Raw genomic sequence first — 55592 nt, forward strand, 5'->3', positions numbered from 1 at the left:
CTCAAAGAGGGGTATGCACCGCCGCTACTGGAGCAGATGATCGAACTCGAAGAGGTCGGCCTGTTCGTCTCGACGGCCGACGACGACGTGGTGGCGTACATGAGCTGTGGGATGACGGACGCGACCGGCTTCGGCGACCTCGACCTGTACGTCCACCCGGACTACTGGGGGGAAGGTATCGGGACGGAGCTGCTGCATCGCGGCGAACAGCACTTGCACGAGCTTTCCGTGCGGAAAATCCGCGACGAGGTGCTGGCCGAGAACGAGGTCGGGAACGCGTTCTACCGGAGCCACTTCGAGAAGTTCGGCGAGCGGACGACCGAGGTCGGCGGACAGGAACACCCAGTCAACGTGTACGAGCGGCGGTTGTGAACGCCGGCTCGCATTCGCAGCCCGCAGTACGTGTGTGACTCACACGCTCTCGTAGCTCGTGTAACAGCGTTTAAGCCGCTGAAACCGCTTCATCGGTGCAATGAGCTACAAGATCGGACTCGTCGGCAAGCCCTCTGTCGGCAAGTCCACGTTTTTCAATGCGGCGACGATGAACGACGTGCCCGAGGGCGCGTACCCGTTCACGACAATCGACCCTTCGATGGGCGAGGCGTACGTCCGCGTCGACTGTGCCGCCCCGGAGTTCGACCACACCTGCACGCCCAACCACGGCTACTGCACGGAGGGTGTCCGGTTCGTCCCGACGAAACTCGTCGACGTGGCCGGCCTCGTCCCCGGTGCACACGAGGGGAAGGGGCTGGGGAACCAGTTCCTCACGGACCTCAACGAGGCCGACGTGCTCGTCCACGTCGTCGACTTCACCGGCGAAACGGACCTGGAAGGAGAACCCACCGAGAACCACGACCCGCGCGAGGACATCGACTTCCTCGAAGACGAACTGGATATGTGGTATCTCGACATTCTGGAGAAAGGCATCGAGCGCTACCGCTCGGGCTACCACGGCGAGGACAAGGCCATCGAAGACGACCTCGCCGAGCAGATGTCGGCGTTCAAGATCAACGCCGACGAGATTAAACAGGTCGTACTCGCACTGGACCTGGAACTCGACCCCGACACCTGGGACGACGAGGACAGAGAGGCACTCGCTCGGGAGATCCGCATCCGGACCAAGCCGATGCTCATCGCGGCGAACAAGATGGATACTCCGGAGGCCCAGGAAAACTGGGAGCCAATCACCGAGGACCCGGAGTACAAGCACCTCACGTTCGTCCCCGTCTCGGCCCACGCGGAGAAGGCACTGAAAAACGGCAACGAGCAGGGCGTACTCGACTACCGACCGGGCGACGAGGAGTTCACCGTGACGGCGGACCTGCCCGAGGAGAAGGCCGCAGGGCTGGAACAGATCCGGGACTTCGTTACGGAGTTCGGTGGCACGGGCGTCCAGCAGGCGCTGGAAACCGCATTGTTCGAGGAACTGGGCGCAATCGCGGTGTTCCCCGGCGCTCGCAAGCCCCAGGAGGACGGCACCTTCCTGCAGGACTGTTTCGTCCTCCCCGACGGGTCGACCGCCGAGGACTTCGCGTACTTCCTGCACACCGACATCGGTGAAGGATTCCTCCACGCGCACGACGTGCGTACCGAACGACAGATCGGTGCTGACACCGAACTCGACCACCGCGACGTGGTCGAAATTACGACAACGAACTGAGCGGGTCGCTATCGGACGCTCTGTCGACACTGATTTCGTCCCAGCGACAGCCGGGCTACAGCAGGAGGTGCGCCAGCAACACGATGATGGCGACTTTCTTCACGAGGATGATGCCGATAATCAGTTGCGTCGTCGACAGCCCCCGGACGCGCTCGATGCCCCGCCGGAGGAACGCGGGCGACTGGGCGAGTTCAGCCACCAGTAACCGCCACTCCGCGCGGAACGTCTCGACGGCCGACCCCTCGCCGTCGGTGTAGGCGGCTTCCGGCCGCGGCAGCCACCGTGAGCCGGTGTATTCGAGTTCGACCAGCGACCCCTCTAAATGACTGGCCTGCTCGAACTGCAGGCCGTTCGCTTCACAGAGCCGCTCGACCTTGGCGATGTCGCGGTCGCTGTCAAGGTCGTAACGCCGCTGTATCGGGTCGGTCGCCCAGTCGAACTGGAACCGACAGACGAGTTCGCTCTCGCCGACCCACACGTCGACGATTTCGGCCAGTTCGACCGTTCCGGCCGTCTCTTTCCGCTTTTTCTGGAGGTGCTCGTACTCGGCGGGGGGCTCCGTCGAAGCCGTCACCTGGGACTCCGTCTCGGGCATACCTTCTCGACACGAGTGTTCGGCTGACGACACTATACGTTTTCTCCCGCTGGAACGGTTTGGACTCCGCGACCGGGGCGAAACGAGGACCGGCCAACGATACAGTCAGATATCCACCGGACACCCGTTGACCTCGCCGCCGCGCATCCCCTCGGCGAGCCAGTAGATAGAGAGGATCAACACCGCGAGCGCAAGCAGTGCGAACTCAAGCCCATCCAGCGGCAGAAACAACAGCGAGGTCGAGACGCCGAGCAGCGACAGCAGGCCCAGCAGGACCGCCGACCCGCAGGCCGCACAGCCCGCGCCGAGCGTTCCGAGGACGACACCCGCGACGCCCGCGCCGCCCTGCTGGAGGTCGAGGCCGTGTTCGCGGAAGTGGTAGGTCACCAGCCCGACGTCGACGCCGGTGAGGGCGGCGACGACGACCAGCAGAATTCCCTGTGCAGGGTTGAACGACGTGCCGATGAAGGGATACAGCTCCCCGAGCACGCGCAGCCGACTGGCGAGCGGGAGCGACCCACCGACTACGAGGTCAAGCACCAGCGGGACGTTCAGCGAGACGACGAACAGGGTCAGCGAGACGATTGCGGCGATCACGGCGACCGCCGCGTAGACTGGCAGCGTGAGCACGAGCCTGACCGTCCGGCCCATGAGCCGCCAGTCCCCTCGCGTCGTCGGCAGGCGGAACCCCTCTGCGGTGCTCATCCGTCGTGCTCTCCCAGCGCCTCCGCGATGAGTTCGTAGCTGACGCTCCCGTTGACCTTCGTCACGAACTCGCCGTCCTCGAACAGCAGGATAATCGGCGTCGTCTCACCCAATCCGGCGTCCTCGGCCGCCTGAATATCGGCCTGAACGGCGTCATCGTGTGCCCGATCCCGCGCGTCGCTTGCGACCGCCTCGCCGTCGATGTCGGTCTCCTCGGTGAGAAACGTCGCCGTCCGCGCCAGAACGTTGTCAGGGTCGAACGACGACTGCTCGGCGAAGTAGTGACCGAACAGCGCCCAATACGCCTCGCTGTCGCGGGCGAACGTCGACTCCAGCGCCTGCGTCGCCGGCTCACCCCAGGGATAGATCACGGGGTAGGTCCGGACGACGTACGCGCCTTTGCCCGCGTCCACGATGTTCTCTCGGATATCCGGCAGTGTTTCCTCGTGGAAGCGGCGGCATGTGGGGCAGGAAGGGTCTTCGAACGCCAGGATGACGTGGCCGCCCAGTTCGCCGCGGCGGGGCTGGGCGTCGAGGTCGGCGGCCGCCGGGTGGCTGTCGACGGATTCGGCGCTGTCCGCCTCACCACTGCACCCCGCGACTGCGCCGACGACACCCACCCCGGAAAGTGCTAGAAAGCGTCGTCTGTTCATATACGACTGGTTGGCCCGCGTTGGTTTAGCGTTTGTTCCACTATGTGGCCACGATGAGTAACCGTCTTGTCGCCAGCGGCGGTAGCATCTGCCGGCCGATGACGACGACTCACGGGGCCGAACCGGGGTGACTCCCCGGTGGTGACGAGCCCTATGAGTGCCGAGGCTCTTACCCCAACTGGTAGCTGTAGCTGACGACCGTTTGCCACGGGTATCTCTGCGGTTCGGTTGCAACTGACATGATCTGGATCTGGGACGACAGCGACTGCGATGACTCTCCTGTAGAGAGCCCCTCTGTGGAGATCCCCAACAGTTAGGGACTAAATTGTACACGGTTTTATTGTTTTGCTATCAATGTTGATATTCTCGGCAACGGTTTTTTGACTATCATTAGCTACAGGTTGAGCAATGATAGATGAGAGAGGGGAGCCATGGACCGGGAGCCGGCGACGGTTACTCGGGATGCTCGCAACTGGCGGAACCGCGACGCTGGTCGGCTGTTCGACTGGCGGAGAGACGGAAGCAAGTACAGCCGAAAGCGGGGGCGAAGCCGCCGGGTCGACCGACGGCTCGCTGTCAGTCGTCGTCAGTTCGAAAGGCTACACAGAGCAGTTGAACCTCGGGTACATCGCCTACGAATTGCTCGCCAACAACACGGGTGTGAGTCTTGTGGACGAAACCGGCTTCGGCGGGAACGCTGCACACGCCGAAGCGTATCAGGCCGGCGACATCCACGCGTACTACGATTACATGGGGTCACTGTGGGCTGCGCACCCGCCCAAGCACGACGAAGCCGACTTCGCGACACCTGACGAGCAGTACGAGGCGCTGAAGTCCGAGATGGAGTCGGAACACCCGATTCGGATTCTCGACCGCGCGGACTGGCAGAACACATGGGCCGTGTTCATCCGCGAGGACGCTATCGAAGGGACCAGTATCGAGACAATCAGTGACCTCGCCGGCTACGTCAACGACGGGAACTACGACATCAGACCGGCGTTTGGCGACGGATTCAGGACTCGTAGCGACGGCTTCGATGCCTTGCTGGAGTACTACGGGTTTGAGGCCGAGCATGTGGCGCGCTGGGAGGCAGAACAGGAGTTCATCGAGGCGGCGTCGGCGCAGGCGGCTGGCACGGCTGTCGACGAAGGCTACGCCGATCTCAGCTTCGGGTACAGCACCAGCGCGTGGCTCACAACCGTTGAAGACATCGTGTACCTCGATGACGACCGGAACTTCTGGCCGTTCTTCCACCCGGTCGGCGTCGTTCACGAGGACGTCGCGACGGACGCCGTGGTGTCGGCGCTGAACAAGATGCCGGACGCCATTCCGGACGCGAAAACGATGCAAGAGCTGAACAGTCACGCAACCGAGGTCGGCAGCCAGCAGGCGGTTGTTGACCACCTCACGGCCAACGGCTTCATCTGACTCAGTATGGAAGAATCTACAGCACATGCAGGTGACGGTGACGACGAATCAGCAGACGCGACAGAGCCAGCGGCCTCGGACACGACAGCGCTGGAGCGAGCGAAAGCCGTTGCGCTGCTGCCAGTCCGGTCGTACCTCGTCAAGTTCGCTGTTGCGTTGCTCGTGATCGTGGTACTCATCGCGGCCGGCGGGTTCTGGGTGCAGGGGAACGCAACTGCCACGCTCGAAGACGACACGGCACAACAGCTCGTACAGGAGGTCAACGCCGAGTCCGGCCTGTTGAACGAGTGGATTGAGCGCAACGAACGGCCGGTGCTCGTCGCGTCAAACAATCCGCTGCTCGGTTTCAACGCGACGCGCGAAGACCAGCAGGCCTACACGGAACGACTCGCCGCGGATGAGCTCCAGTCCGACCGCGTCGCTGCCGTCCACCTCGCAGATCCCACTGTCGGCACAGCGGGGGAGGCAAGGATCGTGGCGAGTACTGACGAAACGCTCCGCGGAACGCGTGTCACATCGGACGCACATCCGTGGGTCGACCGGACTCGGTCTATCGGCCGCGACACAGTGGTTTCATCGAACCCGTACACGAACGCGAACGGCAAGCGAGTGGTCAGTTCGATGAGTGTCGCCGCCGACTTCACACACGTACTCGTGGTCGAGTACGACGCCAGCGACCTGAGCAAGCAGTTCAGCACTGGTATCGACGGGACGTTCACACAGGTGGTCCGCCCGACATCGAGTTCGACTGAGGTGTTGTTCTCCGACGCCGGCACCGATGCCGTCGGACAGCCGTACATCCCGAACCAGTCACAGTCCGAGATTCCGGAGATCAGCACGGCTACCGAACAGGGAACCTTTACCGACACGCCAGCGAAGGACACAGTGCTTGACACCGACCACGTCGCCGCGTACGCGACCATCCCCGGCACAAACTGGGTCGTTATCAAGCACACGCCTGCGGCGAACGCGTTCGCGCTGAGCGAGCAGATTCGGACTGATATCCTGGCGTTCATCCTGCTCGCGCTCGGTGGTGTGGTCGTCGTTGGTGGAACGATTGGACGGAACACGGCGACATCCGTGCAACAGCTCTCTGCGGCCGCTACTGCCATCGAGCAGGGAGAGTACAATGTCGACGTTTCGAGCTCTCGCCGGGACGAAATCGGTCAGTTGTTCACGTCTATCGGGAGTATGCGCGACGCACTCGTCTCGAAAATCGACGAAGCCGAGGCTGCCCGTGAGCAAGCAACAGACGCCCAGGAGGAGGCCGAAGAAGAGCGAGCCCGCGCCGAGCAGGCAAAGGAAGAGGCTGAGACGCTCGCGGCGGAACTCGAACAGCAAGCGGAGGTGTACAGCGACGTGATGGAAGCGTGCGCGGACGGTGACCTGACCCGGCGTCTCCCCGAAAGCGAGACCGACAACGAGGCGATGGCGGCTATCGCGTCGTCGTTCAACGATATGCTCGCACAGTGGGAGCGCACTATCGTCGACATTCAGGAGTTCGCGGAGACCGTCACAGCCGCCAGCGAGGAGGCCGAAGTCGGAGCGACTGACGCCGAGCGTGCGAGCGGCGAGGTCAGCGAATCGGTTCAGGAGATCGCGGCTGCCGCCGACGAGCAACGCGATATGCTGGACACGGTCTCGGGAGAGATGACTGACCTTTCGGCAGCTATCGAAGAGGTGGCTGCGTCCGCTGACTCGGTTGCGGAGCACTCGAACCAGACCGCTGACGTCGCCCGAAAGGGCGAGGACACGGCCAGAGACGCGCTCGAAAGTTCACGCAGAGTACAGGAGGCAATCGACACGACTGTCGAGAACGTCGAACAGCTAGACGAGCAGATGGCGGAAATCAGCACCATCGTCGAGCTGATCGCCGACATCGCCGAGCAGACGAATATGCTCGCGCTGAACGCGAACATCGAAGCTGCCCGTGCCGACAAAGACGGCGAAGGGTTCGCCGTCGTGGCCGACGAAGTCAAGGAACTCGCCGGGGAAACGCAGGCATCGGCGACCGAAATAGAGCAACTCATTACCGACGTCCAGTCCCAGACGGAGACGACTGTCGACGAGGCCAGAGTCGCTGAGGAGTCGATGGAAGCAGGCATCAGTGCGGTCGAAGAGGTCATGGAAGCGTTCACAGAAGTGTCGGAGTACGCCGACAAAACGGACGCCGGCGTCCAGGGGATCAGCGACACCACTGACGATCAGGCCGCCAGTACTGAAGAAGCGGTCTCGATGACCGAGGAAGTCGCCGACCTCAGTGAATCCACTGCCGATGAGGTACAGAGCGTGTCCGCCGCCGCAGAGGAGCAGGCGGCCTCGATGTCGGAGATCAACGACAGCATCAAATCGCTGAGCGGGCAGGCCGAGCAACTCAAGGCGCTCCTGTCGGAGTTTGACGTCGCTGCCGACGAAAGCGAGCAATCCCGACACCGCTGATCGACAACAGCGTGAACACAGACTGACGCTCGGAGCGGTTCGGCACACGCGTTTTCCTGTACCGTTTCGCCGCGTGTATCCACAACAACACGCAACGCGTCCCAGTACGAGCAGTGATGGAGTCGCAATCCGCGTTGCAGGGACAGCGTGAACCGCCTCGGCCTGCTCCGCCTGTGGATGGTCGTCGAGCGGCTCCGACCTCGCCGGTCGGTTTCGGCGCGCGGGAATCCCCAGTACGCCTTTATTTTGGTCGGGCGAGCAACACATATGAGCGTCATCTGTGAGTTCGAGTTGCAGTCCGCGGATATGCCGCTATGTGCGGTCGCTGCCGAACTGGACACCCGGCTGATCGTCGACACCGTCGTCTCGGGAACGACCGCGGAGCCGGCACTCGTGTTCTCCGCGACGGGCGTCGAACCGGATGCCCTCGAATCGGCGTTGCTCGGCGACGAGTCCGTCGTGGAGTTTGTCGCCATGGACTCGGCTATCGTCGAGTCCCGCTATCGGGTCGTCCTCGATACGGACTACGTCGAGATGTACACCCAGCTCGTCGACCGGCAGACGTATCCGATGGGTGCGCTCGTGACCGAACACGGGTGGAAGGTGAGCACGCAGTTCGCCGACCGAGCAGACCTCGAAGCGTTCCGGGACACCTGTCAGGCCAGCAGTGTCACGTTCCGCCCGCATCGGCTCTGCGAGACGGAACACGGCGGCGACGACTACGGACTCACCGCCCCGCAGCGAGAGGCGCTGCTGGCAGCCCATCGACTGGGCTATTTCGCCGTCCCTCGCGGGGCAGACCTGACGGAACTCTCGGCGGAACTCGACGCGACCACGTCCGCGATCTCGGAGCGCCTCCGACGTGGAACGGACCAGCTGATCGACCACACGATCGCCAGCTCCGAGCAGTGACAGCAGGCCGGCCGGAGCGGAGCGGTTCCGGCGAGACGCCCCCTCTTATAAATTGCTGGACATATGTTGGCAACGGTTAGGGCTGGAGGTTGCGTAGCACTACATGACGGTGACCCAATATGACCATCCACCAGCACCCACACGTCACTGATCGCGACGCACACTTCGTCGGCGGCGGTATTGCCTCTCTCGCTGGCGCGGCGTTCCTCGTCCGGGACGGCAATATGCCCGGCGAAAACATCCATGTCTACGAAAAGCTGGACGTCGTCGGTGGCGCGATGGACGGCGCTGGCGACCCGGACGAGGGCTACCTGATCCGGGGCGGCAGGATGTTCAACTACCCGACGTACGAATGTACGTGGGACCTCTTCGAGACGATTCCGTCGCTCGAAGACGATTCGCGTTCGGTCAAAGACGTGATGGACGAGTTCAACGAAGCGCACCCCTCGTACGCGAAAACGCGGCTGATGCACGAGGGCGAGCGAATCGACGCGGGCGAGTACGGACTGACGAGCCAGCACCGGCAGTCGATAGCTCGGTTGCTCCTCACGCCCGAACCGCGACTCGGTGACACGCGCATCGAGGAGTGGTTCGACGAGTCGTTCCTGGAGACGAACTTCTGGTACGTCTGGGCGACGATCTTCGCGTTCCAGCCGTGGCACAGCGTCGCCGAAGTCCGGCGGTACATGTACCGGTTCCTGCATGAGTTCCCACGCCTGCACACCATGGAGGGTATCGACCGGACGAAGTACAACCAGTACGACTCGATGATTCTCCCGCTCCGGCGCTGGCTCGAAGACAGGGGCGTCACCTTCGAGCACGGACACGAAGTGACGGATATGGACATCGTCCCGTCGCGGACGGGACGCACTGTCGAGCGGCTCTACTGTGAAACCGACAGCGGAACGGAATCGGTCCCGGTCGAGTCGTCCGACCTCGTGTTCGTGACGAACGGGTCGATGACCGACGGCTCGTCAGTCGGCGGGATGGACGAGGTACCCGACCTGAACGAAACCGGCGCGTCATGGGAGCTGTGGAAGTCTATCACTGAGGACAACCCACAGTTCGGCGATCCGTCGGTGTTCGCGGACAACGTCACGGAGACGAAGTGGGAGTCGTTCACCGTCACCCTGCACAACACCGAGCTGTTCGACCACATCGTGGATTTCACGAACGAGGAACCGGGCAACGGGCTCGTCACTTACCTCGGGTCGAACTGGCTGTTGTCGACGGTCGTCGCCGGCCAGCCGCACTTCGCGAACCAGCCGGACGACGTGAAGGTCTTCTGGGGCTACGCGCTGTTCCCGGACCGGGAAGGGAACTACGTGGAGAAACCGATGTCCGAATGCACCGGCCGGGAGATCCTCCAGGAGCTGTGTTACCACCTGCAGTGCGAGGAACGGCTCCCGGAGATACTCGACGACGTGACCTGCATCCCGGCGATGATGCCGTTCATCACGGCGCACTTCCAGCCCCGGGAACCCGGTGACCGGCCCGAGGTCGTTCCGGACGGGTCGAACAATCTGGCGTTCCTCGGACAGTACGCCGAACAGCCGCGGGACGTGGTGTTCACCGTCGAGTACTCGGTCCGGTCGGCGATGACCGCCGTCTACGAGATGCTCGACCTCGACCGGGAAGTCCCCCCGGTGACCAAACACTACCGGAAGCCCGGTGTCATCGCGGACACTGTCCGCGCCGCGTACCGCTGAGGGAGTCGACGGCGGTACGGGCGCGGACATTCCAGCACTTTAGTATGGTGACGGAGATGGGTGTGTATGAACACACCGCCGCTCGCCGTCCGGAGGCTGCGATGGTAAACCTCGCGCTCTCGGCGGCACAGCTTGTCTTGGCGCTGGTACTCGTGGGACTGAACGGCTTTTTCGTCGCCGCGGAGTTCGCCTTCGTTCGCGTTCGCGGCACCTCTGTCGAACAGCTCGCCGACGAGGGGAAGGCCGGCGCAGGCTCGCTTCAGGCAGTGATGGCGGACCTGGACAACTACCTCGCGGTGACCCAGCTCGGGATTACGCTCGCCTCGCTGGGGCTGGGGTGGGTCGGTGAGCCCGCCGTGGCGGCGCTGCTGGAACCTGTACTGGCCCCGGTCCTCCCGGAGAGCCTCCTCCACCTCGTGGCGTTCGCGATCGGGTTCACCATCATCACCTTCCTCCACGTCGTCTTCGGCGAACTCGCACCGAAGACGTTCGCGATTGCACAGACCGAGCGGCTCTCACTGTTGCTCGCGCCGCCGATGAAGCTGTTTTACTACGTGTTCTATCCCGGTATCGTCGTGTTCAACGGCTCGGCGAACGCCTTTACGCAGTTGCTTGGTGTCCCGCCGGCCTCGGAGACGGACGAGACGCTCGGCGAGCGTGAGATACGCCGGGTGCTGGCCCGGTCCGGCGAAGAGGGGAACATCGACGCGGCGGAGGTCGCCATGATAGAGAGCGTGTTCGACCTCGATGATACGGTCGTCCGAGAGGTCATGGTCCCGCGCCCCGACGTCGTGAGCGTGCCGGCCGACGCCACGCTGTCGGATATCCGGGCAGTCGTTTTCGACGAGGGACACACTCGCTATCCGGTGGTCGATGCCGACGACAGCGACCAGATCGTCGGATTCATCGACGTCAAGGACGTGCTACGGGCCGGCGAGGAAGGCAACGAAAACACGACTGCCGGCGATATCGCCCACGAGATACCGGTCGTCCCGGAGACGACCGCTATCAACGACCTCCTGTTGCAGTTCCGGCAAGACCGCCGGCAGATGGCCGCGGTCATCGACGAATGGGGGTCGCTCGAAGGCATCGCGACCATCGAGGACGTGGTCGAGGCCGTCGTCGGCGACCTGCGCGACGAGTTCGACGTCGACGGCCGCGAACACGCCATCCGCAAGCGAAGCGACGGGAGCTACGACGCCGACGGCGGCGTCCCGCTGTCGACAGTCAGTGAGGCCCTCGGTGTCGACCTCGACAGCGACGCAGTCGAAACCGTCGGCGGGCTGGTACTGAGCCATCTCGACCGCGCGCCGGAAGTCGGCGATACCGCCGAAGCGGCCGGACACGCGTTCGAGGTGACAAGCGTCGACGGCACCCGTATCTCGACGGTTCGGATTCGAGCGAACGACGGCGACACCCCGACCACCGACTGAGCCGGTCCCAGACCCGGGTGACGAGAACAGGGCCAGTCACGGAGTGCCGCCGTCTACAAGGGAATCAGTCCTCGTCGGCCGCCAGGCTTCGGTCAACGGCTCGCTCGACGTGCAGCGCCATCGTGTCGAACAGTGGCGTGTCGGGGCAGTCCGACTGTTCGACGAGGAGTTCGATTTCGGTACAGCCGAGGACAATCCCTTGTGCCCCCGCCTCCACCAGCCCGTTGATGACGTCGAGATACCGCGCTCGTGAGTCGGGGCGCACCTCGCCGGCGGTCAACTCATCGAAAATAATCCGGTCGACATCCTCGCGGGCGCTCGGGTCGGGGACGACCGTCTCGATGCCGTGTGACGCGAACCGGTCGTGGTAGAACGCCCCCGACATCACAGTGTCCGTCCCCAGGACGCCGACGGTCTCGATGCCCGCAGCACGGATCGCCTCCGCCGCCACGTCGACGATGTGGAGGAACGGCACCGAGAGTGCCTCGACCAGTTGGGGCGCGACCCGGTGCATCGTGTTCGTCGCCATCACCACGAAGTCGGCTCCGGCGGCCTCCAGGTCCAGCGCCGCATCAACGAGAATTGACGCGGCGCTGTCCCAGGCCTGGTCACGGATACACTGCTCGATGGCGGCGAAGTTGACGCTCCGGATGACGATATCGCCTGCACTGTGCCCGCCGAGTGCGTCGTTGATTCCGCGGTCGATACGCCGGTAGTAGGTCCGCGTCGACTCGCTACTCATCCCGCCGAGGACGCCGATTGTCTGCATCTCGCCTAGTGGCATCGTGGTGACACTCAGGAGGCCCTTCCCAGCGAGATCGCTTAGCGGTTCCGCCCCCAAGCTCGCCAGTGAGCGTCGACTAGGAGGAGTTGGCCTGGGGTACGCCCTCAGAAGAACTCGGCCAGATACACCGGCTCGGACTGGAACACGGTAGCGAGCGGGTCCCGAACCGAGTCGTCGCGTATCTCCAGGCCGGCCACTCGCGCGGCGGCGTCGACGCCATGGGTCCCGACGGCCAGCTGGGAGAGGGTCGCAATATCCACCGACGCGTCGGCCGACGGCGGCTCGTTCCGGTTCGCGACCGAGTCGACGCTCGCCGAGCCGTTCTCCACGGTCAGCCGAAACAAGCCGTCATTGCGGTCGAGCAGCGGGTCGCTGACCGAGAGGGTACAGGCGAGGTCGGTGTCGGGCCAGTCGAGACGTTCGAGATGAGATATGTCGGTGAGCCGCACCATCGGTCCGGCCTCGACGGTACAGTCGACCGCGCCGGGGTCGTCGACGCGATGGAGGAGGTCGGCGTCGGGTGGCAACTGGAGTGTAACGCGCTCTATCTGTGCGCCGTGGGTCCCGAGGAACGCGAACAGCGCGCGGCGACCCTCCTCGTCGGCGGCCGCGAACTGTGTGGCCGAGAGCGTGTGGTCCGCGTCATCCGCGACGGTGTACACGACGTACCCACGGAGGTCCCCGTCGCGTTCGTAGCCGTAGCAGTACGGGACGCCGTCGTCGTCCCAGTCGGCGAGCGTCCGCTCGCGCCACCACGCTTCCGAGCGGCGGAGCGAGAGCGCCGCCCCGGCGGCTGAAGCGGTCTCGACCCGACGGAGCCGCTCCCAGTCGTCGGCGTCGAGGCGGACCAGCTGTCCGGCGGTGGAGTGGTCCGGGAGCGCCGACGGCGGCAGGTCGTAGCGGTGGTAGGTGTTCGCCGTTCCCCAGCCCAGGCGTCGGTAGAACGGCGTCGAGAACGGCCAGAGGGTGACGAACCCGACATCGGCCTCGCGGTACTCGTGTAAGGCGTGCCGACAGAGGTCGGCGGCGTATCCCTGCCCGCGGTATTCTGGTGGCGTCGCGACCGCGCCGAGGCCGCCGACCGTCGCCGCTTCGTCGCGAACGGTCGTGTCGAGATAGTAGAGCTTGCAGACCGCACGAAGGCTGTCGTCGTCGTAGAGGCCTCGCTGGTCGAACAGCGACGGCGGCCAGTCACTATCGGGCTCCGGCGTCACCGGACCCGTTTCGGGCGCGAACGCGTACTGGAGCATCCGCTGGCAGGCTTCGCGGTCAGTCGCCGGGACGGGGCGCAACTCGGACATACCGTCCCAGGTGTTCGCCAGCTACAGAAACCTAGTCATCTGTGGACCGACGCCGTGGCCGTCCCCGAGTACTGAGCCGTCACGGAACGTACCAGATACCCCGGTCACGGTCGAGGACCGACCCGACGACGATGTGCGGGAGCGCGACGATACTGATGAACACGCTCCAGAACGCCACCGCGCCGGGGAGCAGGTCGCTCGTCCCCAGTGGGTTCGGGAACGCCCAGTAGACGGCGACGAGGACGCCGAAGGTGGCCAGCGCCCCGACGACGAGGACGACCCAGGCGCGCAGTGCGACGGTCGAGGGGTCCGCGCCGCCGAGCAGGTCCCAGCGCTCGTCGCCGACCGGCTCTGTTTCGACGGACGCCGTCCGCGCCACCTGTCGGGCGGAGTACCAGAACGGGAAGTACAGGCCGACAGCCACGAGGACCGGAACGAACGCGAAGTACGCCGCCAGCAGCAGCGACTCCCCCGCGTCGACGAGCCACGAACGGCCGCCGCCGCGCACGTAGCCCAGCAGGATATGTGTCACCAGCGCGAGACCGTAGCCCGACCCGATGACGACCCGGGTCGTGTCGAACGAGCCCGCGTACGACGAGAGCGCCCCGGGTTCGACGAGCCCGACCATCAGCGCGCTGAACGCGTGGAACGTCTGCGGCCAGAACACGATGGGGACGAGCATCACCGCGCCGCCGCGGACGGCCGCTGCGAGCCCGCGCTGGAACCGTGTCCGGAGGTGCTCGGTGCCGCTCGTGGCTTCCAACACCTGCAGGCCGCCGAGGCCACCCTTCGCCATGGCGACGGTCAGCGCCAGCGCGAGGCCGGCGACTGGCGCCACGAGGAACAGGCCGACGAACCCGCCGATGGCCGCCAGATACACCACGACGTAGCGCCAGCGAAAGGCGGGGCGACGGCGACGGAGGTTCTCGAAGTGCTCGTACCCGCCGTGGGGGAGATTGAGCGCGACCATCCCGACGAGATACACCACCATCTGGGCCCGGAGCGGAACTCTGACGCCGACGGTGCCGAGGAGACCGAAAGTGACGGCGAGTACCAGCAGGCTCGCCCGCGAGAGCCAGAGCGACGGATGGCGGTCGGTGTCCCGATGCCGCTGCCAGACGGACCCCAGGCCGGTCGTGGGCATGTCGTGGGCCTAGGGAAAAACTCACAATAAACGATGCAAGCGATTCCAGCAGACTGGGAACAGACCGGTGGCTTGACTGGCGAGATACCCGTTGTGAGGTCCTGGGAATCCAGACAACCCTTTTTCAGTCATAGTCGCTAGCGGCTGCTATGCGTGATGGCCTCCCTCGCGACCGGACGGTGACCGTCGTCGGCGGCGGCTTCGGCGGCCTCTCGGCTGCGTGCTACCTGGCCGACGCCGGGGCCGACGTACGACTGCTCGAACGCCACGACCACCTCGGCGGCCACGCGGGCGTCCTCGAACGGGACGGCTTCCGGTTCGACACCGGCCCGTCGTGGTACCTGATGCCCGACGTGTTCGAGCGCTTCTTCGGGCACTTCGACCGCGAGCCCGCGGACTACTACGAACTGGAGCGGCTGGACCCCCAGTACCGGGTGTTCTGGAAGGACGGCGACCGCGTGACGATGCGGCCCAACCGCGAGAACGCCCGCGAGGTGTTCGAGTCATACGAGGACGGGGCCGGCGACGCGCTGGCCGAGTATCTCGAACGGGCCGAGCGGAACTACGAACTGGCGATGGACCGGGTCGTCTACGAGGGCCGCGAACGACTGCGTGACTACGTCGACACCGACCTCCTCCCGCTCGCGCCGCGGGCGCGGCTGTTCGGGTCGATGGACGACTACGTCAGCCGCTACGTCGACCACCCGAAGCTCCGGCAGTTGCTCGAATACACGCTGGTGTTTCTCGGCGGCGCACCACACAACACCCCGGCGCTGTACAGCATCATGAGCCACGTCGACCTGAACATGAACGTGTTCTACCCCGAAGGTGGCATTGCCGGCGTCGTCGACGGTCTCGGGTCGCTGGCGCAAGAACTCGGCGTCGACATCCAGACCGGGACGGAGGTCCAGCACATCGCCGGCGAAGCGGGCGCATTCGAACTGACTACCGACGACGGTGTCGTGGCCTCCGACATCGTGGTCAGCAACGCCAACCCGGCCCACACCGAACGAAATCTGCTGGACCCTGCAGACCGCGACCACGACCCGGACCACTGGGACGACCAGACCTACGCACCGTCGGCGTTCATGCTGTATCTCGGTGTCGAAGGCGACGTGGGTCCGCTGGCGCATCACTCGCTGGTGCTGCCGACGGACTGGGACGACCACTTCGAGCGGATTTTCGACCGCCCGGCGTGGCCCGACGACCCCGCCTACTATCTCTCGGTCACGTCGAAGACCGACGAGACAGTCGCTCCCGACGGCCACCACGCCGTCGTCGTCCTCGTCCCCATCGCGCCGGGACTCGACGACGGGCCCGTGATTCGCGAGGAATACAGGGAGTTCGTTCTGGACGACCTCGCCGAACAGACCGGCGTGGACCTCCGCGACCGCATCGTCGTCGAGGAATCGGCGTGTGTCAGCGAGTTCGCCGAGCGCTTCGGCGACCCGCAGGGGACGGCGCTCGGGCTGGCCCACACGCTGTTCCAGACCGGGCCGCTCCGCCCCGGCCACCGCGCCGGCCTGGACGGCCTCTACTACACCGGAGCCTACACCACGCCCGGTATCGGGATGCCGATGTGCCTCATCAGCGGCGAACACACCGCCCGCGATATCATCGAGGATAGCCCGTTCGAGACGAAACGGGACCGCTCGGCCTCGACGGCGGACTGACGCCGCGACCGAGTGGCAGTTCGTGGGACGGCTCACAGTGCGCTATCGCGGCACACACCGCGGCGGAGCCTCGAACGGTTTATTGTCCCGCTTCAGGTAACGGGGGCATGGAGAAGCTCCGCGAGTCGCTGCACGAGGCCCCGATCATCGACAAGGATGGATACTCCTACCTGGTCCACCCGCTCAGCAACGGCGTCCCGATGCTGGAGCCGGAACTCCTCCGCGAGGTCGTCGTCGGCGTGACGCGGGCGGCCGACCTCGACGTGGACAAGATCGTCGCGCCGGAGGCGATGGGCATCCACATCGCGACCGCGCTCTCACTGCAGACGGATATCCCGCTCGTCGTCATCCGCAAGCGCTCCTACGGCCTCGACGACGAGGTCCCGCTGCACAAGACCACCGGTTACTCAGAATCGGAGATGTTCATCAACGACATCGAGGCGGGCGACGACCTGCTCATCGTCGACGACCTGCTCTCGACCGGCGGGACGATGGCCTCCATCTGTGAGGCGCTCGACGACATCGGGGCGAACATCTCGGACATCGTCGTCGTCTTCCGGAAACAGGGCGAGTCGGCGCTCGACGACACCGACTACGAAGTGACCAGCCTGCTCGACATCTCGGTCGACCAGAACGGCGTCACTATCCACGACTGATACTGTCGGCTGTAAGTCTGTAAAGAATTTCGCCACCCGGGGTGGCGAATATCTTAAAATAGTTACAGCCAACAGTATGAGCCGGCAGTTCAGGCCGGCTTATTCTCGTTCGACAGCGGCGGCCATGTGCTCTCGGGCTTCCTCGGGCGTCATCCCGCGAACGCCACACGCACAGGAGAGCAGTTCGGGGTCAGTCAGGTCGTCGACCTCCTCGGCGCTGGCCCGTTCGAGCGCGTCGTCCGCGGCGTCGTAGTCGAACGTCACCCGATACGTGACCTGTGCCACGCCCTCGATCTGGTGGGACTCGTCGGGGTCCGGGTTCGCGATGGCGTCGGCGTGCTCTTCCTGCATCGCGGACTTCCACTGTTCGAGGTTCGCCTCGGGGTCCGAATCGTCGGGCATACGCTGGCTGTCGGCGGGGAGACTGAAAAAGCGAGCGCTGACGAGCCGGTCAGGCGGGTGCCGGGTAAGAGGTTGGCTCTCGGAACGCTTTTTCCGCCGGCAGACTCCGGTTTTCCTGTGGTCGACTTCCGCTTCGTCTCCGACCGGCCTCGGCTCCTGTTGGCCGCCGCGACTGTCGTCGCCAGCGTTGCGACGGCCGGCAGCCTCTATCTCTCGCTGGGCCTCGGACTCACGCCCTGTCGGCTCTGCTGGTATCAGCGCATCCTCATGTATCCGCTGGTGGTCGTTCTCGGCATCGCCGCCGTCGAAAACCGTCCCGGTGTCGTCCGGACGGCGCTGCCGCTGGCGGTGCCGGGGGCCGCCATCGCGGCCTACCACTCCTGGCTGCAGGTGAGCCAGACGACTTGCGGCATCGGGGCGGTCAGTTGCGCGCAGATCCAGTACCGGGTGCTCGGTCTGACCGTGCCGAACCTCTCGCTGGTGGCGTTCGTGCTGGTGACTGGGCTGGTCGTCGCGGCGTCCGTGAAGCGGTCGTAGAGTACCGGACAGCCTTCGCCGGGACCAAACCCCTTTTTCGGGTAGCCCCGCGTGGCTCCGGTATGGAATACACCAGACTCGGTTCGACCGGAACGACGGTTTCACAGCTGTGTTTCGGCACCTGGCGCTTCGGCCGGGAGACCGGCGGCGTCGTCGAGACTGACCGTGATGAAGCCCACGAACTGCTGGACGCGGCGTGGGAGCGGGGCATCAACTTCATCGACACCGCCAACGTCTACGGCAACCCCAACGGCACCAGCGAGGCGTACATCGGCGACTGGCTCGACGACTACGACCGCGAGGACTTCGTCATCGCCTCGAAGGTGTACTTCCCCTTCGACGGCCGCGGCGAGCCCGGCCCCAACGACTCCGGTCTCGGCCGCAAGCACATCCGCGCGCAAATCGAAGGCACGCTCGACCGTCTCGACACGGACTACCTCGACCTCTACTATATCCACCGCTGGGACGAGCACAGCGACATCGAGGAGACGCTGTCGACGCTCGACGACCTCGTCCGCGCGGGCAAGGTCCACCACCTCGGCGCGTCGACGATGGCCGCCTGGCAACTGACCAAAGCCCTCTGGAAAAGCGACGTCGAGGACTACGAGCGCTTCGAGGTGACACAGCCGCTGTTCCACGCCGGCTACCGCGACGACGTGAAGGACTACCTCGACGTCTGTGCCGACCAGGACATGGCCGTCTGTCCGTACTCGCCGCTGGCCGGCGGCTTCCTCACGGGTAAGTACGAGCGCACGGACGACGACGACCCGACGGCCTTCGAAGGGCCGGAAGGCTCGCGGGGCTCGCTGTCCGACCGCTTCGAGGACTTCTACCTCTCCGAGCGCGGCTGGCACGTCCTCGACGAGCTCCGCGCCGTCGCGGACGAACTCGACGCCACGCCCGCGCAGGTCGCGCTCCGCTGGCTCATCGAACAGCCGGACGTCACCTGCGTTCCTATCGTCGGCGCGCGCACCGTCGACCAGCTCGACGAGAACGTCGGCGCGGCCGACATCTCGCTGTCCGACGACCAGTTTAACCGGATTGTGAGCGCACGCTACGCCGAGGACGGCGAGCGCTGGGGCCACCGGGCGTAATCGGGATACAAACTGATCGAACCGCGTTGTAGTCGGGACGGTCCGCTGTCGTTCGCAGGAGCGTTCGATCTAATCGTGGCCGGGTCGGAACCCTGACCGACTGCTGACGGCTCTATGATGCCGATTTGCTGGCCCTGTCACCGGACGCAGTCACTGCCTCAGGTGCAATCGTCCCGAACAGCCAGACTGCGCCGCCAGCGACGAGAAACAGGCCGCCAAGCGCCGCAACTGCTGTGGTCGCCGTAGTTGCATCCGCCGCCACCCCAGCAGCAAGTGCCAGCGGCGTCCGGAGAGCCATATACGACATCGAGACCGCGGAGAGCAACGTCGCCCGCCCGACCGCCTCGACATGGTCGTTAATATACCCGTTGGCGATGGGCTGGACCAGCGGCTTTGCGGTTCGTATCGTCGCGAACGTCGGTAGTGCCACGAGCGCAATCCACAGCGGTACCACGAGCGCGACAGCCGTCAGGGCTGGCACGACGATCACGGCTTTGCGGACGCCGAGACGGGCCTCAATTGCGCCGGCGTAGTAGCCGCCAGCGGACGAGACTGCTGTCAGGGCGGCGTACAGCACACCCAGTCCGAGCGCGAGCGCCGCGCCGGCCTCGCCCGCTCGCGCCGCCGCGATCGGACCACCAGCGGGGACCTGCACGCCGAGAGCGGCGACGTACGGCCCCAGCGTCTCGACCGCCATCGGCTGGATGTAGGTGTTAGAAACGCTCAACACGGCATAGAACAGTCCGATGTACAGTATCAGTGCCCGGAGCGGCGGTCGAGCCAGATGCGTGCGGATGACGGCGACGGTTTCCAGCGGATCGAGACGGTCGCCGGAGTCAGCGTCACCACCCCGGTCTGCGTACTGCCGGTTCTTCGGCAACGAAAGCAGTGCAATGGACCCGAGGCTGTTGAAGCCGACCGCAGCAACGAACGGATAGATCGGGTCCAGCCCGTATAGCAGGCCACCGACAACCATTGAGACTGCCGCAGTCCAGTTCTGCATCGCGTCACCCCGGCCGCGGATATGGCTGAACTGCCCGCTGTCGAGTCGTTCAGAGAGTGTATCGTACAGCCACGCATCCATACTCCCCGAGCGTAACGTCAGCGCCAGCGCCCACAGTGCATAGAGGAAGCCGTACCAGAGGAACCCCGAAGCGAGAACGAAGCCTGCGAGTGAGGTAACGGTGAACAGCACGCTGAGGAGGAGGCTCGCACGCCGCCCGAGCCTGTCACCGACGTAGCCTGTTGGTATCTCGCCGACGACTGACAGCGCCGAACAGACCGCAGAGAGGACGCCGACCTGTGTGAACGTCAGTGTTCGCAGGAGAAACAAGGTGAAAATGGGAGTTATGAATCCGACCGAAATCGTGGCACGGTACAGGTAGTACCGGCGCACTAACCCACGGTCGGATACCGGTCCGAACATACGGACGTTGTCACTTTCGGGGGACTAAAGCACTTCCTGAAACGCGATTCAGTACAATTTTTGACAGGAGAGCACAGATATCAGCACCCAACGATAGTACTGCAGGGTACTGTGAATCGTCAGACCGTTTCCGATGGGTCGGTGATCTCATCAGCGGCCGGATACACGCCGACCTGGTCGCAGTGACCCGCCAGCGGGCAGGCGTCGGGGTCGTCCAGACAGGCGGGCTTCCGGGCGCTACAGTACTCCCGGCCGAACTGAATCATCGCCGTATGGCCGAAGCCGCATTTCGCCGCAGGGACGTCGCGCTCCAGATATTCGCGGACAGTCTCGTGGTCGGCGTCGGGCGGGGCCAGTCCCATCCGGCGGGCGATGCGGTGGACGTGCGTGTCGACGGGGAACACGCCGCCGCGGCCGCCCGCGAACAGCAGGACGCAGTCGGCGGTCTTCGGGCCGACGCCGTTCATGTCGAGCAGCGTCGACCGCACCTTCTCGGGGTCGCTGTCGCGGACGAACTCGTCGAACCCGACCTCACCGCCGTACTCCTCGCAGATACGCTGAGCGAGGGCAACGATGCGTTCAGATTTCTGGTTGTAGAGCCCGGCCGAGGAGATGGTCTCGGCGAGTTCGGGCTGGTCAGCATCGGCCAGCGCGCGGGCGAGGTCGGTGTCGGCGTCTCCCTCGCCGTCCGCGTCCCCGCCGTCGCTCCCGTACCGCGCCATCAGTTCGTCGTGGGCCGGCTGGCTCGCCTTGTCGGAGGTGTTCTGGCTGAGAATCGTCCGAACAAGACACTCGAAGGCGTCCCGGCCGCCGTAGGTCTTCGTCCAGTACATTTCGCCGAGGCGGTCCACGATAGCTTCGGCCCGCGTCCCAGCCGTTTCCGGGTCGAACGTGGCTGACTGGCCGCCGCCAGCGGTCCCGCCGCTGATGTTCTCCGCTGGTTCCTCGTCGCTCATAGTCGATGTCAGGGCTGGCGAACCCAAAACGCCTGCCCCGAAATTCCGCACCAGTGCAGGTTCGTCGGACGCCGGTGGCTAGGAAGAATCGGTGTTCCAGTGTGGTCCACGGCAAAGGACCTGAAATGGGGCGTCCTTGGGGCGAGACGCCCACGGGACAGACACGAAAAACTCGTGGCGCGCGGCGACGGGCTATGCCCACGGTGGTCGTCGCCGCGAAAGATGGTCGAGACTGACAGGTCAGTCCACGTTTACGTCCAGACTCTCACCTCCTGTCGGGCGGCGGGTGCGCGGACGACAGGGACGGCAGTACCCGACTTGCTACGGCGACAGATATCCCGCCTCGATGTGGCCTGTTCGTCCGGCATACAATTATTTAGGCTACCCTAAAACACAAAAAGCCATCGGTTTCTAGGCGGGCCAAAAAGAAGCCGTCGATTACTCCTCGACGATGACGGTGCCAACCATCCCCGCGGCTTCGTGCGGAATACAGACGTAGCCGTGCTCGCCGGCCGTCTCGAACGTGTGAACGTAACTCTGACCGGACTGCACTGCCCCTTCCCCGTTCTCCCATCCCTCGCGTGCGGCCGATTCGCTCTCGAATCCGCCGGAGGCCCAGTAGGTCGCGTCCTCCGGAATCTCGTCCTCGTAGGCGGTGACCGAGTGCGGTTCGCCGCCGACGTGTTCCCAGGCGACTTTGTCGCCGACGCTGACGGTGAGTTCTTCCGGTGCATACGCCACTGCTTCCATGTCGACGACGTGGTCGACGTCCTCTGGAACGCCCTCGACGACGTTCGGGCCGCCGGACAGCGACGACTCGGTCTCCTCGGACTCCTCGCTGCCGTGGCCACCGGACCCGCTCGGGGCGCTGTCGACAGCGCCGACGACAGCGAACTGCCCGGTTCGCGTCGCATCCGCCATCCGCGTCGGGTTGCCGTCGCCGTTCGTCAGCCCCTTCGAATAGTCGCTCAGCGCTGCCTCGAAGTTCTCGTAGGCGTCGTGGTCCGCTTCCTCCAGCATCTCGTGGACCCGGGCTTCCTCGAAGGTCGCGAAGACGTCCTGTACGATGGCCGTCGCGGCCTCCCCGTTGCCGCCGGCGCTCCCGGCGATGGCGTACGCCGCCGCGATGGCCTCGTCGTTGAACGCTGTCGCCGCACTGGTGACATCCCCACCGTCCTGAGCGGCGGCGCGAACGTCCGAAAGCGTCGATTCGAAGCTCTCGTAGATTTCCTCGTCGGCTTCTTCCAGCGCCTCGTGGAAGCCCGCCGCGCCGCTCTCGAAGTGGGCGAAGGTGTCCTGAATGACAGTCGCCGCGCGGTCGGTTTCCGACAGCGCCGCGAGCCCGGTCGCGTCGAAGGCCCGACCGATCATGTAGTCCGCCTCCGCCCCGCTGGCGACGGCCGTCGACAGGGCTGCTTCGAAGTCAAGCAGGGCCTGCTGAACTCCATCGTGGTGGGTCGCCACAGCCTCGCTGTCATCGTTCTCGTAGGCCGACTGGAGCGACACGAGGTGCTCCTCCTCGAAGCGGTGGTAGAGGTCCTCGCTCTCCTCCTCCATCGTCTCGTGGAACCCGAGTTCGTTCTCCTCGAAGCGGGCGAACACGTCCGAGACGACAGCCGCCGCGCTGTCGGCGTCACCGAGGCGATACAGTTCCCGGGCGTCCGCAATGCGTGCACGGAAGAAGGCTGACTCCAGCGCCGCCCGGGCGTCCTCGCCGCCGACCAGCGCTTCGATACCGGTCACGAGGTTCGTATCGACCGTTTCGGCGGCACTGTCGATGCCGTCCCCGCTACCGCTCTCGATAGCGCTGGAGAGGTCCTCCAGTCCACCTTCGAAGGCTTCGTACGCCTCGCCGTCGGCCTCCTCAAGCGCGTCGTGCGCGTTCGCTCCCTCGAAGTGAGCGAAGACGTTCTCGACGGCCGTCGAGGCTGCATCGGCCGCGTCGTTGGCAGCGAGCCAGTCCGCATCGGCGATCCGGGCACGGTAGCTGTTCAGCGTGACCGTGTGCGCGTACGCCTGCCCGGGACCGCCGGCAGACGCGAGCGCGGCGGCGTCCCAGCCGCGGGCCTGCATCGTCGCGAGATGACCGGCACCAGCGACCGCCTCTTGCTGGACCAGCGCATACGCGCCCGTGACAGTCGCATCGAGCGCGGCGCGGGCCTGTTCGGTGACGCCGCTTGCGTCTTCGTTGCCCGCGGCGGAACCGATTCCGGCCAGTGCGTTCTCGAAGGCTTCGTAGGATTCCGCATCTGCATCCTCGATCTGGCTGTAAACCAGCGCATCCTCGAACGCGGTCGTCGTCTCCTCCGCGATGGCGGCGGCCGCTTCGAAAGCGCCCAGCGCCCCAGCCGTGGCGGCATTGCTCGCCCGACTGCCCAGCACGAGCAGGTCCAGCACTCTGGTGGCCTGCTGTCCGCCAGCGGCCTGCTGGGCCGTCTGGAGGTGGCCCGAGGCCTCGTCTGCTGCCGAGGCGGCTTCGGATACGTCGCCCTCGGACAGCGACGACTGGACGGTCCCAAGTGCGTCTTCGAACCCCTCGTATGCCGACTCGGACGTGGCTTCTAGCTGTTCGTGGGCTCCGTACTCGCCCGACGCCCCCTCGAAGCGGGCGAAAACGCTCTGGGCGACGGTCGCCCCTGCACCGGGTGCACCGGCCCGGCCCAGCGCGACGGCGTCGTACAGCCGCGCCCGGTAGACGTTCCACTCAGTCGCAACAGCGGTCATCGGCCCGACCGAGACGCCGCTTTCGTCCCCCTCGTCGGTTTCTGCAACCGTTCCCTGTTCTGTCGCTGCTTCGGTGTCCGCTGACGCCGTGTTCGGTTCGGACGACCCCTGGCTTGGACAGCCAGCGAGAAGTCCCGTCGCAGCGATCCCCACCGTCTTCAGCAAGTCGCGTCTCTGTGGCATACAGTCGATTAGGCAGGCCTAAAAGACTTAACAGCACCGATTTTTCGGCGAGCCTAAACTCTTTCGCGGCTACACGTCGTCACAGAGACAGCGCTACAGTTTCGCCGGTACTGACACCGAACGCTTCGTCGCCGCGGCCGCGGTTGACGGCGAGTTCGACGTTCCCGTGGCTGCCGACGGTGACGAGTCGCTGGCCCTGGTCGACGGCGGCGTAGGCTCGATGGACTGGGGCCTCGACACCGTCGACCGAGACCACCCCGCCGAACCGATCCGCGAGGACATCGCCGGGGATGTTCGTCACGGCGTTCCCGAAGTCATCGACGACGAGTACCTCGCCGGTCGCTCCGTCACCCTCGACTGCGGCCGCCGGGAACCGAAGGTCGACATAGTCGTCGGTCGGGTCGGTTTCGGGCCGTGTCTGGATAGTATCGACGCCGGTGTCGTGGACGGCCGCTGCGGCGGGCGCAAACACGTCCCGCCCGTGGAACGTCGTGCTCGCGGGGTCGTCGTAGGTCCAGGTGAACACCTCGAACGTGTTCGCTGCGTCGTTCTCGTTCTCAGCCAGTTCGCGGGCGACCGGCAGGAGGACGCCGTTGTCCGGGCCTACGAGCGCGTGCTCGCCTGCGCGAACCACGAGGGCGTCTCTGCCGGTCCCGACACCCGGGTCTACGACGACACAGTGGACTGCCGGCGGGAAGTACGGGAGCGTCTGCGTGAGCCAGAACGCTGCCGCCCTGACATCTTGCCGCGGAAAGTCGTGGGCGATATCCTCGATACGCGCGTCCGTCGCCCGACAGATGACGCCTTTCATCGCTGCGGGGTACGGCGAACCGAAATCGGAACTCAGCGTAATCATCAGTCGTCTAAGTCGTCGAGCGATTCGGTGACCGACTCGTCGCTTGCGGTGTACCGTTCGAGCGAGTCGCTGTCCGAAACGTGCTGGAGTCGTTTGATACCGTGGATCTCCTCGATAACGTTCACGACAGACGACGGGACCCGGTCGCGCCAGGACTCGTCGTCGATCATCCGCTGGCGGATCTCGCTGCCCTCAAGTCGGTCGCGGTCGAACATCGGCGACTGACGGACCTCGATGCCGGCCTCCTCGAACAGCCGGACGACCAGCGGATTGTTCGAGTATGCCACGTCGAAGTCCGGGCACATGCTCTCGACGTGGCTCACCCAGACGGCGTTGCGATTGATATCCTCGAGGGGCACGACGTAGGTCGTCAGGTCGTACTCCGCGACGGCCTTCGTAATCATCATGATTCGCTCGCCGGCCGTGAAGGGGTCGTGAGTAGTGTGTGAATCGTCGGCGCTTCCGATGCCCAGAACGAGTTCGTCCACCTCATCGGCGATACGTTCGACCATCGAGTGATGGCCGTTGTGGTAGGGCTGGAAGCGACCGATGTAGAACCCACGCATATTCCCCAGTGGGTGTGGTGGTTTGATAAACCCGACGACGCGGTACTACCGGAATACAAGCACACCCAATTCGGGCGCTGTACTGCGGTTTCCGGGGTGTTGCAACAACCGACACGGGGAGAAAGTATATCAGTCGACAGGCCTTCGATGAGGATGTTAGCAACGTTTGTATGAGCGACAACACCGACACCGACGCGACTCCCGACCCTGACCGGGAGGCATCCGACGCTGGGGAGGAAGAGGCGTCGACCAACGGGGCCAAACAGGACCCCGACGAACCCGCCTCTGAGCCCTCGGCCGACGAGCCATCCGACCCGTCCGAGGAGCGATGGGGCAGCGAGGGAGAAACGTCCGAAACGACACTCGGAAGCGATGTCCAAGTTGACGGCGAGTCCGAACTGGACGGAGACGAGGAGAATCTCCTCGGCGGTCTCGAGATCGAGTCGACCGCCGACATCGAAGTGCCAGACCGACTCGTCGACCAGGTCATCGGGCAGGACCACGCCCGTGACGTGATCAAGAAGGCGGCCAAACAGCGCCGCCACGTCATGATGATCGGCTCCCCCGGAACGGGGAAGTCGATGCTGGCGAAAGCGATGTCCCAACTGCTTCCGCGGGAGGAGCTGCAGGACGTTCTCGTCTATCACAATCCCGACGACGGCAACGAGCCGAAAGTTCGCACCGTCCCAGGCGGCAAAGGGGAACAGATCGTCGAGGCCCACAAAGAGGAGGCCCGCAAGCGAAACCAGATGCGGACCTTCCTCATGTGGATCATCATCGCCATCGTCATCGGCTACGCCCTGATCCTCGTCCAGCAAGTCCTGCTGGGGATTCTCGCGGCCGGTGTCATCTATCTCGCGTTCCGCTACGGTTCGCGCGGCAGCGACGCGATGATCCCGAACCTGCTGGTCAACAACGCCAACCAGAAGACTGCGCCGTTCGAGGACGCGACGGGCGCTCACGCCGGCGCACTGCTGGGCGACGTTCGCCACGACCCGTTCCAGTCAGGCGGGATGGAGACGCCGAGCCACGACCGCGTCGAACCCGGTGCCATCCACCAGGCCAACAAGGGCGTGCTGTTCGTCGACGAGATCAACACGCTCGATATCCGCAGCCAGCAGAAGCTGATGACGGCCATTCAGGAGGGCGAGTTCTCCATCACGGGCCAGTCCGAGCGCTCCTCGGGCGCGATGGTCCAGACCGAGCCCGTCCCCTGTGACTTCATCATGATCGCGGCGGGGAACCTCGACGCGATGGAGAACATGCACCCCGCGCTGCGCTCCCGTATCAAGGGGTACGGGTACGAGGTGTACATGGACGACACCATCGAGGACGACCCCGAGATGCGCCGGAAGTACGCCCGGTTCATCGCGCAAGAGGTCGAGAACGACGGGCGGCTCCCGCACTTCACCGAGGAGGCCGTCCAGGAACTCATTCTGGAGGCCCGGCGTCGCGCCGGCCGCAAAGGCCACCTCAGCCTGAAGTTCCGTGACCTCGGTGGGCTGGTCCGCGTCGCCGGCGACATCGCCCGCGCCGAGGACCGCGACCGCACCGAGCGAGCGGACGTGCTACAGGCCAAACGCCGCTCCCGGTCCATCGAGCAACAGCTCGCGGACAACTACATCGAGCGCCGCAAGGACTACGAGCTCACCGTCAACCAGGGCGACGTGGTCGGCCGCGTCAACGGGCTCGCCGTCATGGGCGAGGACAGCGGTATCGTCCTGCCCGTCATGGCCGAGGTCAGCCCGTCACAGGGTCCTGGCCAGGTCATCGCCACTGGACAGCTCAAGGAGATGGCCGAGGAGGCCGTCCAGAACGTCTCGGCGATTATCAAGAAGTTCTCCGACGAGGACATCTCCGAGAAGGACGTCCACATCCAGTTCGTTCAGGCCGGTGAAGGCGGCGTCGACGGGGACTCCGCCTCTATCACCGTCGCCACCGCGGTTATCTCCGCGATAGAAAACGTTCCGATCAAGCAGAACCTCGCCATGACCGGCTCGCTGTCGGTCCGGGGCGACGTGCTCCCGGTCGGCGGCGTTACCCACAAAATCGAGGCGGCTGCCAAGTCCGGCCTCGATACGGTCATCATCCCTGAAGCGAACACACAGGACGTGATGATCGAGGACGAGTACGAGGACATGATCGAGATCATCCCCGTCTCGCACATCTCTGAAGTCCTCGAGGTCGCCCTCGCCGGCGAAGCCGAGAAGGACTCGCTGGTCGACCGCCTCAAGTCCATCACGGGCAAGGCGCTCGATCACGAGGTCGGCCGGCAGAGCGGCAGTCCAAGTCCCCAATAGATGCCCGAGTGGGCCGCGTTCGTCGGCCTGACGGGGTTTCTTTTAACCGCGCTTCTCGGTCTCGCACGGCTCTCGCAGGGAGCCGTACGGTCCGACGGCGGCGTCTCATCGACAGTCGACAGTACTTCGATGGCCACCGAACCCCAGGACCCGACTCTCCCACGCTTCGAGACGCAACGGGCGGCGGCCCAGCGACGGCAGATGCAGGATACGCTCGCCCCGAATGACCTCTCGACAGGGGCCTTACTTGCCAACGTCGCGTTCACGCAGGGGCTGTTCGGCGTGTTGCTGGTCGCCGGCGCGTTCTACTTCGAAATCCCGGCCAGTGCGTTCGGTATTACTGCGGACGCTCTCTCGACTGGACTGCCGGCGATAGCCGTCGGCATCGGCGCTGGCGTCGGGTTCTGGCTGGGCAACGAACTCGCCGCGGCGCTGGCCGACGGCTTCGGCGTCGCCTTTGACGAGTCGCTGCGGGAACTGCTCGCCCCGGACTCGGCCGGCGGCTGGGTCGTCCTGCTGGGCGGTGTCCTGCCGGTCATCGCTATCGTCGAGGAACTCCTCTTCCGGGCGGCGGCTATCGGCGTCCCCGTAGCCGGCCTCGACGCGCCGGCGTGGGCGATGGCCGTCGTCGCCTCCGTCGCCTTCGCGCTGGGCCACGGCGCACAGGGCCGGGTGGGCATCGTCGTCACCGGCACGCTTGGGCTCGCGCTTGCGGGCCTGTTCATTGCGACAAACAGCTTCCTTGCAGTCGTCGTCGCTCACTACCTCGTCAACGCCCTCGAACTGATCGTCCACGAGGGGCTGGGCGTCGACCGGCTCTGGGCCTAGAGGCCCTCGATAGCGCGGAGTTTCTGCTCGACGGGCGGCGGCGCGGCGCTCGGTCCGTCGCGAACCCGATGGTCCGGAATCAACAGCGGCACGGGGTTCGCGGCCAGCGCCTTCCGGACCTGCGCAAGGTCGTCCTCGTCGTCGTCATCCAGATCTGGTGTCATCCGCGCGACCTGTGCAACTGAGGCGTCTTCGCCGTAGGGGATCTCTCGGACGGCTTCGAGCACTGTGCGCTGGTCCGTCGGGACAGTGAGACCGACGGTGACATCCGTGAAATCGTCCTCGACCCCCTGGAGATACTCGTCGATGCGGTCAAGCAGGGCGTGGTTCTCGCTGACATCGTCCTCGGGCTGAGAGGGGAACGACAGCGAGATGATCCGGTCGCCGGCCTCCCCGAGCTGGACGTATCGGTCGAGATACGACGACTCGCGGGCGTAAATTCCTGCGTCCCCGGTCGGTGCTTCCATACTAGCGTCGTCGGCCGGTCGCCCCTTCAACATTCGGCCTTGGATTGATTGAAGAGACAGACTGGGAAGCGATTTCGAACAGCCAGAAAGCTCCGAGACGCTGGGAAGACGACAGATGTAAGCACTGCATGAGCGACCGTAGGGAGCGAAGAAGCGCGCAACGAGGCCCTCGACCGGAGCCGGCCGGGGCTTTCTGGCTCTTTGAGGAAACACAACGAAAACGAGATCCGCCGTCAGTCCCGAACGGAGAGCACGCTGGGGTAGTCAGAGATGAGCCCGTCGACGCCGGCCCGGACCAGTTCGCGGGCCTGATACCACGTACTGACCGTCCAGACGTTCAGGTCCCGGTCTTCGTCGGCAGCGACTTCGACGAGGTCGATGTCGCTCAGATCGGACTCGATGTAGCCGTCGTCGTTGAAGAAGGGCGTTCGCTGAACCATGTTCCGGGGGACGTGCATCGCGTCACAGTCGTAGCGACGCGTGACTTCCAGCCCCTCTTCGATGTCGTCCCAGAAGAGGCAGGCAATGGGAATCGAGTCGTCGTAGTCGCGGACGGTCGCGAGCGCAGCTTCGTAGAACGACGAGACGAGGATGTCGTTGTCGTACTCGCTAACGAGGTCGAGCGCGCGCTCGGTGTAGGGCCGCCACACCGCTCGCTGCGCTGATAGTTCCGACTCGGACAGCGACTCAGCGAAACGGAGGTCCTGACTGCCGGGGTTCTTGAACTCCAGATTGACGGCGACGCTCGGCGGAATCGAGTCCATGACTGTTTCGAGCGTCGGAACCGTCTCCCCGGTGCCGAGAACAGTCGCGCTGGTCACAGTATCGGTGTCGGTCTCGAAGACGAGCCCATCAGCGTCGGTCAGGCCGCGCTCGCCGCCGTCGCGTTCGGCCAGCCCGTCGTCGTGAAAGGTGACGAGCGTGCCGTCGGCCGTCGGCACGACATCGACCTCGATCATGTCGGCGCGTCGGTGGGCCGTCTGGGCTCCCGGGCCACCGAACGACGAAGCCTCGACGGCTAACTCCGTGTTCTCCGGGTAGACGCCGGCGAACCCGCGATGGGCGATGAGGGTCGTGCCGTCAGTCATCGCTTCGCGCTCGCTGTCGTCCGCGTCACTGTTGGTTGTGTCAGTATCATCCGATTCCTGAGGCGTTGCGCTCCCCACGAGTCCCACGCTTGCCAGCGTCGCCGCCGTCCCTCCGACGAACGTCCGTCGGCCGATGTACCGTGACATGCTATGTACGGCTGCCGAGCGGTCGTGAAAGACCGTTTATATGAGGGATATATGCCTCTCCGTAGAAATGGCTCCCACCGGCCAGGTCTGTAGCCGGTTACGCCGGCGTGGTCACGCTTACGTACTGTGTCGCTCGCGGGCCGCGGCCACGACCAGCGGGAGTGTAATCGTCGCATCGGCATACACCGAGACATTCCGGGCGTCCTTTTCAAGTTTCCCCCACGAGCGGGCCTCGTCGAGCGTCGCGCCGGAGAGGCCGCCGGTGTTAGACGGGTCCATCGTCAACTGGACGGCGTAGTCGTAGGCGTCGGGCGAGACCAGCATCGTCTGGAGGACGTAGTTCTTCGGGACGCCGCCGCCGACGACCATCGCACCGGCGCTGTCGGCCTCGTACGCGATGTCGGTAATCTGTGTCATGTCCGCCAGCGCGTCGACCGTGAACTCGCTGGTCTGGGAGTACATCCACGCCTGCAAGCCCAGCACGGAGTCCTGGAAGGCCGGGCAGTACACCGGGACGTCGTTTTCGTAGGCCGCCGCCAGCACACCGGGATCTTCAGGCACGTCCTCGCGCTCGTTGACCTCGCTGTTGGCCCGGCCCAGTTCCTCCGTCATGCGCTGGATCGAGACCGCGCCCTCGTCTTCCAGCGTCGAGAACACCTCGTCCCGGAGGTGGTTCTCGAACAGGGCGAAGTGCTCCTGAGGCAGGTAGACGTTGTAGATGCGGTCGACGCCCTCGTCACGGAGCGTCTCGTCGTGTTCGCGCTCTGTCTGCCCCTCGGGCGTGACCTCGCCGTGGTGGTGCTTGCCGCCGATGGCCTCGATGCTGTCGTGGGTGCAGTTCGCCCCTGTCGTCACGAGCACGTCGATGTGGCCGTCGCGGATGAGTTCGCTGACGATGGCCCGCATTCCCGTCGGGACCATCGCACCGGCGAGGCCGAAGAAGGTCGTCACGTCGTCGTCGAGCATCTCGCTGTAGATGTCGACGGCCTCGTGGATGTCGCTCGCGCCGATGCCGGCCTCGCCGTAGCTGTCAGCCAGTTCGCCGACCGTCATTCCGGCCCGGGCTTCCGCGTGCCCGATCGGGTCGTGATGGAACGTCTCCCGCTCGTCGGTGTGGTCGCTCATTACCATGCAGTCGAATGGCGGCGGGTTTCAACGTCGTGGTTCGCCGTGACGGGTAGAGGCCGTGTGTCGACGTGCCGTCACACACCGCAGCTGAAACGGAGGGCTTAGACGCCCCTGCGTTGGATTGGGAGCTATGGATACTGCTGCGTTCAGGCGCGGCGTTCGGGATGTTGCGCCACTGCTGCTAGGAATTATCCCGTTTGGCCTCGTTGCCGGCATCGCGACCGTCAACGCCGGGCTGGGGCTGCCGACCGCAGTCGGGCTGTCGGTGGTCGTCTTCGCCGGCGCATCACAGCTCGCGGCGCTTGAACTGCTGGGACAGAACGCACCGCTGACGGTCGTCGTCGCAACGGCCGTCGTCATCAACCTCCGATTGCTGATGTACTCGGCGTCGATTGCCCCGTACTTTCGGGAGTTCACTGGCCGGTGGAAGGCAGTGCTCGCCTACGTGTTGACCGACCAGGCGTACGCGCTGTCGGTCGCCAGCTACCGGTCAGACCGTGAAACGGACCGGAAGTGGTACTACCTCGGCGTCGCCGTGACGCTCTGGGCGGTGTGGCAGGTCACGACTATCGCCGGGGCGCTGCTCGGCACCGGCGTCCCCGACGCCTGGGGCCTCGAATTCGCTATCCCCCTCGTCTTCCTCGCGATTCTGGTCCCAGCAATCGAAGACGCAGCGACCGGCATCGCCGCTGTCGTCGGTGGAACCGTCGCCGTCGTCGGCGCTGGCCTCCCGCTCAATCTCGGACTGCTCGTCGCGGCCGGCGTTGGCATCACGGCTGGCGTTCTCACGGAATCCGCCACGGGAGGGACCGATGGCAACTAATTACGGCCCGGTTGAGATAGCCGGCGTCGTCGCTGTCATCGGCGTGTTGACCTACGCCTGTCGCCTCTCGTTCATCGCGCTGTTCGGTCGGCTGGACGAGATTCCGCCGGTCGTCGAGCGGGTGTTGCGGTTCGTCCCCGCCGCCGTCCTCGCCGCGCTCGTCCTCCCCTCGTTCGTGACACTCGACGCCAGTAGTTTCGCCGCGGACAAGTTCGTCGCCGGAGCGCTCGCGGCAGGCGTCGCCTGGCGGACCGAGGACGTGTTCGCGACAATGGTGACCGGGATGGGCGTCCTCTGGGCCATCAGGTTCCTGCTGTAGTCAGCCCAGTTCCAGCGAGGCCCCACAGCAGTCAGACCGGTACTGCTCGCGTCGCTCGACGAGCGTGCAGTCCTGATAGCGGCGGGCGACGAGGTCCCCACACGCCCCGCAGGTGAGGACGTGCTTGGGATCGGAGAAGGCCGGACAGTGGACGTCGGTGTCGAGCTGGTCGGCCCGCTCTCGAAACGCCCGGCCGTGGTCAGTCGTCCCGTCGCGCTGATATTGCTCGACGTGAATGAGTTCGTGGCGCAGTGTTGCCTCCCAGGCGTCCCGCTCGAAGGCCGAAAACGCGTCCCATGTCAGCGACACCGTGCACGGGAGCGGGCGGCCGTCGCTCCCGTCGATACTGTCCCAGTCGTACCGGTCGCCGACGGTCGCATCGTCCAGCTTCGGCCGCTTGACCGCGGCGGCCCGACGCTTGGCTCGGTGGGACACCGCCCAGTCGACGAGGTCGAACCGAATCGAGACACCGCGCTCACGGCGGACCCGTCGACAGTACTGTTGCGACCAAGCGATGAGGTCCGCATCCGAGCTAACGCCCTCGTACGAAACGACATCTGCCATCGCCTCAGAGGCCGGTCGGGCAGTCGATGTAGGTCGTCTCCAGCCCCCAGTCCTCGACGACGGTCTGGAGCGACTGAACGCCGAACGTCTCCGTCGCGTAGTGGCCGGCGAGAATGACGTGGAGTCCCTGCTCGCGCGCCTCGTGGAAGGCCTGCTGTTTCCCCTCGCCGGTGATGAGCACGTCGGCGTCCGTCTCGACTGCCTCCTGTAGCCAGTCGACGCCGCTGCCGGTGACGATGGCAACGTCCTCGATAGTCGACGGCCCGAAGTCCAGTACCTGCACTGATTGCCCGCCGGTATCGACATTTCCTTCGAGGGTTTCGGCGAGTTCGGAGATCGTCTGTGGTTCTTGCAGGGAGCCACGCTGGCCGATGTGCTCGCCGCCCATCGACCCGAACGGCGCGCGGTTGTCGAGGTCCAGCAGGTCCGCGACGCCGGCGGCGTTGCCGAGCGACTGATGGCCGTCTAGCGGGAGATGCGCGACGTACAGCGCGAGGTCGTTGTCGATGAGGGGTGCGACCCGGCGGTAGTTGGTTTCCGTCACGCGCTCCATCCCGCCCCAGACGATGCCGTGGTGGGTCACGAGCAGGTCAGCGCCCGCGTCGGCGGCGCGGTCGATGGTCTCGACGGCCGCATCTACTGCGAAGGCGACGTGCTCGACCGGCTGGCTCGCCGGCCCGACCTGCAGGCCGTTCGGACTGGCGTCGATGTCGGCGTAGGCCTCGATGTCGAGTCGTTCGTCGAGACGCGTCGCGATGTCTCCTGCGTTCATAGCGCGGGCTTCGAGATGCGCGGTGGTATGCTTTTCTCTACCGGCGTCGGGCTACCCGTCCGATTCGACCAGCTGGCCGTTTTCCTGGCCGATGAGGTCCCGGTCCACCGCGGCGTCGATGATGGCGTCGAACTGCTCCCCGTCGATGTCGTAAGCGTTGACCGCGACTTCGCGGATTTCCGCACGGTCGACGGGCATCTCGCGGTTCTGGAGGAGGCGCATCACCTTGTTGTACTCCAGTTTCGTCAGCGAGGGGCCATCAGCGCTGTCGTCGCTGTCCGTACCGCGCTCGGTGTCCTCGCTCCCAGTGTTCGCCGCCGAGTCACTCGACTCGGTCGGCTCCGCCGCTTGCCCGTCCGTGGTGTCCGACGCGGCCGCGTTCGTTGCATCTGGCTCCGCAGTCGCCTCCGTCGTCGCCGCTGACTGCGCCGACTGTTCCTGTCCCGCCGCGCTCCCGCCGTCGTCACCCAGCAGCGAGCCGTCGTCGGCTGGCTCGACCACGCTGTCGGTGGTCGCCTGTGCGTCGCCTGCCGGCGTTCCAGAATCGTCCAGCAGTCCCGGCGGCTCCGTGGTCCCGGCGTCGCCAGCCGTTTCCGCTGTCTCGCGGGCGTCCGCCTTCGCCGCCTCGACGGCCGGTTCGACGATAGTCGCGAGCTTCTCTCTACAGGTCGAACAGAGAACAACGGTCCCCTGTTTCTCGGCTTCCGGGTCCAGCGATTTCGGGATAATCGGATATTCGGAGAGCGAGACATCGAGCGCGCCGCCACAGAAGTAACACGACGATAGCTGGTCCATGCTCCCAACCGAGATGGCCTGTTTACTAAAAGACTACTTGCTGTGTCGGATGGCGAGCGAGTGGCGACGGCCACGGCGGTCCGAACAGCACTGACACTGAGTCGTTGTTTACGATGTAATATAGTGAAAACGCTCACCTATCGAAGAACCCACGGACCAGTCCAGCGACTTCGTCACCCGGTTCCAGCCACGGCGTATGGCCGTGTCCCGGGAGTTCGTGGAACTCGGCGTCGGGCATCTTTTCCGCGACGTGGCGGCCCACATCTGTCGGGTAGAAGGCGTCCTCCGTCCCCCAGACGAACTGCGTCGGGCGGTCGACGCTTACGATTTCGTCCCGAATATCGAACAACGGGTGGGCACGGCCGTACGAGCCTTGGGCAGTCGCCAGCGACCGCTGGCTTTCCGGCCGGCCGGGCAGATCCTGGCCGGCGGCGAGCAGTTCGTAGAACACGTCGGGTATCGCTGAGGCGTCAACGACGTTGACCCGCTGCATCGACTGTCTCGCGTTCTCGACCGGGTCACCGCGGCTGAGCAGCCACAGCAGGACCCGGTTGAGGCCGCGAACCGTCAGCAGACGAAACAGGAGCGGGAGGTCCCGCGAGACGCCGCCCGGCGCGCCGACCAGTTGCAGTCGGTCCACACGGTCGTGGTCGATTGCGAGCAGAAGCGACTGCAGGCCGCCGTGGGAGTTACCGGCGACGTGGGGACGGTCGATAGCGAGGTCGTCGAGCAGTTCCAGCAAGTATGCGACCAGATACGAACGGAGGTCCCGGTCCCGGTAGCTCGGCGCGGCCGAGAGGCCGAGGCCGGGCCGGTCGGGAGCGTACACGCGGTACTCGTCGGTGAGCGCCGGGAACAGCGGGAGCCACGTCGCCGCCGGCGTCCCGACCCCGTGAAGGAGGAGGAGTGGGTCGCCGTCCTGATTCCCACCGACCAGATAGTGAACGCGACCCGCGGCGTCCGTCTCGGTCACTCTGGACTCGACGGCGAGGTCGTAGTGGTCCGCGAGACGGGCCTGTGCGTCCGCGTAGCGTCGCTCCGCCGGATGGGACCAGTCGTCTGGCGACAGCGCGCGGCCCTCGGAAACTGTGGTACTGCCACTCATACTCGAACTGTCCGGCGCCGGCCGCATCAGTCTACCGCGGCCCGGTGCTATGTGGCGAGATTGTGCCTCCATGAGACACATATAGCTCCGCCCCCTCGCTCCCATATGGAGGCTATCGAGGGGACCGTCCTCGCCGGGCGGTCGTTCGAGCCGGTCCACGGCAGCGTTGTCGTCGAGGACGGCTACATAACGGCCATCGAGGAGACGTCTGAGCGCGAGAGCGACCACGACCGCATTGTCCTGCCGGCGTTCGTGAACGCCCACACGCACGTCGGCGACTCAGTCGCCAAGGAGGCCGCTGTCGGTCTCGGCCTGGAGGAGGCAGTGGTACCACCGGACAGCCTGAAACACCAGCAGATCGCAGCGGCCGACGACGAGACGCTGATTGCCGCGATGCACCGCACACTTCGATTCATGCAGCGAACCGGCACCGCGGCGTTTCTCGACTTCCGGGAGTTCGGCGTCGACGGGGCGCGTGCGCTACGTGAGGCCGCCGAGGGGCTGGATATCGAGGACTTCATCTTCGGGAGCGATGACGCTGCGGTGCTGGACGTGGCCGACGGGTTCGGTGCCAGCGGCGCGAACGACGACGATTTCACCGCGCGGCGGACCGCCACCGAGGAGCGCGGGGTCCCGTTCGCTATCCACGCCGGCGAACCGGACGCCACTGACATACACCCGGCGCTGGATCTGGAGCCGGACCTGCTGGTCCACATGGTCCATGCCGAAGCAGAACACCTCGAACGGGTGGCCGATCAGGACGTCCCTATCGCGGTCTGTCCCCGTGCGAACCGCGTCCTTGAGGTCGGCCGACCGCCGATCGAGACGCTTCTGGAGTACACTGACGTGGCACTCGGGACTGATAATGTGATGCTCAATGCACCATCCATGTTCCGTGAGATGGAGTACACCGCGAAGACGTTCGACCTCCCCTCGCGGACGGTGCTTCGGATGGCCACGACCGCTGGGGCCGAAGCGGTCGGCCTCGACTGCGGTGTCATCGAACCCGGCCGCCGGGCCGCGCTGCTGGTCCTCGACGGCGACTCAGACAACCTCTCGGCTGTCGCCGACCCAGTCGACGCGGTTGTCCGGCGAGCGTCGCCGCTGGACATCCACCGAGTTGTCTGCTGAAGCCGACGGCGAGAATATTCCCCGATACATTTCGGCTCAGCGCTGGTCCGCGTGGGCGAACACGAACGCCCGGAGGAGTTTCGCGGCCAGCGTCGCCGTCTGACCGTCGTCGCGGTCGTTGACCTCGACTACGTCGAAGCCGACGGCCTGCGGTGCGACGGCTCTGACCACGGTGTGCATCTCCCGCGGGTCGAGGCCGAACGGTTCCGGCGTCCCGGTGCCCGGCGCGAACCCGGGGTCGGCGGCGTCGATGTCGACTGAGAGGTACACCCGTTCGTCGTCGAACCCGGGCGACCAGTCGGCCACGTCCTCGGGCGGAACCACGGTCACGTCGGCTTCGTTCGCGCGGTCCCATTCGGCTTCCGAGCCAGTGCGTGCGCCCAGCACAATCGCTTCGTCAGCCACCGAAAGCGCGTGGTGGGTCACCGTCGCGTGGGAGTACTCGTCGCCGGCGTAGGACTCGCGCAGGTCGAGATGCGCGTCCAGACAGACGAACACGTCGGGGTCGAGGGCGCGCACGCCGGCGACGGAGACGGTGTGTTCGCCGCCGACGACGAGCGGGACGGCCCCCTCGCTATCGAAATCTGAGAGGGTGCCCTGGAGGAAAGTGAGGTACTCGGCAACGTCGGCCGTGGGGCCGATGTCGCCGTGGTCGTAGACAGAACAGTCAGTGAAGTGCTGGCCGGTGCGGTGGTCGTAATCGTCGAACTGCTGGCCGAACTGGCGGATGCGGCGTGGGCCGAACCGTGTCCCGGGGCGAAACGACGTCGACGCGTCGAGTGGTGCACCCACGAGCGCGTAGTCGGCCGCCCCGCGGTCGGCCCCCGCACCGGGCAACATCGTTACGAGCGTGTGATCTTGCGCTGTTCCTCGTACTGGAGGTACTCGATCTCGTCGTCAGGCTGGAGGTCGATGTCCTCGGGGACCCGCATCGTGAACGTGTCGTACGTGTCGAGGTCCATGACCTGAGCGTCGTTGCCGTCGGTAGAGACGACCTGCCCCTGCTTTCGGTTGACAATCGGGACCCAGACCTTTGCGTCGACAGGCTGGGACAGCGAGCGCTTCTTGCTGTCGAAGACGCCCTTGGCGTCGATTCGGGCCTTGGCGCTGCCGTGCTTGCCCGGCTTGGCCGTGCTGTAAGAGTTGATCTTACACGGCGTGTCCTCGATCATGACGTAGCTTCCTTCGTCGAGCTCTCGAACTTCGGTCTGCTCTCTTGCCATACCGCCGGATTACCCCTGTTTAGGTATAAACGGTTTGGAATGCCTCAAGCCAGGTCTTCGCTACTGCCGCTCTGTCGGTGGGCGTCCGCCGTGGTTGGGTTTCGACCGGTCTGAACGGCCCGACAGCAGCACCGAGTCCCACGGCGGTTCCTGATCCGACCCCCACAGTTCAAGTGAGCTTGCACTAACCACACAAACGTGGCACTCTCGTTCGACCTGTTCGGGACGCTCGTCGCGGCAGACCGGCCGTCAGAGCCGTGGGACGCCGTTGCGGCGGCGCTCTCGGCCCGGTCGGTTCGGGTACCCGACGACTGGGAGGACGCCTATCGCTCGGCCCACCGCGAGTACGACCGCGGCCGGGAAGCGCCGCTGGACGAGCACGTTCGCCTCGCGCTTGCCAGCCGCGGGGTCGAGATCACTGCGGAGACGGCGACCGAGGCCGTCCTCGATGCCTTCGACAGCCCGGTGACGGTCCGCGAGGGAGCCATCGACGCGCTGGACGCCGCAGCACAGCGTGGTCCGGTCGCTGTCTGTTCGAACTGCAGCGTCCCGGGATTGGTCGAGCGAACGCTGGAGCGAGCGGCTATCGAATCGCAGCGCGACCACTCCTTCGGCGCCGTCGTCACCAGCGTCGGCTGCGGCTGGCGGAAGCCGCATCCGAATATTTTCGAGGCAACTGCCGACGCACTCGACGTGGCGCTTGCCGACCTCGTCCACGTCGGCGACGACGCCCGAACGGACGGCGGCGCGGGCCGTGTGGGCGCGCAGTCGATTCTGCTGGAGGACCACTCGCTGCCGGCGATAGCCGAGAAGCTCCGGGAGGGAACGCTGTGTTGAGCGCGCTGGCGGTGGCCGTCGCCGGCGGGCTGGAACTCGCAATCGGTGAGCCGCCGACCCGCTTGCATCCCGTTGCGTGGTTCGGACGGCTCGTCGGGGCGGTCGACCGCGAGTGGGACCACCCGCTTGCGGTCGGGGCGCTCGCCGCGGCGCTGTTGCCGCTCGGAGCCGCCACGCTGGTCGGCGCAGGCGTCGCACTCGCTACCACTCGCGAACCGCTGGCCGCCGCAGCCCTCGCCGGCCTCGCGCTGTTCCTGACCACGAGCCTTCGCAGTCTCCTTTCGGCCGCTCGGGGCGTCATCGCCGACAGCGACACTGACCTCCCGGCTGCTCGGGACGGGCTGCTCGCACTTGCTGGTCGCGACGCCAGCGCGCTCTCTGCGGGCGAGGTCCGCAGCGCCGCCGTCGAGAGCACATCAGAGAATCTCGCCGACGGGCTCGTCGCGTCGCTGGCCGCGTTCGTCCTGGGTGGAACCGCCGCTACGGGCGTCGGCCTTCCAGCGCTTCCCGTCGCTGTCGGTGCAGCGGCCTGGGTCAAGGCCGTCAACACGATGGACTCGATGCTTGGCTACCGCTCGAAACGCGTCGGGACGCCCGCGGCGCGGCTCGACGACGCCGTGATGTGGCTCCCGGCGCGGGCGAGTGCGCTCCTGCTCGCCCTCGCCTGTGGGTCGCCCCGGTCGGTGGCCCAAGCCCGGGACTGGCTGGACGGCGTTCCATCGCCGAACTCCGGGTGGCCGATGGGGACGGCCGCCGCGGCGCTGGACGTTCGACTCGAAAAGCCGGGCGTGTACGTCCTGAACCCCGCAGGACGCCTCCCCGACGTGGCGACGGCCCAGCGCAGTGTGACGCGGGTCGGCGTCGCCGGGGTGCTGGCGTACCTGCTGTCTGGACTGGGGGTGCTCGCGTGGTTCTGAGCGCGGTCCGGGGAGCCCTCGGCTTCCTGTCGCGGCTTCCGGTCGGCCACAGCGAACAGGCGTGGGAGGCCTTCGTCGGGACGCCGGCGGCGTTCCCGCTGGCCGGCTACGTCGTCGGCGGCCTCGTCGCACTCCCGTTCCTCGCCGCCAGCCTGCTTCCGGCCCCGGTCGTCGCCGCGGCGTATCTCGGAAGTGTCGTCCTCGTCGCCGGCGTTAACCACGCCGACGGCCTCGCAGACCTCGGGGACGCCGCCGTCGTCCACGGCGACCCCGCGGAGCGCCGCGACGTGATGCGGGACACGACTGTCGGCGTCGGGGCCGTCCTCGCACTGGGGACCGTCCTCCTCGCGCTGGCGTTTGGCGCGCTGGCCGCTGCCGGGCTCCCGCCGCTGGTCGCTGTCGCGCTGGTCCTCGCCGCCGAAGTGGGGGCAAAGCTCGCGATGGCGACGCTGGCCTGCGTCGGACGCCCGAGCCATGAGGGATTCGGGTCGACGGTTATCAACGGGAACAGCCCACGCCACCTCGTCGGCTCGCTCGCCGTCGCACTCCCGGCCGCTGTCGTCGCCGTTCCAGCAACCGCAGTCGTCGTTCTCACCGGCCCGCTGCTCGCTCTTGGCCTCTCTGGCTGGGCGAACCGCCGACTGGACGGCGTCGGCGGCGATGTCTTCGGCGCGGCCAACGAACTGACACGCGCCGTCGCGCTCCACGTCGGCGTCGCCGCGTGGTCGCTCTTCGGCGGCGTCCGGTCGGTACCGCTCGTCGACTGGGAGGTGCTCGCATGGACGCTCTGGTGATGTGTGGCGGGCGCGGGACGCGGCTGGACACCGAGGCCGAGAAACCGCTCTTTCGGGTCGGCGGTGTCCCAATGGTCGACCGGGTCGTCGGCGCACTGGAAGACAGTTCCGTCGAAAAAGTTATCGCTGTAACGTCGCCGAACGCACCGGAAACGCAGTCACATCTGGACGTGCCCTGTATCGAGACGCCGGGTGAGGGGTACGTCGCCGACCTCGACAGCGCGCTGGCCGACGGCCGACTCGCCCGGCCGGTGCTGACCGTCGCCGCCGACCTGCCGCTGCTTGACGGCGAGATAGTGGACCGCGTGCTCGACGAGCACAACGGGGGCTCGCTGACGGTTCTAGTCCCGGCCTCGCTGAAGCGCGGGCTGGGAGTCAGCGACGACACGACGTTCGAAAACGGCGACAGGGAGGTCGCGCCGACGGGCGTCAACGTCGTCGGCGACGGCCCCGACGACGCCTGGCTCGCGCGGGACCGACGCGTCGCGGTCAACGTCAACACGCTCGCTGACGCGCGCGTGGCTGAGCAATGGCTGTAACGACGTGGGGGGCGGAGGCCGACCGCCGCGAAACCTTCTCCACACCGCCCGCCGTAGCCCCCGTCAATGGACCCTGATTCGGTCGAGGGCTTGCGGGCGAGTGGCGGCGACGGGGCCGAGGACGCCATCGGGCCGGACGGGCGCGTCCCACACGGCAGCAGTGACGACCCGGACCTGCTGGATTTCAGCGCGAACACGAACCCCCGCGTCCCGGCGGACGCCGCGGAGACGTACCGGGCGGCGTTCGAGGCCGCCCGCTCGTATCCGGCGGACGACTACCCCGAGTTCCGAGCGGCCGCAGCGGCCTTCGTCGACTGCGAGCCGGCGCAGGTGATACCCACGGCCGGCGGCCTCGAAGCGATACGCCTGGCGATCCAGACGACGGTCCGGGCGGGCGAGAGCGTCCTCGTCCCGTATCCCAGTTTCGGCGAATACACCCGCGAGGTCCGGCTCCAGGGCGGGACGCCGGAGTTCGTCCCACACGACGACCTGCTGACCGCCGACCCGAACGGTCATGCGCTCGCCATCGTCTGCAACCCGAACAATCCGACCGGCGAAGCGGCCGACCCGTCGGCGCTCCGGGCCTTCGCCGACGACTGTCTCAACGCTGGGACGACGCTGCTGGTCGACGAGGCCTTTCTCGGCTTTACCGACGAGCAGTCGCTGGCGGGCCGTGAGGGCGTCATCGTCGCGCGCTCGCTGACGAAACTGTTCGGCCTCCCCGGCATCCGGATGGGCTACGCCGTCGGTTCGGGCGAGGCCCGTGACCGACTCGCAACCGCGCGACGCGCCTGGTCGATGAGCGCGCCGGCGGCCGCGGTCGGCACACACTGCTACGGACAGACCGAGTTCGTTTCGGAGACGAAGGCCCGCGTCGCCGAGGAGCGCGTGCGGATGCGGGAGCGGCTGAAAACACGGTTCGACGTGTGCCCCTCCGATGCGCCGTTCATGTTGTTGTCAGTCAGCGACGCCGACGAGTCTGTCGACGACATCCTTGCCTCGGCTCGCGAGGCTGGTATCGCACTCCGGGACGCGCGGACGTTCCGCGGGCTGAACTCGCACATCCGCGTCGCCGTCAGAGCCCCCGGAGAAAACGACCGGCTGCTGGACGCGCTGGATGTTTGAGACGACCGTTCGGGACGGCGTCTGTCAGCTCCGCCGCGAGGGAGCCCGCTGGCTCTCGACAGCGTGGGACGGGGGCTATCGGACCGCAGACGCCGTCTACAACGTCACCGTACCCGAGGGGTTCGAGCGGACCGACCTCGACGCCTACCGTGCGGAGCGACTGTCCGCGACCGGTTTCCCCCTCGGCCCGGCGCTGCTCACCGGCGTGCATATGGAGCACGCCCGCTGTGCCCGGAGCGGCCCGGTGTCGGTGCTGGCGACCGCGGGCCTCTCGAACCCCGCGGCGTTGCCGATGTCGGGAGCAGACGAAGCGGTCGACTCCGACGGAACAGCATCGAATCCGGCAGACAGCCCCGACTGGCGTCCCGGCACGGTCAATCTCGTCGCCGGCGTCGACCGCGCGCTGGACGACGGCGCGCTGGCAACGCTACTCGCCACGGCTGTCGAGGCGAAGGCCGCGACACTACTCGACGCAGCGGGCGTGCCCGGAACCACCTCCGACGCCGCCATCGTCGGCTGTGTCCCGAGCGCTGAGTCCGCACCGTTCGCCGGCAGCGCAACAGAAATCGGGGCCGCCGCTCGCGTCTGTGTCCGCGACGCTATCCGGTCGAGTCTCGCCGCCCGCTACGACGGCGACAGCCTGCCGACCGTGGAGGATGCGGCATACGGCGTGGTTACAGAGCGCGAGACTGAGGTTTTCGAACCGTGAAGAGGGAGGGGTTCCCGACGGCGGTCCTTGAGACCGAACGGCTAAACAGAATCCGATCCAACAGAGGGGCATGAGCGACAACACGGCCGGACCGACCGCCGAACCGATCAGTCCGAGCGCGCCCGAGGAGTTCGGGCTGGTGCAGGTCTGGTGGGGCGACGGCAAAGGGAAGACGACGGCGGCGCTGGGGATGGCGACCCGCGCCGTCGGCCACGGCTACCGCGTCCACCTCCTGCAGTTCATGAAAGGCGGGACCAGCACCGTCGAAGACGTGCGCGGGGAGTACAACGCTATCGCCGCCCTCCCGGGCTTTTCCTACGAGAACGCCGGCCACTACGGCTGGCACGGCTTCCTCGACGGGAGCGAGGACGACGAGCACGAGGCCCGCGCGAAGGGGGCACTCGACCGCGCACGGGAACTCGTTCAGGCCAGCGCCGACGCCGACCTCTCGACGCCGCGGGACGCCGACGGGCCGCCAGAGGAGGGCGTCAACATGCTCGTCTTCGACGAGATTCTCTACGCCGCGAACCGCGGCCTCGTCGATCCGGCGGACGTGATTGGGCTCATCGAAGCAAAGCCCGACGACCTCGAACTGGTCCTGACGGGCGGGCACGAGCGACCAGAATTTCTGACCGACCATGCCGATCTCATAACGGAAGTCAACAAGGAGAAACACCCCATCGACGCCGGGCAGGGCGCGCGGAAGGGAACGGAGTTCTAGACGGTTCCAAGCAGATAGTCAAGACAGACGCCGAAGACTAGCGAGTACGTCACGTTGGCGATACTCCCCGTGAGATAATACGTCGTGTTCCCACTGGAGATGTCTTGCCAGCGGACAATTGACTTTGCAGTGAACACCAGCCCTAGTGCCGTGTATGCGCCGAGTAGCGTCAACGTGAGTATCAGAATATTCTCTACTTTCCCGACCGCACGTCCCGTATCCGCTTCTTTTTCACTCACATCGGCACCGGCGTATTGGAGAGCAGCGGATACCATGGTCCCACTTGTCGACAGCAACAGAGCGTACCCGGCACCAACTACGACCGCTGAGCGAAATGAGATAGACGAAATCAAATCACCGGTCGCCCAGACAAGACCAAGAATAGCACCGACTGTGACTACGGCCGACGCTGGTGTCCGCCAACTCACAGAACTCATTCCCAGACCTCTGTCATGGCCGCTTCAAGATTTGCTTCGGTTGACAGTACCATCTCCGCCTTTGCCCGCGAAAGCGTCTGTGAGACGGCCTGAATCGATACGTCTCGGTCGTCAGCCAACGCCTGCATACTCTTTCTTTCGCGGTACTCACGGACGATCGACGCCTGGTGTGGCGTCCATTCCTGTTTCCACGCAAACAGTAGGTGTATCTGGTCGGCAAGCAGCGAAAGTAGCCAAGACTTCACGACAGGATCGTGCAGCGCAACGGCCCGACCGTTTTCCGTGATGTCAGCTAGCAACGTATCTGCTTTGTGGAACGCAGGGCCATCCATCTCTGAAACCTCGCTCGTTGTCATCCCCACGTCAACTTCTCCGTGGACAACCGCAAACCGAATCGCAGTCGGGTGTATCGATTCGGTGATTTCCCGGATAGCGCGGTAAGCATGTCCAGGGTTTCTGATGACTCCTCCGACCTCGTCAACCCCCTTCAACACCGAGAACGGCGCAACCGTCTGGTCGGCGAGTGCGTCGGTCGCTCGTGACACGCCCTGATTGAGCGACGCCCGCAACGCCTCTCTATCTGTGACCGACCGTGACTCGATGACATCACCGATGATGACGCACCATCGCTCCGACATAGTCATCGACTCAACCCGATATCGTTTACTTGTTTTGGTTAAACCATTTCACGTTGAGTACCGTGTGAACGGCTAATCCGGATTCAGTTGATTGGGCAGTATTAAATCGATATGGGTTTAGTGATCTGAGCGAAAGACACCAGTGCGTTCGTCTCCCAACACAGCCTGATGGCCCACACGCTGCTGGTCGCCGGGACGGCGAGCCACGTCGGCAAGTCGACCGTCGCGGCCGGGCTCTGTCGCTATCTGGCCGACCGTGGCGTCTCGGTCGCGCCGTTCAAGGCCCAGAACATGAGCAACAACGCCCGGGCGACACCCGGCGGCGAAGTCGGCGTCTCGCAGTACGTCCAGGCCCGCGCGGCCGGCGTCGCGCCATCGACCGACCACAATCCAGTTCTGCTGAAGCCGCGGGGCGACGGCGAGTCGCAACTGATTCTGGACGGTGAGGCGGTCGGGCATTTTGAGGCCCGGGGGTACTACGACGAACACTGGGGGGACGCCCTCGATGTTGCTCGCGCGGCCCACGGCCGACTCACCGAGTCTCACGACGTGATCGTCGCCGAGGGCGCGGGCTCTATCGCAGAAATCAATCTCCACGACCGCGACCTGGCGAACGTCGAAACGGCGCGCTTCGCCGACGCCGACGTGTTGCTCGTCGCCGACATCGAGCGCGGCGGCGTCTTTGCCTCGCTCGTCGGGACGCTGGAACTGGTCCCCGACGACATCCGGGACCAAGTGGCCGGCGCGGTCATCACGAAGTTCCGCGGGGACCGGTCGCTGCTTGCCCCCGGCATCGACGAGTTCGAGGACCGGACCGGCGTCCCCGTTCTCGGCGTCCTCCCGTACGACGACCCGGGGCTCCCAGAGGAGGACAGCGTCGCGCTGCCGCCGGTCGGCGAGCGATCCGTCGTCGGCGCTGACGACGGCGTCCCCGGCGACGAGAGCATTACCGTCGCCGTCCCGCGGCTCCCGCGCATCTCGAACTTCACCGATCTGGAGCCACTCGCCCGCGAACCCGGCGTCAGGGTGGCCTACGTTCCGCCCGACGCCACGCTCGACGAGTTCGACGCGGTGGTCCTGCCGGGGAGCAAGAACACGGTTGACGACCTGCTGGCGCTCACCAACGCGGGCTTTGGCGACCGCCTCCAGTCGTTCGACGGCCCCGTCGTCGGCCTCTGTGGCGGCTACCAGATGCTCGGCGAGGCAATTACGAACGCCGCCATCGAGGGGACCGGCGACACGGACCGGGTCGAGGGGCTGGGCTTGCTCCCCGTGACGACCGAGTTCAGCGAATCGAAAACGGTCGAGCACGTCCAGCGGGACCTCGACGGCGTCGGGCCGCTCTCGGGCGCGAGCGGGACCGTCGAGGGCTACGAGATCCACATGGGCGACTCGACGCTGACCGACGAGGCGGCCCGGCCGTTCGACGGCGACGGGGCGGCGACCGACAGCGTTCTCGGCACATACCTCCACGACCTCTTCGTCAACGAGATTGCCAGAGGTGCCTTCGTGCGAAATGCGTTCGAGAGTGCTGGTATTGACTCCCCAGCGGCAAACGAGCGAGAGAGCGGCGACCCGTACGAGCGAGCCGCCGGCCTCGTCGCCGACCACGTCGACCTCGGCCCGCTCGGACTGGCCGATTGGTGACCGTTTGATACTCCTTCAAATTCCGGAAATTTATATACACCTAGCTCGCAATATTCTCCAATGGTCGAAGTGTTCGCGGTCGCCAGTGGGAAGGGCGGGACTGGCAAGACGACGAGCACCGTCGCCCTCGGGATGGCGCTGGCCGACCGCTACGACGTGACGGTGGTCGACGCCGACACGGGCATGGCGAACCTCCTCTTTCACGCCGGCCTCTCCGACGCCGAGACGACGCTGCACGACGTGCTGGCCGACGACGCGCCCGTCGAGGCGGCGGCGTACGACCGGTTCGGGCTGACTGTCGTTCCCTGTGGCACGAGCCTCGACGGGTTCAGGGACGCCGACCCGGACCGGCTCCGGGACGTGGTTGCGACGCTCGCAGAAGACACGGATGTCATCCTGCTGGACTCGCCGCCGGCGCTCGACAGCCGGACCGCCGTCCTTCCGATCGTGCTGGCAGACCGCATTGTCGTCGTCCTCCAGCCGACGATTCCAGCCATCTCGGACGGGCTGAAGGTCCAGGAGTACGCGACGACCTACGACACGGACGTAGCGGGCCTCCTGTTCAACAAAGTCCGCGAGTCCGAGTCCATCGAACAGGTCTCGGAGAAGACCGAGCGGTACTTCGACGGGCCGACGCTGGCCGCGGTCCCCGAAAGCGAGCGGGCCCGTGAGGCACGGCGTGCTGGCCGGCCGCTGCTTGCCCACGCTCCCGAATGCGAGGCGGCGACGGCCTACCGAGCGGCCGCCGAATCGCTCACCGTGCGGGATGGGGCGGCCGCCGACGCCGCCGACCGGTTCCAGAGCGCCGTCATCCCCGAGTCACTATGAAGTTGCCCCGCGGCCGACTCGACAAGTCCCGCGTCGTCACGGACCCGCGGGACACGCTCGCTGACGTGCTCGACCGCGAACTGACCGGCTATGCCGTCTTCGAGTCCCAGGAGACGCTCCTGCTCGACGGCGAGGGGCGGGGCGTCATCACGTTCACTGACGGCGTCCCCGTGCTGGTCTATCACACCGGCACGGACCGCGGTGGGCCGCCGGCGCTCGCGGACCTCGCCGTCCCCGGGCCGTACCACGTCTCGCTGTACGCACTCGACAACGCCGACCTCGAATCGGCACACGAAGCAGCCGACCTCCGAGTCCCGCCCGGGATGCCCGCCGAACGGCTGGGCGGCGACCCGGCACTGGCCGACAGTACGCGACGGGCGGCCCCCGACGAGCGGCTGTCAGCGATGGGCGACGGCGACGCGGCGACGGCCGAAGACGGGGCCGCGGAGCAAAGCGCCGTCGAGGCGTTCTTAGACGACACGGAGAAGATCGAGGCCATCAAGGACCAAGCACGTTCGGAGGCCCGCGAACGCGCTCAGCAGTGGGAGTTCTGAGTGGATTGACGGCACCGCTTGCGTGGGGTTCTATCCGTGACAGCAGCACCCGGAAGTCGTCGGAAGTACAGAGTGTTATATAGGAGGACGTGTTGACACCTGAACATATGTACGGAGCCGGCCAGTCACCTCAGGATGTTTCCAGACGAGCGGTGCTGGGGAGCGCAGCGGCCGGGCTGGCGGCGACGAGCGGCTGTATGCAGCGGCTGCGGACGCTCGCAGGAAACAAAGAATCCCCCGCCGTCTCGCTCTCGATCAAGACGCGCCCGGCGGACGAGGACCCCGGTGCGATGCACATCGCACGCCAGCTGGAGACGTGGTTCGATACCGCCGGTGTCGACACCACCGTTCAGCCGGTGACTGCGACGGAACTGTACCGCCAGACCCTCCTCAACCACGAGTTCGACGCGTTCGTCGCCCGCTACCCCTACCGACAGATCACGGCGGACTCGTTGTACTCGCTGGTCCACTCGTCGTTTGCCGCCGAGCGCGGCTGGCAGAACCCCTTCGGGTTCGCCGATCTCGAAGTCGACGAACTGCTGACGGCACAGCGCCGCCAGTCCGACGACCGCCGAGCCGAGACGCTGGCGTCGCTCCAGAAGCAACTGGCGAACGCCTGCCCGTTTCTCGTCATCGGCACGCCGGACAGCATCCGCGCGGCGAACACGACACGCTTCAGCGGGTGGACCGGCGCGTTCGGGAAGTCACCGTTACGGCTGTTAACCCTCGACCGGGCTGACCCGGAGGCGACGACGCTCAGACTCGTGACGACGGATAGCCGCGTCACGCGGAACCTCAATCCGTTGATGGCCCCGTTCCGTCGGCGTGGCCGGATTACGAGCCTCGTGTACGACTCGCTCGCTCGGCAGTATCAAGGTGGATTGGTCCCCTGGGCGGGGGTCGACTGGGAGTGGGACACATCCCAGCCCGACGGGCCAGTATTGCGGGTCACACTGCGTGACGATCTCCAATGGCACGACGGCGAGACACTGACCGCGGCTGACGTGGCGTTCACCTATCGGATGGTAGCCGACACCTCGCTCGGGGCCTTCGAGCAGGCGGTGCCGCCGACGCGGTACCGCGGCCGCGCCACAGTGGTGACCGCGGCTACCGCCATCGACGAGCGGACGGTCGAACTCACCTGTACGGACTGCAGTCGTGCAGTCGCGGAGCGGGCACTCACCGTGCCGCTGTTGGCCGAACACGTCTGGCGCGAGCGGGCAAGCAAGGCCGACATCGGTGGGGTCGGCATCGGTGCCGCGACGACGGAAGCGCTCGTGACTGATGCCATCCCTCCGGTCGGGAGCGGCCCGCTCCAGTTTGACACCGCGAGCGACCGCGAGTCGCTGCGCCTGACCCTGTTCGAGGACCACTTCAGAACGACGATTGATCCCGCGGACAGCGTCGCAGCGAGCGCGCTCGACCCGCCCTTTGACGCGGTCGAGGTCGGGTTCGTCGGCTCGGATTCCACTGCCGTCGAACTCGTCGAGAGCGGCGACGCCGATGCGACCGCTGTCGGCGTCGGTTCGGACCTCGTTCGGACTATCGGGCGGGCCGACGACCTCACGCTGTTGCTGGACCAAGGCGACTCGTTTTACTTTCTGGGGTTCAACGTCCGGTCCGCGCCGCTGTCGAACTCGCGGTTCCGGAACCTCCTGTCCCACCTCGTCGACCGCCAGTATCTCGTCGACACCGTGTTCGACGGCTACGCGACACCGGCTGTCAGTCCGCTCGCAGGGACAGGACAGGTGCCGGAGACGTTGCAGTGGGAGCCAGGTGGCACAGTCACTCCGTTTCTCGGGTCCGACGGCGAACTGGACACGGAGCAGGTCCGGTCGGCGTTCCGGGAGGCCGGCTATCGGTACGACACGGGTACGCTCCTCCAATCGTAGCGTATGAACGTCGTCTCTGTCTTCTCCGAGGTCGCTGTCGTCGTCTCGCTGTTGCTTGCCGTCGGTGTCGCCGGTATCGTCGGCCCGGACCGCATTCGGTCGGAACTGCCGGCGCTACGGACGCGGCTCCGTCAGGCGGCCCGTCCACTGCTCTTACTCGGGGCTGTGCTGGCCGCCAACAGCGTCGTCCGTGATTTCGGCGTCGGGCTGTCCTGGCTCATCGGCAGCAACATCACGAAGACGATCTACGCCATCGAAGGGTCGTTCGTCGCCTCGCTCCAGTCGCTCGCACCGGCGTGGTTCACACTGTATCTGGGGTTCGTGTACGTGTACGGCTACGCGTTCCTGCTGGTGTTTCCGCTGGTGCTGACGCTGCTGTTGGCAAACACACGCTATCTCAAGGAGACCGCGTTTGCCTACACGGTCAACTACGTCATCGGCCTGCTCTGTTACGTGCTGTTCGTCGCGTACGGCCCGCGGAACTTCGCGCCGGATACGGTCGAACCGCTCCTGTACGACACGATACCCCGCTTTCAGCTAGTGACGAGCCAGGTCAACGCCAACACGAACGTCTTCCCGTCGCTGCACACGTCGCTGTCGGTGACAGTCGCACTCATGGCCTACCGCCTCCGGGCCGAATATCCGCGCTGGCTCCCGGTCGCAACGTGCCTGGCCGGCAGCGTCGTCCTCTCGACGATGGTGCTTGGTATCCACTGGGCGACCGACGTAGTCTTTGGAGTACTGCTCGGAGCCCTCAGTGTGTACGTCACGACACGCCCTCGGTTTCACTCGGAAAACGAATCGTCGTGACGGCACATCCGCATCAATCCGCTCGCACGGGGATCCACCACACCCGCGACCGGCCCCCGACTTTCTTGCTCGTGATATCTGTCTCTGATTCGAGGTCGTGGAGTTTGTTCAGTGCAGTCCGTCGCGAACAGCCGAGTCTGTCCGCCACCTCCGACGCCGTGAGTGGCTCCGCGTAATCGTTTCGGTGTCTGAACACCTCGATAACGTCCGATTCAGTGTACTGAATCTCCCGTCCAGGCGGAGACATACTTCTGTCAACGATTGCCACATACTTATACTGTCGGCTATTATTTCATTCTGGGTGAAAGTATAGAAACACAGCCCGTTGTTGTCGCAAAACGATCCGGACGTCGGATCAGAATAGCATGAACGTTCTAAGCTGTTACAGCCCCTGTAACATGTTTTGTGTCCCGAAACAGTTACAGCGAATAAGTATAGGCCCCCACCGGCTATACCATGCTCCGGGGATACGCCATCCCGCCCTCCAGTGAGTGCTGGCGCGCCGACCAGTGCTCCCTTCGGCCCTTCCACACCGGATTCCATCCGTGAGCGACTGGATTATTGCTTGTTTTCTTGCACCGACAGGACCGATTCAAGCGGCTGTGACCGCGCTCTGTATCGGTCGAACACCGTCTCAGCCCAGCTATACACCGCTGTGGCGTCGGATTCGGCTATCGCCCGGACGTTGTTCCGGTCGTCGTAGGCCGCCAGACAGACCCGCGAGCGGTCCAGCGCGAGGCCAATATCAAGCGGAGTATCGTGGACGTACGTATCGATGTTCTCGTGTTCGATACCTCGATCCAGCGCGTCTGCGAAGTCCGACGCTGACCGTTCGAGGACGCTGTGGTCGATGATGAACTCGATATGCGTCCCCGTTTCGAGCAGGTCCACCGCGACATCGTTGAACACCGACGTCACGATCGGCGAGATGGCCCGAACGTCGCCGTCGACCTCGTGCAGCCAGTCCGTGAACCGATCAATCGCGGCCAGCGGGTTCTGTTCGGAACTCGTCGTGAGACAATCGGGGTCTAACAGCTCCGCCGGGAGGTCCGCTGCGATGGAACCCAGGTGGGCGGCCAGCGGACCGACCACCCGAGCCCGTTCGACCTCGCTCATGAGTGCCGAGTACTGGTCCAACACCCGATGTCCAGTCACCGTGAGCCGGTACTCGCCGTCCCGTTTGACGACCCACTGCCGCTCGGAGAAGCCCGCGAGTATCCGCTGGATCGTGGTGCGAGTCGCGTCCACCGCATCGCACAGATCGGTCGGCCGCGCCGGACGCTCCCGGAGCTGGGCCAGCACCGCGAACCGCTGTGGTGACCCAGTAAGGAACTGGCAGTCCTCGAAAACGGTGTCGTCCGGACCCTCCGCCATTGGATACGTCTGTGTGCGCGACCGTCTTAGCCTCTTTGGCGTTTGGCAACACTGAACGAATTGTGGAGCTACTCGTCACCGAACGAGCCGAGGGTGCTTTGGGTCCCGCCGTCTTCCGCGCCGTTCGACGCATCCGTCCCGTGTTCCGCGGCGATACGTGCAGCGGCTTCGCGGCCGCCGGAGAAGGAGGCGTGGCGCGCGATGGCGGGGTCCCGCAGGGCGTCGGCCGCGTCGGCGCTGACGTCCTCGTAACGCCTGCGAAACGCCTGTCTAGCCGCGTCGTAGTCGACGACCGGGTGCGGGTAGTCTTCGCCAATGCTGACGCCACAGGATGCCTGTACGTGGACCGGCGTCCCCTCGGGCCGGTCGAGGTACTCGTCGGGGAGCGAATCGATTTCGGGCACCCACCGACGGATGAACTCGCCGTCCGGGTCCTGATCGCGGACCTGCTTTCGGGGGTTGTACAGCCGGAGCGTCGGCTTGCCGATCAGGCCGCACTGGGACTGCCACTGTGTGTAGTTGATCGCCGCCGAGGCGTCAATGAGGTGATGGGAGAACCAGTCCGCGCCGATCCGCCAGGGCTGCTGGAGCAGGTGATAGTAGACCGAGGCACACATCGCCCGCATCCGGAAGTTGAGCCAGCCGGTCTCTTTGAGACACCGCATCGACGCGTCGACCATCGGAAACCCGGTCCGTCCGTACTTCCATGCTTCCACCAGCTCGGGGTCGTACTGCGCCGCGTTGAACCCCTCGAACACCGGGTTCACCGCCGCATCGAGCCAGCCGGGCCAGTCTTCGAGTTTCTGTTCGTAGTGCTTGTTCCAGAACAGCCGCGAGACGAACATCTCTTTCCCGCGGCTGTCGGGGGCGTGGGCCTCGATGTACTGGATGACTTGCCGCACGGAGAGACAACCGAACGCGAGATACGGCGAGAGCCCGCTGGTCCCGTCTCGCGCGTCCGTCGGCGCGGAGATGTTCCCCGGATAGTCGTCGATCCGCTCGACGAACGCCGACAGCCGTTCGCGCGCTGGCCCGGTCCCGCCGCGGGGCACGTCGGATTTCGACGGCGTGACGCCGTAGTGGTCCTCGATTGTGCTGATGTCGATGCCGGTATCGAAGCTCCGTGAGGTGACCGTGCTCGGGTCCCAATCGTACTGGTCGGCGGAGAACCACGCCGACACGTCGTCCTGCCACCTGTCGCGGGTCTCCGCTCGGTCCCGAACCAGCCCGTCGCCGTCGACGAATGTCACGTCACACTGGTCCCGGACGCGCCGGTCTCGCTCCCGACCGTAGCGTCCTGTCGGAACGGCCATCGTCACGATGTCCCAGCCGGCCTCGCGGAACCGCCCCAGCACGTCCACCGGGTCCCCGTGGGCGTAAGTGAGCCCGCGACCAGTCGCGGTGTGGTACTGGTCTGAGAGGTCGGCCAGACAGTCGTGCAGGAACCGGATACGGCTGTCACAGGCGAGGCCGTCCGCACCGTAGAACGCCGGGTCGAACACGAACAGCGGAAGCACGTACTCGGACGCTGCGGCCCTCGATACCGCGGCCTGATCGCGAATCCGAAGGTGTTCACGATGCCAGACGACTGTGCCGGATACATCGCTCTCAAGCGTCGGAATCGCGTCTTGCCGTGGCGCGTCCAGCGTCTCGTCCGATTCCAGTCCCGGCATACGCGCTATCGATTCGTCATTGGACCACAGGTACCACTGTCTTTCGTCTCTCGAAGCCACAGTGTTCGAGAGGGGGGACTGGAGAACCACGACCGGCTACCAGAAGGGTTACACCGCGGGACCCGCGCTAGTCGATAATGGAATTCGAGTCCACACGCCGTCGATTCATCGAACTCGCCGGAGCGAGCGCGACAGTGTCGCTCGCCGGCTGTAACGCCCTCCAGGGTGGCGACGGAGACGGAGCGAACACGGGTACAGGGCCACAGAGCCAGAGCGCGGACGCGGACTCCGCGACCGTGACGGTCGTGGTCGAACCGGACCAGACACAGTTGCGGGAACGACAGCAGGAGATCCAATCCGAACTCCAGGCAGGGAATCTCACACAGAGCGAGGCACAGGCCGAATACCGTACCGCACAGGAGAACCTTGCCGAAGACGCAATCACCTCGTTCGAGGAGCGCGCGACGTCTGACCTCGGTCTCACTGTCGACGATTCTATTTCCGAAGCAGGTGCGCTGCTGGTCACCGGTCCACCAGCCGGCCTCATCGATACCCTTTCAATCGAGAGTGTCACCGGGATCCTCTCGCAGGCGACGTTCGAACAGATCCGATCCCAGGCTCGAACCGAGACGCCGGGAGCATCCGAGTAACGGGCACTACGGACTGTCTACTGATTTTCCGCGAGTAGTGCCGTTTTTGTTCGGACGCTCACCGCGAGGACTGACCGCTGGTCGCTAGAACCACGGTGACGGTGGTTTCGCCGCGTTCGGTTGTCGTCGTCACGTCGAAGCCGACGGCGAGAACGTGCGTGCGGCCTACCCGGTCCTGAGCAACGACGCCGCGATCGGCGACGCAGTCCCCGAACTGGCGGTCCGGCCCGGACGGACAGTTCACGTCTTTCCACTGCCGTGTTGCAGTACCGTTGTAGGTTATATTGTAGTGGACACCGTCTTCGATTCGGGAGGTCTGGAGTCGGTCGAGCCGAGGCTGCAACCCCGTCCGAACGGCCGTCACTGCCGAATCGTTCGCGGCCCAAGCGTACTGGCTCGGGATGGACGTGCTCTCTGTCGCGACGGCTCGCTCAAGGACCCGAAGCGCGTCAGCCGAGGGATCGTCGTCGTAGTCGGCCGTCGCCCGAACGTCGTCGTGATAGCCCAGTTGCAGGGACGCAAAGAGAATCGGGACAAGTGCCACAGCCACAACGGTGGCCGCAACGAGGACTAGCTGTCCGCGCCGGGTCATGCGTACCACACGGTGATTTGGACACTCCCGTGTCCTGTCGGTACAGTTGCGGTCCCAGTGCTGACGCCCTGTGGCGTCGGTGTTCCGACCGCTCCGTGCGGTGTTTCGACCCGGAAGAGGACGTTGTCGGGCAGGATACGGGCGACCCGGTTCGAAAGCGCGTCCCGTTCGCGGTCGAACGCCGTCGGACTCGACACGATCTCCTGCAGTCGCGTCGCTCCGCTGTGTCGCGGCGGGTCGTTAGCCAGCAGCGCCGCCGTATCGGAGGCGTAGGCGTCGAGCTGTGGCCCCTGCCGGTCCGGCGCTGGTGTCCCCAGGGCAAACCCGAG

General features: G+C 65.6%; 57 protein-coding genes (2 of these 57 running past the window's edge). 29 read left to right on the forward strand and 28 right to left on the reverse strand.

The features are described from left to right. Together VI340_RS11235 and VI340_RS11240 are read left to right on the forward strand one after the other, a co-directional pair. Positions 1 to 372, forward strand: partial view of a GNAT family N-acetyltransferase gene (locus tag VI340_RS11235; RefSeq protein ID WP_336358358.1) — the 3' portion only. It extends 126 nt beyond the left edge of the window; 372 of the gene's 498 nt are visible here — the last part of the coding sequence; the start codon falls outside the window, past its left edge; its stop codon occupies positions 370 to 372. A 100-nt stretch (positions 373 to 472) separates the two neighbouring features. Further along, positions 473 to 1660 carry a redox-regulated ATPase YchF gene (locus tag VI340_RS11240; RefSeq protein WP_008312356.1) on the forward strand — a complete coding sequence of 396 codons (1188 nt, stop codon included), beginning with the start codon at positions 473 to 475 and terminating at the stop codon, positions 1658 to 1660. A 55-nt stretch (positions 1661 to 1715) separates the two neighbouring features. Here VI340_RS11240 and VI340_RS11245 read toward each other — a convergent pair whose 3' ends face one another. The 3 genes from VI340_RS11245 to VI340_RS11255 all read right to left on the reverse strand — a co-directional run bounded on the left by VI340_RS11245 (position 1716) and on the right by VI340_RS11255 (position 3613). Beyond that, positions 1716 to 2255: a hypothetical protein gene (locus VI340_RS11245; RefSeq protein WP_336358359.1), complete on the reverse strand. Its 540-nt coding sequence runs from the start codon at positions 2253 to 2255 to the stop codon at positions 1716 to 1718. Between the two features lie 105 nt (positions 2256 to 2360). Then, positions 2361 to 2960 (reverse strand): hypothetical protein, encoded by a 600-nt coding sequence (locus tag VI340_RS11250; RefSeq protein ID WP_336358360.1) that lies wholly within the window; start codon positions 2958 to 2960, stop codon positions 2361 to 2363. Beyond that, positions 2957 to 3613, reverse strand: a complete 657-nt coding sequence (locus VI340_RS11255; RefSeq protein ID WP_049943061.1) for a DsbA family protein — start codon at positions 3611 to 3613, stop codon at positions 2957 to 2959. Before VI340_RS11255 ends, VI340_RS11250 begins: the two co-directional genes overlap by 4 nt. 408 nt (positions 3614 to 4021) lie before the next feature. Between VI340_RS11255 and VI340_RS11260 the strand changes: the two genes are divergently transcribed. The 5 genes from VI340_RS11260 to VI340_RS11280 all read left to right on the forward strand — a co-directional run bounded on the left by VI340_RS11260 (position 4022) and on the right by VI340_RS11280 (position 11534). After that, positions 4022 to 5041, forward strand: coding sequence for a glycine betaine ABC transporter substrate-binding protein (locus VI340_RS11260; RefSeq protein WP_336358361.1), 1020 nt, complete (start codon positions 4022 to 4024; stop codon positions 5039 to 5041). A gap of 6 nt (positions 5042 to 5047) precedes the next feature. Then, positions 5048 to 7480: a methyl-accepting chemotaxis protein gene (locus VI340_RS11265; protein WP_336329022.1), complete on the forward strand. Its 2433-nt coding sequence runs from the start codon at positions 5048 to 5050 to the stop codon at positions 7478 to 7480. Between the two features lie 267 nt (positions 7481 to 7747). Continuing rightward, a complete protein-coding gene (locus tag VI340_RS11270; protein WP_008312344.1) occupies positions 7748 to 8392 on the forward strand; it encodes a helix-turn-helix domain-containing protein in 645 nt (214 codons plus the stop codon). A gap of 119 nt (positions 8393 to 8511) precedes the next feature. After that, entirely contained in the window at positions 8512 to 10101 is a 1590-nt protein-coding gene (locus VI340_RS11275; protein WP_336358362.1) for an oleate hydratase, read from the forward strand. Between the two features lie 56 nt (positions 10102 to 10157). Beyond that, the gene (locus VI340_RS11280) at positions 10158 to 11534 is read left to right on the forward strand and encodes a hemolysin family protein (RefSeq protein WP_008312338.1); all 1377 of its coding nucleotides are present in this window, start codon (positions 10158 to 10160) and stop codon (positions 11532 to 11534) included. Between the two features lie 64 nt (positions 11535 to 11598). Here VI340_RS11280 and VI340_RS11285 read toward each other — a convergent pair whose 3' ends face one another. The 3 genes from VI340_RS11285 to VI340_RS11295 form a co-directional block, all read right to left on the reverse strand. Further along, positions 11599 to 12318, reverse strand: coding sequence for an aspartate/glutamate racemase family protein (locus VI340_RS11285; RefSeq protein ID WP_336358363.1), 720 nt, complete (start codon positions 12316 to 12318; stop codon positions 11599 to 11601). Between the two features lie 104 nt (positions 12319 to 12422). Next, on the reverse strand, positions 12423 to 13619 hold the full coding sequence (locus tag VI340_RS11290) for a GNAT family N-acetyltransferase (RefSeq protein WP_336358364.1): 1197 nt from the start codon (positions 13617 to 13619) through the stop codon (positions 12423 to 12425). 79 nt (positions 13620 to 13698) lie between these two features. Further along, on the reverse strand, positions 13699 to 14763 hold the full coding sequence (locus tag VI340_RS11295; protein ID WP_336358365.1) for a Brp/Blh family beta-carotene 15,15'-dioxygenase: 1065 nt from the start codon (positions 14761 to 14763) through the stop codon (positions 13699 to 13701). A 149-nt stretch (positions 14764 to 14912) separates the two neighbouring features. Here VI340_RS11295 and VI340_RS11300 point away from each other — a divergent pair, with 149 nt between their 5' ends. Further along, the gene (locus tag VI340_RS11300; RefSeq protein ID WP_336358366.1) at positions 14913 to 16436 is read left to right on the forward strand and encodes a phytoene desaturase family protein; all 1524 of its coding nucleotides are present in this window, start codon (positions 14913 to 14915) and stop codon (positions 16434 to 16436) included. A gap of 107 nt (positions 16437 to 16543) precedes the next feature. After that, entirely contained in the window at positions 16544 to 17092 is a 549-nt protein-coding gene (hpt, locus tag VI340_RS11305) for a hypoxanthine/guanine phosphoribosyltransferase (protein ID WP_008312331.1), read from the forward strand. Between the two features lie 99 nt (positions 17093 to 17191). Here hpt and VI340_RS11310 read toward each other — a convergent pair whose 3' ends face one another. Continuing rightward, entirely contained in the window at positions 17192 to 17494 is a 303-nt protein-coding gene (locus VI340_RS11310; protein WP_008312330.1) for a hypothetical protein, read from the reverse strand. A gap of 117 nt (positions 17495 to 17611) precedes the next feature. Between VI340_RS11310 and VI340_RS11315 the strand changes: the two genes are divergently transcribed. Continuing rightward, a complete protein-coding gene (locus VI340_RS11315; protein ID WP_008312328.1) occupies positions 17612 to 18031 on the forward strand; it encodes a disulfide bond formation protein B in 420 nt (139 codons plus the stop codon). A 62-nt stretch (positions 18032 to 18093) separates the two neighbouring features. Next, positions 18094 to 19125 carry an aldo/keto reductase gene (locus VI340_RS11320; protein WP_008312327.1) on the forward strand — a complete coding sequence of 344 codons (1032 nt, stop codon included), beginning with the start codon at positions 18094 to 18096 and terminating at the stop codon, positions 19123 to 19125. A gap of 112 nt (positions 19126 to 19237) precedes the next feature. Here the strand turns inward: VI340_RS11320 and VI340_RS11325 are convergent, their stop codons facing one another. The 5 genes from VI340_RS11325 to VI340_RS11345 form a co-directional block, all read right to left on the reverse strand. Then, entirely contained in the window at positions 19238 to 20551 is a 1314-nt protein-coding gene (locus tag VI340_RS11325) for an MFS transporter (RefSeq protein WP_336358367.1), read from the reverse strand. A gap of 119 nt (positions 20552 to 20670) precedes the next feature. Next, the gene (locus VI340_RS11330; RefSeq protein WP_336358368.1) at positions 20671 to 21507 is read right to left on the reverse strand and encodes an endonuclease III domain-containing protein; all 837 of its coding nucleotides are present in this window, start codon (positions 21505 to 21507) and stop codon (positions 20671 to 20673) included. Between the two features lie 438 nt (positions 21508 to 21945). Then, a complete protein-coding gene (locus VI340_RS11335) occupies positions 21946 to 24414 on the reverse strand; it encodes a DUF5059 domain-containing protein (protein ID WP_336358369.1) in 2469 nt (822 codons plus the stop codon). Positions 24415 to 24493: 79 nt separating this feature from the next. Next, entirely contained in the window at positions 24494 to 25270 is a 777-nt protein-coding gene (locus VI340_RS11340; protein ID WP_008312307.1) for an SAM hydrolase/SAM-dependent halogenase family protein, read from the reverse strand. Beyond that, a complete protein-coding gene (locus VI340_RS11345) occupies positions 25270 to 25836 on the reverse strand; it encodes a nicotinamide-nucleotide adenylyltransferase (RefSeq protein WP_008312306.1) in 567 nt (188 codons plus the stop codon). Before VI340_RS11345 ends, VI340_RS11340 begins: the two co-directional genes overlap by 1 nt. A 170-nt stretch (positions 25837 to 26006) precedes the next feature. Between VI340_RS11345 and lonB the strand changes: the two genes are divergently transcribed. Next, positions 26007 to 28136, forward strand: a complete 2130-nt coding sequence (lonB, locus tag VI340_RS11350; RefSeq protein WP_008312305.1) for an ATP-dependent protease LonB — start codon at positions 26007 to 26009, stop codon at positions 28134 to 28136. Then, positions 28137 to 28964, forward strand: coding sequence for a CPBP family intramembrane glutamic endopeptidase (locus VI340_RS11355; protein ID WP_336358370.1), 828 nt, complete (start codon positions 28137 to 28139; stop codon positions 28962 to 28964). On the opposite strand, the gene VI340_RS11360 is transcribed toward VI340_RS11355, so the two are convergent. The 3 genes from VI340_RS11360 to VI340_RS11370 all read right to left on the reverse strand — a co-directional run bounded on the left by VI340_RS11360 (position 28961) and on the right by VI340_RS11370 (position 31791). Beyond that, on the reverse strand, positions 28961 to 29464 hold the full coding sequence (locus VI340_RS11360; RefSeq protein ID WP_080504330.1) for an MGMT family protein: 504 nt from the start codon (positions 29462 to 29464) through the stop codon (positions 28961 to 28963). The genes VI340_RS11355 and VI340_RS11360 overlap by 4 nt on opposite strands. 200 nt (positions 29465 to 29664) lie before the next feature. Continuing rightward, positions 29665 to 30666, reverse strand: coding sequence for a glycerophosphodiester phosphodiesterase (locus VI340_RS11365; protein ID WP_336329013.1), 1002 nt, complete (start codon positions 30664 to 30666; stop codon positions 29665 to 29667). A 117-nt stretch (positions 30667 to 30783) separates the two neighbouring features. After that, complete coding sequence (locus VI340_RS11370; protein WP_336358371.1) at positions 30784 to 31791, reverse strand: deoxyhypusine synthase; 1008 nt, start codon at positions 31789 to 31791, stop codon at positions 30784 to 30786. 133 nt (positions 31792 to 31924) lie between these two features. On the opposite strand from VI340_RS11370, the gene VI340_RS11375 reads away from it, so the two are divergent. Further along, positions 31925 to 32617, forward strand: a complete 693-nt coding sequence (locus tag VI340_RS11375; protein ID WP_008308228.1) for an AzlC family ABC transporter permease — start codon at positions 31925 to 31927, stop codon at positions 32615 to 32617. After that, on the forward strand, positions 32607 to 32936 hold the full coding sequence (locus VI340_RS11380; protein WP_008308227.1) for an AzlD domain-containing protein: 330 nt from the start codon (positions 32607 to 32609) through the stop codon (positions 32934 to 32936). Before VI340_RS11375 ends, VI340_RS11380 begins: the two co-directional genes overlap by 11 nt. On the opposite strand, the gene VI340_RS11385 is transcribed toward VI340_RS11380, so the two are convergent. The 4 genes from VI340_RS11385 to VI340_RS11400 form a co-directional block, all read right to left on the reverse strand. After that, positions 32937 to 33500 carry a hypothetical protein gene (locus VI340_RS11385; RefSeq protein ID WP_008308226.1) on the reverse strand — a complete coding sequence of 188 codons (564 nt, stop codon included), beginning with the start codon at positions 33498 to 33500 and terminating at the stop codon, positions 32937 to 32939. A 4-nt stretch (positions 33501 to 33504) separates the two neighbouring features. Continuing rightward, the gene (locus VI340_RS11390; RefSeq protein ID WP_336358372.1) at positions 33505 to 34272 is read right to left on the reverse strand and encodes a Nif3-like dinuclear metal center hexameric protein; all 768 of its coding nucleotides are present in this window, start codon (positions 34270 to 34272) and stop codon (positions 33505 to 33507) included. Positions 34273 to 34323: 51 nt separating this feature from the next. Next, entirely contained in the window at positions 34324 to 35067 is a 744-nt protein-coding gene (locus VI340_RS11395) for a hypothetical protein (protein WP_008308220.1), read from the reverse strand. Positions 35068 to 35200: 133 nt separating this feature from the next. Then, entirely contained in the window at positions 35201 to 36172 is a 972-nt protein-coding gene (locus VI340_RS11400; protein ID WP_008308218.1) for an alpha/beta fold hydrolase, read from the reverse strand. A gap of 105 nt (positions 36173 to 36277) precedes the next feature. Between VI340_RS11400 and VI340_RS11405 the strand changes: the two genes are divergently transcribed. After that, positions 36278 to 37303 carry an amidohydrolase family protein gene (locus tag VI340_RS11405; protein WP_008308216.1) on the forward strand — a complete coding sequence of 342 codons (1026 nt, stop codon included), beginning with the start codon at positions 36278 to 36280 and terminating at the stop codon, positions 37301 to 37303. Between the two features lie 36 nt (positions 37304 to 37339). On the opposite strand, the gene speB is transcribed toward VI340_RS11405, so the two are convergent. Together speB and VI340_RS11415 are read right to left on the reverse strand one after the other, a co-directional pair. Next, positions 37340 to 38143: an agmatinase gene (gene speB, locus VI340_RS11410; RefSeq protein WP_008308214.1), complete on the reverse strand. Its 804-nt coding sequence runs from the start codon at positions 38141 to 38143 to the stop codon at positions 37340 to 37342. Between the two features lie 2 nt (positions 38144 to 38145). Then, positions 38146 to 38526 carry a translation initiation factor IF-5A gene (locus VI340_RS11415; RefSeq protein WP_008308213.1) on the reverse strand — a complete coding sequence of 127 codons (381 nt, stop codon included), beginning with the start codon at positions 38524 to 38526 and terminating at the stop codon, positions 38146 to 38148. 198 nt (positions 38527 to 38724) lie between these two features. Here VI340_RS11415 and VI340_RS11420 point away from each other — a divergent pair, with 198 nt between their 5' ends. From VI340_RS11420 to VI340_RS11450, 7 genes are all read left to right on the forward strand, one after another. Further along, positions 38725 to 39363, forward strand: coding sequence for an HAD family hydrolase (locus VI340_RS11420; RefSeq protein ID WP_336358373.1), 639 nt, complete (start codon positions 38725 to 38727; stop codon positions 39361 to 39363). After that, positions 39357 to 40280, forward strand: a complete 924-nt coding sequence (locus VI340_RS11425) for a CobD/CbiB family cobalamin biosynthesis protein (protein ID WP_008308211.1) — start codon at positions 39357 to 39359, stop codon at positions 40278 to 40280. Before VI340_RS11420 ends, VI340_RS11425 begins: the two co-directional genes overlap by 7 nt. Continuing rightward, positions 40271 to 41074, forward strand: coding sequence for an adenosylcobinamide-GDP ribazoletransferase (gene cobS / locus VI340_RS11430; protein WP_336358374.1), 804 nt, complete (start codon positions 40271 to 40273; stop codon positions 41072 to 41074). Before VI340_RS11425 ends, cobS begins: the two co-directional genes overlap by 10 nt. Next, positions 41074 to 41613, forward strand: a complete 540-nt coding sequence (locus VI340_RS11435) for an NTP transferase domain-containing protein (protein WP_336329292.1) — start codon at positions 41074 to 41076, stop codon at positions 41611 to 41613. The genes cobS and VI340_RS11435 overlap by 1 nt, the downstream gene beginning before the upstream one ends. Positions 41614 to 41679: 66 nt before the next feature. Next, positions 41680 to 42738, forward strand: a complete 1059-nt coding sequence (locus tag VI340_RS11440) for a threonine-phosphate decarboxylase (protein ID WP_336358375.1) — start codon at positions 41680 to 41682, stop codon at positions 42736 to 42738. Beyond that, positions 42731 to 43447 carry an adenosylcobinamide amidohydrolase gene (locus VI340_RS11445; RefSeq protein ID WP_008308207.1) on the forward strand — a complete coding sequence of 239 codons (717 nt, stop codon included), beginning with the start codon at positions 42731 to 42733 and terminating at the stop codon, positions 43445 to 43447. The genes VI340_RS11440 and VI340_RS11445 overlap by 8 nt, the downstream gene beginning before the upstream one ends. Positions 43448 to 43517: 70 nt before the next feature. Then, entirely contained in the window at positions 43518 to 44168 is a 651-nt protein-coding gene (locus tag VI340_RS11450; protein WP_336329007.1) for a cob(I)yrinic acid a,c-diamide adenosyltransferase, read from the forward strand. On the opposite strand, the gene VI340_RS11455 is transcribed toward VI340_RS11450, so the two are convergent. Together VI340_RS11455 and VI340_RS11460 are read right to left on the reverse strand one after the other, a co-directional pair. Beyond that, positions 44165 to 44407 (reverse strand): hypothetical protein, encoded by a 243-nt coding sequence (locus VI340_RS11455; protein ID WP_239642255.1) that lies wholly within the window; start codon positions 44405 to 44407, stop codon positions 44165 to 44167. The two genes, VI340_RS11450 and VI340_RS11455, sit on opposite strands and share 4 nt — an antisense overlap. 194 nt (positions 44408 to 44601) lie before the next feature. Then, positions 44602 to 45243 carry a SatD family protein gene (locus VI340_RS11460; protein ID WP_049942825.1) on the reverse strand — a complete coding sequence of 214 codons (642 nt, stop codon included), beginning with the start codon at positions 45241 to 45243 and terminating at the stop codon, positions 44602 to 44604. 168 nt (positions 45244 to 45411) lie between these two features. Between VI340_RS11460 and VI340_RS11465 the strand changes: the two genes are divergently transcribed. The 5 genes from VI340_RS11465 (at position 45412) to VI340_RS11485 (ending at position 50974) form a co-directional block, all read left to right on the forward strand. After that, positions 45412 to 46890: a cobyric acid synthase gene (locus VI340_RS11465; RefSeq protein ID WP_008308201.1), complete on the forward strand. Its 1479-nt coding sequence runs from the start codon at positions 45412 to 45414 to the stop codon at positions 46888 to 46890. A 60-nt stretch (positions 46891 to 46950) separates the two neighbouring features. Beyond that, entirely contained in the window at positions 46951 to 47718 is a 768-nt protein-coding gene (locus tag VI340_RS11470; protein WP_008308199.1) for a nucleotide-binding protein, read from the forward strand. After that, positions 47715 to 48272 carry a hypothetical protein gene (locus VI340_RS11475; protein WP_336329005.1) on the forward strand — a complete coding sequence of 186 codons (558 nt, stop codon included), beginning with the start codon at positions 47715 to 47717 and terminating at the stop codon, positions 48270 to 48272. The genes VI340_RS11470 and VI340_RS11475 overlap by 4 nt, the downstream gene beginning before the upstream one ends. 107 nt (positions 48273 to 48379) lie before the next feature. Then, positions 48380 to 50164 (forward strand): ABC transporter substrate-binding protein, encoded by a 1785-nt coding sequence (locus tag VI340_RS11480; RefSeq protein WP_336358376.1) that lies wholly within the window; start codon positions 48380 to 48382, stop codon positions 50162 to 50164. A gap of 3 nt (positions 50165 to 50167) precedes the next feature. Continuing rightward, positions 50168 to 50974 (forward strand): phosphatase PAP2 family protein, encoded by an 807-nt coding sequence (locus VI340_RS11485; protein ID WP_336358377.1) that lies wholly within the window; start codon positions 50168 to 50170, stop codon positions 50972 to 50974. 13 nt (positions 50975 to 50987) lie between these two features. Here the strand turns inward: VI340_RS11485 and VI340_RS11490 are convergent, their stop codons facing one another. The 3 genes from VI340_RS11490 to VI340_RS11500 form a co-directional block, all read right to left on the reverse strand. Beyond that, entirely contained in the window at positions 50988 to 51221 is a 234-nt protein-coding gene (locus tag VI340_RS11490; RefSeq protein ID WP_008308192.1) for an HTH domain-containing protein, read from the reverse strand. 311 nt (positions 51222 to 51532) lie between these two features. Beyond that, positions 51533 to 52348, reverse strand: a complete 816-nt coding sequence (locus tag VI340_RS11495) for a helix-turn-helix transcriptional regulator (RefSeq protein ID WP_336358378.1) — start codon at positions 52346 to 52348, stop codon at positions 51533 to 51535. A 68-nt stretch (positions 52349 to 52416) separates the two neighbouring features. Further along, positions 52417 to 54021 (reverse strand): FAD-binding domain-containing protein, encoded by a 1605-nt coding sequence (locus tag VI340_RS11500; RefSeq protein ID WP_336358379.1) that lies wholly within the window; start codon positions 54019 to 54021, stop codon positions 52417 to 52419. Between the two features lie 137 nt (positions 54022 to 54158). Between VI340_RS11500 and VI340_RS11505 the strand changes: the two genes are divergently transcribed. Next, positions 54159 to 54671, forward strand: a complete 513-nt coding sequence (locus VI340_RS11505) for a hypothetical protein (protein WP_008308189.1) — start codon at positions 54159 to 54161, stop codon at positions 54669 to 54671. Positions 54672 to 54729: 58 nt separating this feature from the next. Here the strand turns inward: VI340_RS11505 and VI340_RS11510 are convergent, their stop codons facing one another. Both VI340_RS11510 and VI340_RS11515 read right to left on the reverse strand, forming a co-directional pair. Further along, on the reverse strand, positions 54730 to 55263 hold the full coding sequence (locus VI340_RS11510) for a DUF7261 family protein (protein WP_008308188.1): 534 nt from the start codon (positions 55261 to 55263) through the stop codon (positions 54730 to 54732). Continuing rightward, positions 55260 to 55592, reverse strand: partial view of a DUF7262 family protein gene (locus tag VI340_RS11515; RefSeq protein ID WP_336358380.1) — the 3' portion only. Its footprint extends 72 nt past the window's final position; the window shows 333 of its 405 coding nt (coding positions 73-405); its start codon lies off the right edge, out of view; the stop codon is at positions 55260 to 55262. Before VI340_RS11515 ends, VI340_RS11510 begins: the two co-directional genes overlap by 4 nt.

The sequence above is a fragment of the Haloarcula sp. CGMCC 1.6347 genome (assembly GCF_037078395.1).
Classification (GTDB): domain Archaea; phylum Halobacteriota; class Halobacteria; order Halobacteriales; family Haloarculaceae; genus Haloarcula; species Haloarcula amylolytica.

Bases quoted from the DNA above. Each gene is read 5' to 3' on its own strand.
- VI340_RS11240 (WP_008312356.1), top strand. From the start codon at position 473: ATGAGCTACAAGATCGGACTCGTCGGCAAGCCCTCTGTCGGCAAGTCC.
- VI340_RS11245 (WP_336358359.1), bottom strand. From the start codon at position 2,255: ATGCCCGAGACGGAGTCCCAGGTGACGGCTTCGACGGAGCCCCCCGCC.
- VI340_RS11250 (WP_336358360.1), bottom strand. From the start codon at position 2,960: ATGAGCACCGCAGAGGGGTTCCGCCTGCCGACGACGCGAGGGGACTGG.
- VI340_RS11255 (WP_049943061.1), bottom strand. From the start codon at position 3,613: ATGAACAGACGACGCTTTCTAGCACTTTCCGGGGTGGGTGTCGTCGGC.
- VI340_RS11260 (WP_336358361.1), top strand. From the start codon at position 4,022: ATGATAGATGAGAGAGGGGAGCCATGGACCGGGAGCCGGCGACGGTTA.
- VI340_RS11265 (WP_336329022.1), top strand. From the start codon at position 5,048: ATGGAAGAATCTACAGCACATGCAGGTGACGGTGACGACGAATCAGCA.
- VI340_RS11270 (WP_008312344.1), top strand. From the start codon at position 7,748: ATGAGCGTCATCTGTGAGTTCGAGTTGCAGTCCGCGGATATGCCGCTA.
- VI340_RS11275 (WP_336358362.1), top strand. From the start codon at position 8,512: ATGACCATCCACCAGCACCCACACGTCACTGATCGCGACGCACACTTC.
- VI340_RS11280 (WP_008312338.1), top strand. From the start codon at position 10,158: ATGGGTGTGTATGAACACACCGCCGCTCGCCGTCCGGAGGCTGCGATG.
- VI340_RS11285 (WP_336358363.1), bottom strand. From the start codon at position 12,318: ATGCCACTAGGCGAGATGCAGACAATCGGCGTCCTCGGCGGGATGAGT.
- VI340_RS11290 (WP_336358364.1), bottom strand. From the start codon at position 13,619: ATGTCCGAGTTGCGCCCCGTCCCGGCGACTGACCGCGAAGCCTGCCAG.
- VI340_RS11295 (WP_336358365.1), bottom strand. From the start codon at position 14,763: ATGCCCACGACCGGCCTGGGGTCCGTCTGGCAGCGGCATCGGGACACC.
- VI340_RS11300 (WP_336358366.1), top strand. From the start codon at position 14,913: ATGCGTGATGGCCTCCCTCGCGACCGGACGGTGACCGTCGTCGGCGGC.
- hpt (WP_008312331.1), top strand. From the start codon at position 16,544: ATGGAGAAGCTCCGCGAGTCGCTGCACGAGGCCCCGATCATCGACAAG.
- VI340_RS11310 (WP_008312330.1), bottom strand. From the start codon at position 17,494: ATGCCCGACGATTCGGACCCCGAGGCGAACCTCGAACAGTGGAAGTCC.
- VI340_RS11320 (WP_008312327.1), top strand. From the start codon at position 18,094: ATGGAATACACCAGACTCGGTTCGACCGGAACGACGGTTTCACAGCTG.
- VI340_RS11325 (WP_336358367.1), bottom strand. From the start codon at position 20,551: ATGTTCGGACCGGTATCCGACCGTGGGTTAGTGCGCCGGTACTACCTG.
- VI340_RS11330 (WP_336358368.1), bottom strand. From the start codon at position 21,507: ATGAGCGACGAGGAACCAGCGGAGAACATCAGCGGCGGGACCGCTGGC.
- VI340_RS11335 (WP_336358369.1), bottom strand. From the start codon at position 24,414: ATGCCACAGAGACGCGACTTGCTGAAGACGGTGGGGATCGCTGCGACG.
- VI340_RS11340 (WP_008312307.1), bottom strand. From the start codon at position 25,270: ATGATTACGCTGAGTTCCGATTTCGGTTCGCCGTACCCCGCAGCGATG.
- VI340_RS11345 (WP_008312306.1), bottom strand. From the start codon at position 25,836: ATGCGTGGGTTCTACATCGGTCGCTTCCAGCCCTACCACAACGGCCAT.
- lonB (WP_008312305.1), top strand. From the start codon at position 26,007: ATGAGCGACAACACCGACACCGACGCGACTCCCGACCCTGACCGGGAG.
- VI340_RS11355 (WP_336358370.1), top strand. From the start codon at position 28,137: ATGCCCGAGTGGGCCGCGTTCGTCGGCCTGACGGGGTTTCTTTTAACC.
- VI340_RS11360 (WP_080504330.1), bottom strand. From the start codon at position 29,464: ATGTTGAAGGGGCGACCGGCCGACGACGCTAGTATGGAAGCACCGACC.
- VI340_RS11365 (WP_336329013.1), bottom strand. From the start codon at position 30,666: ATGTCACGGTACATCGGCCGACGGACGTTCGTCGGAGGGACGGCGGCG.
- VI340_RS11370 (WP_336358371.1), bottom strand. From the start codon at position 31,791: ATGAGCGACCACACCGACGAGCGGGAGACGTTCCATCACGACCCGATC.
- VI340_RS11375 (WP_008308228.1), top strand. From the start codon at position 31,925: ATGGATACTGCTGCGTTCAGGCGCGGCGTTCGGGATGTTGCGCCACTG.
- VI340_RS11380 (WP_008308227.1), top strand. From the start codon at position 32,607: ATGGCAACTAATTACGGCCCGGTTGAGATAGCCGGCGTCGTCGCTGTC.
- VI340_RS11385 (WP_008308226.1), bottom strand. From the start codon at position 33,500: ATGGCAGATGTCGTTTCGTACGAGGGCGTTAGCTCGGATGCGGACCTC.
- VI340_RS11390 (WP_336358372.1), bottom strand. From the start codon at position 34,272: ATGAACGCAGGAGACATCGCGACGCGTCTCGACGAACGACTCGACATC.
- VI340_RS11395 (WP_008308220.1), bottom strand. From the start codon at position 35,067: ATGGACCAGCTATCGTCGTGTTACTTCTGTGGCGGCGCGCTCGATGTC.
- VI340_RS11400 (WP_008308218.1), bottom strand. From the start codon at position 36,172: ATGAGTGGCAGTACCACAGTTTCCGAGGGCCGCGCGCTGTCGCCAGAC.
- VI340_RS11405 (WP_008308216.1), top strand. From the start codon at position 36,278: ATGGAGGCTATCGAGGGGACCGTCCTCGCCGGGCGGTCGTTCGAGCCG.
- speB (WP_008308214.1), bottom strand. From the start codon at position 38,143: ATGTTGCCCGGTGCGGGGGCCGACCGCGGGGCGGCCGACTACGCGCTC.
- VI340_RS11415 (WP_008308213.1), bottom strand. From the start codon at position 38,526: ATGGCAAGAGAGCAGACCGAAGTTCGAGAGCTCGACGAAGGAAGCTAC.
- VI340_RS11435 (WP_336329292.1), top strand. From the start codon at position 41,074: ATGTGTGGCGGGCGCGGGACGCGGCTGGACACCGAGGCCGAGAAACCG.
- VI340_RS11440 (WP_336358375.1), top strand. From the start codon at position 41,680: ATGGACCCTGATTCGGTCGAGGGCTTGCGGGCGAGTGGCGGCGACGGG.
- VI340_RS11445 (WP_008308207.1), top strand. From the start codon at position 42,731: ATGTTTGAGACGACCGTTCGGGACGGCGTCTGTCAGCTCCGCCGCGAG.
- VI340_RS11450 (WP_336329007.1), top strand. From the start codon at position 43,518: ATGAGCGACAACACGGCCGGACCGACCGCCGAACCGATCAGTCCGAGC.
- VI340_RS11460 (WP_049942825.1), bottom strand. From the start codon at position 45,243: ATGTCGGAGCGATGGTGCGTCATCATCGGTGATGTCATCGAGTCACGG.
- VI340_RS11465 (WP_008308201.1), top strand. From the start codon at position 45,412: ATGGCCCACACGCTGCTGGTCGCCGGGACGGCGAGCCACGTCGGCAAG.
- VI340_RS11470 (WP_008308199.1), top strand. From the start codon at position 46,951: ATGGTCGAAGTGTTCGCGGTCGCCAGTGGGAAGGGCGGGACTGGCAAG.
- VI340_RS11475 (WP_336329005.1), top strand. From the start codon at position 47,715: ATGAAGTTGCCCCGCGGCCGACTCGACAAGTCCCGCGTCGTCACGGAC.
- VI340_RS11480 (WP_336358376.1), top strand. From the start codon at position 48,380: ATGTACGGAGCCGGCCAGTCACCTCAGGATGTTTCCAGACGAGCGGTG.
- VI340_RS11485 (WP_336358377.1), top strand. From the start codon at position 50,168: ATGAACGTCGTCTCTGTCTTCTCCGAGGTCGCTGTCGTCGTCTCGCTG.
- VI340_RS11490 (WP_008308192.1), bottom strand. From the start codon at position 51,221: ATGTCTCCGCCTGGACGGGAGATTCAGTACACTGAATCGGACGTTATC.
- VI340_RS11495 (WP_336358378.1), bottom strand. From the start codon at position 52,348: ATGGCGGAGGGTCCGGACGACACCGTTTTCGAGGACTGCCAGTTCCTT.
- VI340_RS11500 (WP_336358379.1), bottom strand. From the start codon at position 54,021: ATGCCGGGACTGGAATCGGACGAGACGCTGGACGCGCCACGGCAAGAC.
- VI340_RS11505 (WP_008308189.1), top strand. From the start codon at position 54,159: ATGGAATTCGAGTCCACACGCCGTCGATTCATCGAACTCGCCGGAGCG.
- VI340_RS11510 (WP_008308188.1), bottom strand. From the start codon at position 55,263: ATGACCCGGCGCGGACAGCTAGTCCTCGTTGCGGCCACCGTTGTGGCT.